General features: G+C 69.4%; 57 protein-coding genes and 2 pseudogenes (1 of these 59 only partly in view). 32 read left to right on the plus strand and 27 right to left on the minus strand.

The genetic code is table 11. The features are described 5' to 3' along the window. Positions 1–247 precede the first annotated feature (247 nt). The 7 genes from BLU81_RS05035 (at position 248) to BLU81_RS05065 (ending at position 6,755) form a co-directional block, all read left to right on the plus strand. Complete coding sequence (locus BLU81_RS05035; RefSeq protein WP_092542054.1) at positions 248–769, plus strand: sigma-70 family RNA polymerase sigma factor; 522 nt, start codon at positions 248–250, stop codon at positions 767–769. After that, complete coding sequence (locus tag BLU81_RS05040) at positions 762–1,985, plus strand: hypothetical protein (RefSeq protein ID WP_092542056.1); 1,224 nt, start codon at positions 762–764, stop codon at positions 1,983–1,985. Before BLU81_RS05035 ends, BLU81_RS05040 begins: the two co-directional genes overlap by 8 nt. A gap of 79 nt (positions 1,986–2,064) precedes the next feature. Further along, entirely contained in the window at positions 2,065–3,168 is a 1,104-nt protein-coding gene (locus tag BLU81_RS05045) for an acyltransferase family protein (protein WP_092542058.1), read from the plus strand. 159 nt (positions 3,169–3,327) lie between these two features. Next, positions 3,328–4,077: a hypothetical protein gene (locus tag BLU81_RS05050; RefSeq protein WP_092542060.1), complete on the plus strand. Its 750-nt coding sequence runs from the start codon at positions 3,328–3,330 to the stop codon at positions 4,075–4,077. Positions 4,078–4,383: 306 nt separating this feature from the next. Then, positions 4,384–4,860 (plus strand): hypothetical protein, encoded by a 477-nt coding sequence (locus BLU81_RS05055; RefSeq protein WP_157751261.1) that lies wholly within the window; start codon positions 4,384–4,386, stop codon positions 4,858–4,860. 93 nt (positions 4,861–4,953) lie between these two features. Beyond that, on the plus strand, positions 4,954–6,102 hold the full coding sequence (locus BLU81_RS05060) for a serine hydrolase domain-containing protein (protein ID WP_197686122.1): 1,149 nt from the start codon (positions 4,954–4,956) through the stop codon (positions 6,100–6,102). Positions 6,103–6,311: 209 nt separating this feature from the next. Further along, the gene (locus BLU81_RS05065) at positions 6,312–6,755 is read left to right on the plus strand and encodes an NADAR family protein (protein ID WP_092542066.1); all 444 of its coding nucleotides are present in this window, start codon (positions 6,312–6,314) and stop codon (positions 6,753–6,755) included. Positions 6,756–6,880: 125 nt separating this feature from the next. Here BLU81_RS05065 and BLU81_RS05070 read toward each other — a convergent pair whose 3' ends face one another. After that, positions 6,881–7,897: a zinc-dependent alcohol dehydrogenase gene (locus BLU81_RS05070; protein WP_092542068.1), complete on the minus strand. Its 1,017-nt coding sequence runs from the start codon at positions 7,895–7,897 to the stop codon at positions 6,881–6,883. Between the two features lie 42 nt (positions 7,898–7,939). On the opposite strand from BLU81_RS05070, the gene BLU81_RS05075 reads away from it, so the two are divergent. Then, positions 7,940–8,815, plus strand: coding sequence for a LacI family DNA-binding transcriptional regulator (locus BLU81_RS05075; protein ID WP_092542070.1), 876 nt, complete (start codon positions 7,940–7,942; stop codon positions 8,813–8,815). A 170-nt stretch (positions 8,816–8,985) separates the two neighbouring features. On the opposite strand, the gene BLU81_RS05080 is transcribed toward BLU81_RS05075, so the two are convergent. Next, positions 8,986–9,840: an IS5 family transposase gene (locus tag BLU81_RS05080; protein WP_092542072.1), complete on the minus strand. Its 855-nt coding sequence runs from the start codon at positions 9,838–9,840 to the stop codon at positions 8,986–8,988. Positions 9,841–10,033: 193 nt separating this feature from the next. On the opposite strand from BLU81_RS05080, the gene BLU81_RS05085 reads away from it, so the two are divergent. Together BLU81_RS05085 and BLU81_RS05090 are read left to right on the plus strand one after the other, a co-directional pair. After that, positions 10,034–11,491 carry a cellulase family glycosylhydrolase gene (locus BLU81_RS05085; RefSeq protein WP_092542074.1) on the plus strand — a complete coding sequence of 486 codons (1,458 nt, stop codon included), beginning with the start codon at positions 10,034–10,036 and terminating at the stop codon, positions 11,489–11,491. A gap of 889 nt (positions 11,492–12,380) precedes the next feature. Next, the gene (locus tag BLU81_RS05090) at positions 12,381–13,400 is read left to right on the plus strand and encodes an aldo/keto reductase (RefSeq protein WP_092542076.1); all 1,020 of its coding nucleotides are present in this window, start codon (positions 12,381–12,383) and stop codon (positions 13,398–13,400) included. Positions 13,401–13,975: 575 nt separating this feature from the next. On the opposite strand, the gene BLU81_RS05095 is transcribed toward BLU81_RS05090, so the two are convergent. Continuing rightward, positions 13,976–14,428, minus strand: a complete 453-nt coding sequence (locus BLU81_RS05095; protein WP_092542078.1) for a hypothetical protein — start codon at positions 14,426–14,428, stop codon at positions 13,976–13,978. A gap of 620 nt (positions 14,429–15,048) precedes the next feature. On the opposite strand from BLU81_RS05095, the gene BLU81_RS05100 reads away from it, so the two are divergent. The 3 genes and pseudogenes from BLU81_RS05100 to BLU81_RS05110 form a co-directional block, all read left to right on the plus strand. Beyond that, a complete protein-coding gene (locus tag BLU81_RS05100; RefSeq protein WP_092542080.1) occupies positions 15,049–15,810 on the plus strand; it encodes an SEL1-like repeat protein in 762 nt (253 codons plus the stop codon). A 292-nt stretch (positions 15,811–16,102) separates the two neighbouring features. Beyond that, on the plus strand, positions 16,103–16,933 hold the full coding sequence (locus BLU81_RS05105; RefSeq protein WP_092542082.1) for a hypothetical protein: 831 nt from the start codon (positions 16,103–16,105) through the stop codon (positions 16,931–16,933). A 41-nt stretch (positions 16,934–16,974) separates the two neighbouring features. After that, positions 16,975–17,484 (plus strand): annotated as a pseudogene (locus BLU81_RS05110) (transposase); the annotation flags it as partial. Here the strand turns inward: BLU81_RS05110 and BLU81_RS47615 are convergent. The 6 genes from BLU81_RS47615 to BLU81_RS47620 form a co-directional block, all read right to left on the minus strand. Further along, positions 17,459–18,343 carry a PDDEXK family nuclease gene (locus BLU81_RS47615; RefSeq protein ID WP_157751263.1) on the minus strand — a complete coding sequence of 295 codons (885 nt, stop codon included), beginning with the start codon at positions 18,341–18,343 and terminating at the stop codon, positions 17,459–17,461. The pseudogene BLU81_RS05110 and the gene BLU81_RS47615 sit on opposite strands and share 26 nt — an antisense overlap. A gap of 1,118 nt (positions 18,344–19,461) precedes the next feature. Then, positions 19,462–20,085 (minus strand): hypothetical protein, encoded by a 624-nt coding sequence (locus tag BLU81_RS05120; RefSeq protein ID WP_092542086.1) that lies wholly within the window; start codon positions 20,083–20,085, stop codon positions 19,462–19,464. A 47-nt stretch (positions 20,086–20,132) separates the two neighbouring features. After that, on the minus strand, positions 20,133–20,876 hold the full coding sequence (locus BLU81_RS05125; RefSeq protein ID WP_197686123.1) for a carboxymuconolactone decarboxylase family protein: 744 nt from the start codon (positions 20,874–20,876) through the stop codon (positions 20,133–20,135). Then, positions 20,873–21,004, minus strand: a complete 132-nt coding sequence (locus BLU81_RS51410; RefSeq protein WP_269460989.1) for a hypothetical protein — start codon at positions 21,002–21,004, stop codon at positions 20,873–20,875. Before BLU81_RS51410 ends, BLU81_RS05125 begins: the two co-directional genes overlap by 4 nt. A gap of 182 nt (positions 21,005–21,186) precedes the next feature. After that, complete coding sequence (locus tag BLU81_RS05130) at positions 21,187–22,965, minus strand: AfsR/SARP family transcriptional regulator (protein ID WP_092542088.1); 1,779 nt, start codon at positions 22,963–22,965, stop codon at positions 21,187–21,189. A 44-nt stretch (positions 22,966–23,009) separates the two neighbouring features. Further along, complete coding sequence (locus tag BLU81_RS47620) at positions 23,010–23,162, minus strand: hypothetical protein (protein WP_157751265.1); 153 nt, start codon at positions 23,160–23,162, stop codon at positions 23,010–23,012. Positions 23,163–23,250: 88 nt separating this feature from the next. On the opposite strand from BLU81_RS47620, the pseudogene BLU81_RS05135 reads away from it, so the two are divergent. From BLU81_RS05135 to BLU81_RS05150, 4 genes and pseudogenes are all read left to right on the plus strand, one after another. Beyond that, positions 23,251–23,586 (plus strand): annotated as a pseudogene (locus BLU81_RS05135) (integrase core domain-containing protein); the annotation flags it as partial. 39 nt (positions 23,587–23,625) lie between these two features. Further along, the gene (locus BLU81_RS05140; RefSeq protein ID WP_092542092.1) at positions 23,626–23,937 is read left to right on the plus strand and encodes a hypothetical protein; all 312 of its coding nucleotides are present in this window, start codon (positions 23,626–23,628) and stop codon (positions 23,935–23,937) included. Positions 23,938–23,997: 60 nt separating this feature from the next. After that, entirely contained in the window at positions 23,998–24,504 is a 507-nt protein-coding gene (locus BLU81_RS50260; protein ID WP_231954184.1) for a hypothetical protein, read from the plus strand. Between the two features lie 9 nt (positions 24,505–24,513). Then, positions 24,514–25,440: an NADP-dependent oxidoreductase gene (locus BLU81_RS05150; RefSeq protein WP_092542094.1), complete on the plus strand. Its 927-nt coding sequence runs from the start codon at positions 24,514–24,516 to the stop codon at positions 25,438–25,440. Positions 25,441–25,453: 13 nt separating this feature from the next. Here the strand turns inward: BLU81_RS05150 and BLU81_RS05155 are convergent, their stop codons facing one another. After that, positions 25,454–26,329 (minus strand): GGDEF domain-containing protein, encoded by an 876-nt coding sequence (locus BLU81_RS05155; protein WP_157751267.1) that lies wholly within the window; start codon positions 26,327–26,329, stop codon positions 25,454–25,456. Positions 26,330–26,625: 296 nt separating this feature from the next. On the opposite strand from BLU81_RS05155, the gene BLU81_RS05160 reads away from it, so the two are divergent. Then, positions 26,626–26,832, plus strand: a complete 207-nt coding sequence (locus BLU81_RS05160; protein WP_092542098.1) for a DUF397 domain-containing protein — start codon at positions 26,626–26,628, stop codon at positions 26,830–26,832. On the opposite strand, the gene BLU81_RS05165 is transcribed toward BLU81_RS05160, so the two are convergent. Continuing rightward, positions 26,833–27,636: a helix-turn-helix domain-containing protein gene (locus BLU81_RS05165; RefSeq protein ID WP_157751269.1), complete on the minus strand. Its 804-nt coding sequence runs from the start codon at positions 27,634–27,636 to the stop codon at positions 26,833–26,835. 57 nt (positions 27,637–27,693) lie between these two features. Here BLU81_RS05165 and BLU81_RS05170 point away from each other — a divergent pair, with 57 nt between their 5' ends. The 4 genes from BLU81_RS05170 to BLU81_RS05185 all read left to right on the plus strand — a co-directional run bounded on the left by BLU81_RS05170 (position 27,694) and on the right by BLU81_RS05185 (position 29,769). Further along, positions 27,694–27,912, plus strand: a complete 219-nt coding sequence (locus BLU81_RS05170) for a hypothetical protein (protein ID WP_157751271.1) — start codon at positions 27,694–27,696, stop codon at positions 27,910–27,912. 250 nt (positions 27,913–28,162) lie between these two features. Further along, positions 28,163–28,360 (plus strand): hypothetical protein, encoded by a 198-nt coding sequence (locus BLU81_RS05175; RefSeq protein ID WP_092542104.1) that lies wholly within the window; start codon positions 28,163–28,165, stop codon positions 28,358–28,360. Further along, entirely contained in the window at positions 28,360–28,845 is a 486-nt protein-coding gene (locus tag BLU81_RS05180) for a hypothetical protein (protein ID WP_092542106.1), read from the plus strand. The genes BLU81_RS05175 and BLU81_RS05180 overlap by 1 nt, the downstream gene beginning before the upstream one ends. A gap of 420 nt (positions 28,846–29,265) precedes the next feature. Next, a complete protein-coding gene (locus BLU81_RS05185) occupies positions 29,266–29,769 on the plus strand; it encodes a GNAT family N-acetyltransferase (RefSeq protein ID WP_157751273.1) in 504 nt (167 codons plus the stop codon). Positions 29,770–29,939: 170 nt separating this feature from the next. Here the strand turns inward: BLU81_RS05185 and BLU81_RS05190 are convergent, their stop codons facing one another. Further along, positions 29,940–30,950, minus strand: coding sequence for a helix-turn-helix domain-containing protein (locus BLU81_RS05190; RefSeq protein ID WP_092542110.1), 1,011 nt, complete (start codon positions 30,948–30,950; stop codon positions 29,940–29,942). 9 nt (positions 30,951–30,959) lie between these two features. Next, complete coding sequence (locus tag BLU81_RS05195) at positions 30,960–31,922, minus strand: alpha/beta hydrolase (RefSeq protein WP_231954186.1); 963 nt, start codon at positions 31,920–31,922, stop codon at positions 30,960–30,962. Between the two features lie 279 nt (positions 31,923–32,201). On the opposite strand from BLU81_RS05195, the gene BLU81_RS05200 reads away from it, so the two are divergent. Beyond that, entirely contained in the window at positions 32,202–33,389 is a 1,188-nt protein-coding gene (locus BLU81_RS05200) for a glycosyltransferase family 4 protein (protein WP_092542112.1), read from the plus strand. On the opposite strand, the gene BLU81_RS05205 is transcribed toward BLU81_RS05200, so the two are convergent. The 4 genes from BLU81_RS05205 to BLU81_RS47625 all read right to left on the minus strand — a co-directional run bounded on the left by BLU81_RS05205 (position 33,293) and on the right by BLU81_RS47625 (position 36,098). After that, positions 33,293–34,351, minus strand: coding sequence for a serine hydrolase domain-containing protein (locus BLU81_RS05205; RefSeq protein WP_092542114.1), 1,059 nt, complete (start codon positions 34,349–34,351; stop codon positions 33,293–33,295). The two genes, BLU81_RS05200 and BLU81_RS05205, sit on opposite strands and share 97 nt — an antisense overlap. After that, positions 34,344–34,901: a cysteine hydrolase family protein gene (locus BLU81_RS05210; RefSeq protein ID WP_092542116.1), complete on the minus strand. Its 558-nt coding sequence runs from the start codon at positions 34,899–34,901 to the stop codon at positions 34,344–34,346. Before BLU81_RS05210 ends, BLU81_RS05205 begins: the two co-directional genes overlap by 8 nt. Beyond that, positions 34,898–35,749 (minus strand): helix-turn-helix domain-containing protein, encoded by an 852-nt coding sequence (locus BLU81_RS05215; RefSeq protein ID WP_092542118.1) that lies wholly within the window; start codon positions 35,747–35,749, stop codon positions 34,898–34,900. The genes BLU81_RS05210 and BLU81_RS05215 overlap by 4 nt, the downstream gene beginning before the upstream one ends. A gap of 196 nt (positions 35,750–35,945) precedes the next feature. Then, positions 35,946–36,098 carry a hypothetical protein gene (locus BLU81_RS47625; protein WP_157751275.1) on the minus strand — a complete coding sequence of 51 codons (153 nt, stop codon included), beginning with the start codon at positions 36,096–36,098 and terminating at the stop codon, positions 35,946–35,948. Between the two features lie 34 nt (positions 36,099–36,132). Between BLU81_RS47625 and BLU81_RS05220 the strand changes: the two genes are divergently transcribed. From BLU81_RS05220 to BLU81_RS05230, 3 genes are all read left to right on the plus strand, one after another. Beyond that, the gene (locus tag BLU81_RS05220; RefSeq protein ID WP_157751277.1) at positions 36,133–36,558 is read left to right on the plus strand and encodes an RICIN domain-containing protein; all 426 of its coding nucleotides are present in this window, start codon (positions 36,133–36,135) and stop codon (positions 36,556–36,558) included. Positions 36,559–36,716: 158 nt separating this feature from the next. Beyond that, positions 36,717–37,376: a response regulator transcription factor gene (locus tag BLU81_RS05225; RefSeq protein WP_092542122.1), complete on the plus strand. Its 660-nt coding sequence runs from the start codon at positions 36,717–36,719 to the stop codon at positions 37,374–37,376. A 9-nt stretch (positions 37,377–37,385) separates the two neighbouring features. Continuing rightward, positions 37,386–38,759 (plus strand): sensor histidine kinase, encoded by a 1,374-nt coding sequence (locus tag BLU81_RS05230; RefSeq protein WP_092542124.1) that lies wholly within the window; start codon positions 37,386–37,388, stop codon positions 38,757–38,759. A gap of 42 nt (positions 38,760–38,801) precedes the next feature. Here BLU81_RS05230 and BLU81_RS05235 read toward each other — a convergent pair whose 3' ends face one another. Next, entirely contained in the window at positions 38,802–39,707 is a 906-nt protein-coding gene (locus tag BLU81_RS05235) for a TAXI family TRAP transporter solute-binding subunit (protein WP_092542126.1), read from the minus strand. 164 nt (positions 39,708–39,871) lie between these two features. Between BLU81_RS05235 and BLU81_RS05240 the strand changes: the two genes are divergently transcribed. Beyond that, the gene (locus tag BLU81_RS05240; protein WP_157751279.1) at positions 39,872–40,537 is read left to right on the plus strand and encodes a hypothetical protein; all 666 of its coding nucleotides are present in this window, start codon (positions 39,872–39,874) and stop codon (positions 40,535–40,537) included. Positions 40,538–40,679: 142 nt separating this feature from the next. Here BLU81_RS05240 and BLU81_RS05245 read toward each other — a convergent pair whose 3' ends face one another. Further along, entirely contained in the window at positions 40,680–40,982 is a 303-nt protein-coding gene (locus BLU81_RS05245; RefSeq protein ID WP_092542130.1) for a hypothetical protein, read from the minus strand. A gap of 143 nt (positions 40,983–41,125) precedes the next feature. Next, entirely contained in the window at positions 41,126–41,677 is a 552-nt protein-coding gene (locus BLU81_RS05250; protein WP_231954189.1) for a peptidase M23, read from the minus strand. A gap of 153 nt (positions 41,678–41,830) precedes the next feature. Between BLU81_RS05250 and BLU81_RS05255 the strand changes: the two genes are divergently transcribed. Both BLU81_RS05255 and BLU81_RS05260 read left to right on the plus strand, forming a co-directional pair. Continuing rightward, positions 41,831–42,622: an MBL fold metallo-hydrolase gene (locus BLU81_RS05255; protein ID WP_092542132.1), complete on the plus strand. Its 792-nt coding sequence runs from the start codon at positions 41,831–41,833 to the stop codon at positions 42,620–42,622. Between the two features lie 153 nt (positions 42,623–42,775). Continuing rightward, positions 42,776–43,948: a Tad domain-containing protein gene (locus tag BLU81_RS05260; protein ID WP_157751281.1), complete on the plus strand. Its 1,173-nt coding sequence runs from the start codon at positions 42,776–42,778 to the stop codon at positions 43,946–43,948. On the opposite strand, the gene BLU81_RS05265 is transcribed toward BLU81_RS05260, so the two are convergent. Beyond that, positions 43,945–46,773 (minus strand): PAS domain S-box protein, encoded by a 2,829-nt coding sequence (locus BLU81_RS05265; protein ID WP_172890494.1) that lies wholly within the window; start codon positions 46,771–46,773, stop codon positions 43,945–43,947. The genes BLU81_RS05260 and BLU81_RS05265 overlap by 4 nt on opposite strands. A gap of 196 nt (positions 46,774–46,969) precedes the next feature. On the opposite strand from BLU81_RS05265, the gene BLU81_RS05270 reads away from it, so the two are divergent. Beyond that, a complete protein-coding gene (locus BLU81_RS05270) occupies positions 46,970–49,225 on the plus strand; it encodes a beta-L-arabinofuranosidase domain-containing protein (protein ID WP_092556618.1) in 2,256 nt (751 codons plus the stop codon). Between the two features lie 30 nt (positions 49,226–49,255). On the opposite strand, the gene BLU81_RS05275 is transcribed toward BLU81_RS05270, so the two are convergent. Then, positions 49,256–49,843, minus strand: coding sequence for a DinB family protein (locus BLU81_RS05275; RefSeq protein WP_092542138.1), 588 nt, complete (start codon positions 49,841–49,843; stop codon positions 49,256–49,258). Beyond that, positions 49,836–50,564, minus strand: coding sequence for a helix-turn-helix domain-containing protein (locus tag BLU81_RS05280; RefSeq protein ID WP_092542140.1), 729 nt, complete (start codon positions 50,562–50,564; stop codon positions 49,836–49,838). Before BLU81_RS05280 ends, BLU81_RS05275 begins: the two co-directional genes overlap by 8 nt. A 68-nt stretch (positions 50,565–50,632) precedes the next feature. Between BLU81_RS05280 and BLU81_RS05285 the strand changes: the two genes are divergently transcribed. Together BLU81_RS05285 and BLU81_RS05290 are read left to right on the plus strand one after the other, a co-directional pair. Beyond that, positions 50,633–51,475, plus strand: a complete 843-nt coding sequence (locus tag BLU81_RS05285) for a hypothetical protein (RefSeq protein ID WP_092542142.1) — start codon at positions 50,633–50,635, stop codon at positions 51,473–51,475. Between the two features lie 5 nt (positions 51,476–51,480). Continuing rightward, positions 51,481–52,389 carry a phosphotransferase family protein gene (locus BLU81_RS05290; RefSeq protein WP_092542144.1) on the plus strand — a complete coding sequence of 303 codons (909 nt, stop codon included), beginning with the start codon at positions 51,481–51,483 and terminating at the stop codon, positions 52,387–52,389. Between the two features lie 48 nt (positions 52,390–52,437). Here the strand turns inward: BLU81_RS05290 and BLU81_RS05295 are convergent, their stop codons facing one another. The 4 genes in view from BLU81_RS05295 to efeU are tightly spaced (at most 15 nt apart) and all read right to left on the minus strand, a layout consistent with a single transcriptional unit that may run on beyond the window. Further along, positions 52,438–53,583, minus strand: coding sequence for a zinc-binding dehydrogenase (locus BLU81_RS05295; RefSeq protein ID WP_092542146.1), 1,146 nt, complete (start codon positions 53,581–53,583; stop codon positions 52,438–52,440). Between the two features lie 15 nt (positions 53,584–53,598). After that, positions 53,599–54,816, minus strand: coding sequence for an iron uptake transporter deferrochelatase/peroxidase subunit (gene efeB, locus BLU81_RS05300; RefSeq protein WP_092542148.1), 1,218 nt, complete (start codon positions 54,814–54,816; stop codon positions 53,599–53,601). Then, complete coding sequence (efeO, locus tag BLU81_RS05305; protein ID WP_092542150.1) at positions 54,813–55,955, minus strand: iron uptake system protein EfeO; 1,143 nt, start codon at positions 55,953–55,955, stop codon at positions 54,813–54,815. Before efeO ends, efeB begins: the two co-directional genes overlap by 4 nt. Positions 55,956–55,965: 10 nt before the next feature. Then, on the minus strand, positions 55,966–56,226 hold the final stretch of the coding sequence (gene efeU / locus BLU81_RS05310) for an iron uptake transporter permease EfeU (RefSeq protein WP_092542152.1). Its footprint extends 588 nt past the window's final position; 261 of the gene's 849 nt are visible here — the last part of the coding sequence; the start codon falls outside the window, past its right edge; it ends in the stop codon at positions 55,966–55,968.

Consider the following 56,226-nt stretch of genomic DNA (forward strand, 5'->3'; position numbering starts at 1 on the left):
GCGTTCTTCGACGCGGGTGACGTCCCTACGCTGATCCTTCACCGCGATGCGTCAATTCAGTCGGCCGACAGCCTCGGCGTAGTAGTAGCGACTCCTCCGGATGGAAAGCGATCTGCCGGATCGACCAAGCGCCGGCCTCTCTTGAAGTCGCTGACGTTGCGGCGGTAAAAAACATCGGCGGGAGACGCAACCCGGCGGTGGAGCTGTTGGTCCTTCCTCTGACAGACGTCGACACGGGGAGGGCGATTTGAGTGCCGAGGAATCGGTGCGGCAGGCGTACGAGGCCTACTACCAGCGGCTCGTGACGCAGATCGCCGGGCTGGTCGGGAACCTGGCCGAGGCCGAGGACGCGGTGCACGAGGCGTTCGCCCGGGTCCTCGGGTCACCCGCCTCGTTCCTGCGCGCCGACGACGCCGAACGCTGGCTGCGGGTGGCCGCCCTCAACGTGGCCCGGACCCGCTACCGGCGGCGGTGGCTGTTCGACCGCCTGGTCCGGTCCGGCCGGGTCGAGATCGCGCCGTCCGCGGTGCCCGGCGTGTCCGGCGACCGGGTGGCCCTGCTCACCGCCCTGCGCCGACTGGCCCCGCCGACCCGCGAGGTGGTCGTCCTGCACCACCTCGCGGACCTGCCGGTGGTGGAGGTCGCCGCCACCCTCGGCATCCCGGTGGGCACGGTCAAGGCCCGGCTGGCCCGCGGGCGGGCGGCGCTCGCCCGATTCCTGTCCGACGACGAGCCGGTCCCGATGACCGAGGAGGTCCGCCATGCTTGACTCCCAGTTCGACCGGCTGCGGGCCGAGGTCGGCGACGCGGTGCGCCAGCCCGATTTCGATTCGGTACGAGACCGGGCCGCCGTCCGGAAACGCCGCCGCCGTACCGCCGCGGTGGCCGCCGCCGTGCTGATCGCCGCCGGCTTCGGCTTCGCCGTCAACCGTGGCCCGGCCGCCCCCGACCAGGTGGCGACCGTCGACCTGGAATCCGGCTATCCCCGGCTGATCGGGCTGACCAGCGCCGGGAACGATCTGTACGCCCTTCAGGAACCGCGCCCGGACAGTGCCGCCGAGCTGTACGTGTCGCCGGACGGCGGCGCCACCTGGACGTCCCGGGACCTGCCGCCCATGGCGGCGGACGCCGACCCGTCCCGGGAGGGGACGTTCACCGCGCTGTCCACCGGTCTGGTGCTGTGGCGGGAGAACAACGTGGGCGCCACCGAGCGGGACAGGTTCTGGATCACCCGGGACGGCGGCCGGAGCTGGACCCGGCCGGAGATCGGCACCCAGCCGGTGGACACGGTCCCGAACGGGGTGCGGCCGGTCGACTGCGCCTTGCTGGGGGTCACCACCTGCACGGTCGGGGTGGTCGACCCGGACACCGGCCGGTTCGCGCCGCTGCGGAACCAGCCCACCGGCTTGAGCCCCGAGTTGTCGGGGGACGGAGATGTCACGGTGCCGTTCGACGGGCAACTGTGGGTGCCCGGCGTGGACCCGGACACGGAACGGCCGGCGATGGCGAGCAGCTCCGACCGCGGCCGGACCTGGCACACCCACGTCTTCGCCGACGCGGTACCGGACGAGCCCCGCCCCGGCGACGACTTCATTGCTTCCAGCCGGTTCGTGTCGGAACTGGCCGCCGGCTCAGGTGGAGAGGCTTACGTGCTGACCTTCCGCTCGAAGGATCTGATCGACGTGCACCACACCACCGACGGGGGACTGACCTGGCAGGTCGGCGACACGATCCAGGGCGCCCTGCTCAGGGACGGGTTCGTCACCCCTGACGGTACTCACGTCGTTTCCCGGCGCACCGACTTCGTCGCCGGTCAGGGCACCGGCCGGTACACGCCGGTGACCCTGCGCGGCTTCCCCGGCAACCCCCTGTACCGGGTGCGGGTCAGCGGGCCCGGAACGACGGCGCCGTACGTCGTGGTGACGGAGACCGCCGCGTACCGCTCGGAGAACGGCCTGACCTGGCAGCAGATCCGCCTCCCGTAACCCCAGCAGGTCCTCGTCCGCCCCTGGCCACACCAGGGGCCGACCCTGCACGCCCTCGTCCGCCCTCAGGAGCCCCGATATGGCACCCGTCCCCGGCCTGACCGGGATCCGTGGCCTGCTCGCCCTGTACGTGGTGATCCACCACTGCTGGCTGCTCGCCTTCCCCGGCTACCCGCACAACACCGGCCCCGCCTGGCTCGGCTGGCTGCTGCACGGTCGGTTCGCCGTCGTCGCGTTCATCGTCCTGTCCGGATTCTCCCTGGGCCTGGCCCCGGCCCGGAACGGCTGGCGACTCGGCGGCCTGCGCCGCTACCTCGGCCGCCGGGCCCGGCGGATCCTGCCCGCCTACTGGGCCGCCCTGACCGTCAGCGCCGTGATCGCGGTCCTCGTGCCGTGCCTGCCGCTCAGCGAGCCGCCGACACCACGATCCCTTCTGGTGTACGGCCTGATGCTGCAGGACGTCGTCGCCGCGCCCGCACCCAACGGCGCGTTCTGGTCGATCGCCGTGGAAGCCGGTCTCTACCTGCTGTTCCCGCTCCTGTTGCTGCTGCGCCGGAAGGCCGGAGCGGTGGTGACCCTCGCGGTGGTCACCGTGCCGGTCACGGTTCTCGGCCCGCCCACCGCCGGCCGGTACACCGTCGAACTGGTCCCGCTGTTCACCCTCGGCCTGCTGGCCGCCGGAGTCGTGCACACCAGCGACCGGATCCGCGGCCTGCCCTGGTACGGACTGTCCGCGCTGGCCGCCGCCCCGATGCTGACATTGATCGCGGTCCGTGGCCCGGAATGGGCGGTGTCCCACTATTTCTGGCTGGACCTGGCCGCCGGCCCCGCCATCGCGATGTTCCTGGCCGCCGTCGCGACCCGCCGGCCCGGTCGCCTGTTGAACCACGGGCCGTTACCGTTCCTCGGCGGTTTCTCCTACAGCCTCTACCTGATCCACATGCCGATCGTCGCCCTGACCCACACCCTGACCACGGGTTCCGGCCCGGCCGCCTTCGGGTTCACGGTGGCGGTGGCACTCCCGCTCTGCCTGCTGTCGGCCCACCTGCTGGCAACGTTCTGCGAAGTCCCCTTCCTGGTACGCCGCCTGCCCACCCACCCGATGCAGCGCCGCGCCCCGGTGCCAGGACCAACCGCCAGGGAGGGCGGTAGGAAGACTAGGTCCGTTTCGGGACGAGAGTGAGGACTCCGGGTTCGTTCTCGGTCAGGATTCCGCGGCTGACCATGCGTTTGAGCCGTGCCCGGCGGTGGTCTCTCGTTCGGCTCCCGCGATCGGCCGGGGATTCGCCGATATCGGCTGATCTGTACGGTGGCCTCAAGTGTCGGGCCTGGTGAGCGGGAGATGACGTACGTGTCGGATCGTCTGGTCCGGATCGTCTGTGGGGTTGCGCTTGCCGTCGTGCTCGGTGCATGGGCCGGCTCGATCGCCGGCGTGACCTCCTGGCGTTTGACGGCGCCGTCCCTGCCGGATCAGGCGTGGGGGCAGGAGTTCGCCGCCGAGTTGTTTCCGGGCGGCCGGGACGTGCGGGTCGACCTCATTCCGGAGATCGCTCAGTACGAGGATGTCGCGACCCAGCGGGAACGCCTCGGATTCCTCTTCCTCGGCGGTGACGACTACTTTCCCGGCCAATTGATCATCACAGCTCGGGTGGGCTCGCCCAGTGACGTCATCGCAAGCGCCACTCCGGTGCTGCGGACAGCGGGGTGGGAAGTCGGCCCGCACGCCACTGGGGAGGACGTGACAGCGGCCGCGGGTGACAGGACGCTGTGGATGACCGAGCTGTACCCGGACGAGGTCGAGGTGGCCGTCTACCGGCAGACGCCGTCGGCCGTGCTCGGGGCGACCGCAACCGCCTGGGCGACCGGGGCCGTTCTGGGATTCGTCCTGGGCGCGTACCTCGGTCCCCGGGCACGGTCGCGCCCCCGGGCGAGGCGGGCCTTTCTCCTCGGTACGGTTCTGTCGCCGTCGCGTGGCAGGTCGTCGCGGCCGACGATACGTATCCGTTCATCCCATGGGACGTCTACATGTACGATATCTTCCGTCCGCTGGCGTTCCTCGGTTTCGCGGCGCTCGCCGTCTCCGCAGTATTGATCCTGCGGGAGCGGGTGCCCGCTGTCATCGCCTGACTGCTCCTGCGGCATGGCCATCGGCAAGCCGGACGATGCCCATGGGCGGTTCTCCATGCTGAGCCGGGCCGAGGACTTCGGTGTCAACGGCGAGTGGAAGCGCGCGGTGACCTGGACAGTCGGTGAGAAATCCCGGGACCTTCCTCAGTGGTCGATGCCGAGGCGGAAACGGAGGAGTACGCCGTCGAGGTGACCGGCGAATACCTCGGCCCGGCGCAGGTCTACTCCACGTCCGATGTGGGATGTACGTGTGGTGACCCCTTGGAGAATCGTGGCTACCTGGATTCACATCTACTACTCCGACGACCCCTTTGACGAGAACCCTCCACTGCAGGGGTCGTTCGACTATGACAAGGCGCTCCGCTTCGACGAAGCATCTGAGCCGGACAGCGATAGTCGTTGTGGCGCCGGTACCAACACTCCCGAGCTCATCAACAAGCAAAGTCTGCTGCGAACCGCCGGCGGCCGCTGGGTGTATGAGCACTTCCTGCAGCGACCCCCGAACGAGCCTGAGCTCACGTACTGGTTCGAGGATGACGACTATGCCGTGATCTGGCTGCAACACGCCAAAAGGCAGAACGTTGTCGAGCACTACTTTGGGAAGCCGAGAGTTCGGTGCCGACCAGTCGACATCCTGCCGAGGGCGACGCAGTCTACTTCAGGCCAGGTGCGGACATTTTGGCCAGAATCGATGCCTACGCCCATTCCCAGGGCTTGGGCCGTCTGGAAGTTCTTGACAAACTGCTGAACGGGGGACTGAACGCTGTCAAGGCAGAAGCTGAAGCCGACAGCTCCCATGGTTCTGCTACCCAGGGAGTGCAGCAGGAAAGGGTGGAGACTGTTGAGTGACGAACTCGAAGGCGTAGCGGTGAGGGCCGGGGTGGTCCGGGGAATGGTAGCGCCTGGGTACGAAGCCGTTGCCCGAGTGTTCGCGGAGTTGCTGGCTTCGAACTCCGATTACGCCGCGCAAGTCGCTGTTCACCGCCACGGGATCCGGGTTGTTGATCTCTGGTGTGGCGCAGGTATGGATTCGGACTCGCTGCTGCCGATCGCGTCGTGCACGAAGGGCTCGGCATACGTCTGCGCCGCTGTTCTCGCCCAGGCGGGGGAATTGGGCCTGGATCGCGCTGTCGCAGCGTACTGGCCTGCCTTCGCTGCCGAGGGTAAGGGGGACACAACGGTTCGCCAACTCCTGGCTCACCAAGCGGGGCTCGTCGGGGTAGACGGTGGGTTCCAGCTCGACGACCTTTACGACGATCGGGTTCTAGCTGCTCGTCTCGCGATGCAGCGTCCGTACTGGCGGCCGGGCATCGCGCACGGCTACCACGGTTTCACCATCGGCGCCATGGTCGGGGAACTGGTGTACCGGATGACCGGCCAGACTTTGCATGCCTTCTACGAAACGCGAATCCGAAGGCCCCGCGGCATTGACCTCTTCGTAGGGCTGCCGGAGGAGTTGGACCATCGCTTCGTGCCGCTGATCGCGCCGCCTGAACTCGGTTCCGACGACCGGGTGACCGCCGGAAGCCTGAGAGGCGTTGCCTCCACCGTGCCGATCGCCGATCGGATCCAGGTGCACAACAGTCGCGAGTTTCGTGCGGCCGGGCCGGCCTCGTCCGGCGGAACTGCCAGCGCCCGCGGTCTGGCTCTCCTTTATGCGAGCTGTCTAGGTTCGGTCGGCGTGCAGCCGCCCGTCATCACGAATAAAACCGCTGCTGAATGGGCGCAGATCCATTCCACGGGTCATGATCTCGTCATGGGCCGCCCCAGCCGGTTCGGCCTGGGCTTCCAACTACCAGACGAGGAGCGGCCCTACCTTTCCGCGCGCACGTTCGGGCATGACGGTGGAGGCGGCTGCTGGGGATTCGCCGATCCTAGAACCGGAACAGCATTCGGATACACCCGCCGCAACGTCGTTTCTGACGGTGACGAGGCCGGCTCATTGGCCCGGGTCGTGCAGGAGTGCGCTCTGAACACGAGCGAAGAATGAGCACCGCCCGGCAACGTGGCCGCGCACTGTCATCGGCGCGTCAGGAAGCCGGACCGTAAGAGTGCCGGCCACCGAGTGTGACGGCTGTGGCCAGTCGGGCGTGAGCTCGCTTTCGTGGTATGTCCGGAGGGTGAGCGGCAACTCGGTTGCGGCGTTGTCGGTGGGCGTGGCACGGTGCGGATCCTGACACCTTCTGGTTCGAGGCTTTGGTGACTATCTACTTCTACGGTGCCGACGAGGTTCCGTATGGCTGCTTCTCGAACTTCTCCGTGCATGGCTTCGACCTGGACGGCTGCTGGTGGCCTACGTCGGAGCACTACTTTCAGGCGCAGAAGTTCGCCGGTACCCGGCATGTCGATCTGATCCGGCGGGCGGCCACGCCGCTGCGGGCCGCGCAGTGGGGGCGTGATCGGTCGCGGCCGTTGCGGCGGGACTGGGACCGGGTCAAGGATGACGTGATGCGCCGGGCAGTCGCGGCCAAGTTCGTCGCTCATGCCGACATCCGTGCGGTTCTGCTGGGCACCGGTGACCAGGAGATCGTCGAAGACACTGACACGGATCATTACTGGGGACGCGGCCGGTCCGGGGTCGGCCGGAACATGCTCGGCCGGATCCTGATGCGTACCCGTAGCCGACTTCGTGCCGCCGGGTAGCCTGGGCCGCCGTGCTTTAGCCGCCACCCACCGCTCACGCCCGGCGGTCGCGGCACGGTCTTGAGCCGGGACCGCCGGGCGCGGTGGGGACGAGAAGCTATGTTCGGCGTACCAGAAATGATGGGTCAAGGGATGGTGACGACCACCTTGTCGGCGGCGCCGGGTGTTGCGGCCAAGGTCAACGCCTTTTCGACCTGGTCGTAGGGGAGGACGTCGCTGATGATCAGGGCGTACTTCTCCCAGTGTTCGATCAGGTCCTTGGTGACCTCGAAGATCTCGGTGGGGTAGCCCATCGCCAAGGCGATGGTGAGTTCGCTGGTCAGTAGGGGTCCGAAGTCGACGCTCACCGGCTTCTTGTGGACGGCGACGATGCTCAGGCGGGCACCGTGTTTGGCGGTGGCCAGGATCGTGTCGATGACGGCGGTGGCGCCGGCCGCGTCCAGGTACAGGTCGGTGGCCGGTTTGCCGTGGCGGCCGAAGTAGCGGGGGGCTTCGCCGTGCAGTTCGAGCAGGCGGGTGGCCACGTCCTCCTGGGATGAGTCGATCACCGCGTCGGCGCCGACCTTCAAGGCCTTGGCCAGGCGGTTGGGGACCACGTCGACGACCGTGACGTGGGCGGCGCCGCGCAGTTTCAGGCCGATCGCCGCGCCGAGGCCGATCGGGCCGGCACCGAAGACCACTGCTTTCTGGCCGGGTTTCGGTTCGAGGCGGTTGACGGCGTGGGTGGCCACGGCCATCGGCTCGTTGAGGGCGGCCACCTCGAACGGGATGTGATCCGGCACGGTGAGCAGGTGCTTGCCGATCTGGGCGCCGCGGATCAGCACGTATTCCGACAGGCCGCCCTGGGCACCGCCGCTGCCGATGATGCCGTCTTCGGCGGCCATCGGGTTGAGCACCACGTGATCGCCGACGGTCAGGCCGGTCACGTCGGCGCCCACCTCGGCGATCTCGCCGGCCGGTTCGTGGCCCAGCGGGGTGGCGCCCTGCCGGGGCGGGATGCCGCCGACCGAGATGTAGAGGCTGTCGGATCCGCATATGCCGGAGGCCCGCATGCGCACCAGGACGTCGGCGGGGCCGATCTCGGGGCGGGGCACTTCGACGATCGCGGTCTGGCCCGGTCCGGTCACCATCACTGTCTTCATGACCGCAGCTTAATCGATTTAGCGAGCGGATAGGGTATCGGGGTGTCCCGAACCCGCGTGACCCTCAAAGACGTCGCCGCAGCCAGCGGGGTGTCGGCGGCCACCGTGAGCTTCGTGCTCAACCGGGTGACCGGGCAGACCATCCCGGCCGCCACCCAGGAGCGGGTCCGCCGCGCCGCCGACGAACTGGGCTACGTGCCACACGGCAGCGCCCGCGCCCTGCGTGAGGGCAGCTCCCGCCTGGTGCTGCTGAACGCCGGGCGGCTGCCGGTCGCCGGGAGCCTGCGCAGTTTCATCGACGGACTCGACACCGAGTTGGCCGCGCACGGGCACACCCTGCTGGTACGGCACGGAACCGACACCGGCGCGCTGAAGGCCGCCGTCGACACCGCGAATCCGCGTGCCGTCCTCGACCTGGTGCGGCTCTACGCCGACGACGACCCGGACCGTCTCGACGGCGGCTGGATCGACGGGCTCGCCGCGCACACCGCGGCCCAGATCGAGTACCTGATCGAACGCGGTCACACCCGGATCGGCTTCGCCATGCCCACCGATCCGCGGCTGGCCCGGATCGCCCGGCTGCGGTTCCAGCAGGCCCGGGCGGTCGCGGATCACCGGGAGCTGACCGTTTTCGACATCGACGCGCCGGGGGACGTGACAGCGGTCGCCGCGTTCGACGACGACGTGGCGTTGCGGCTGCTCAGCGCGATGGCCGACCGGGGTCTGAGCGCGCCAGGTGACCTCGCGGTGATCGGTTTCGACGACACCGGGTACGGCGGGATGTGGCGGCCCGCGCTGACCACGGTGCGTATCGACGCCGCCGGGTACGGCCGCCGGGCCGCCCGGGCGGTGCTCGGCCTGCCGCTGGACACGGTGCTGCCGGAACCGTCCACCGTGGTCGTGCGCGCCAGCGCCTAGACTCCGCCGACCGCGAAGCCGACCGCGAAGCCGACCGCGAAGCCGACCGCGAAGCCGGAGTGAAACAGCGGATCAACCGCGTTGCGGATCCGTTGCCATCCACTGTGTCTCCGGGAGGCCAGGCTCCCGAAGCGCTACCGGGATGCACTTAGAGCGACCGGCAATAGGTTTCACCTGAGCCGGCGGGTGGTGGGTCTGGTGTCCCAGCGGTAGAGCGTGCGGGCTCGTTGGATGAGTTGACGGATCGTGACGATCGCGGCGGCGAGGTACAGGTAGAAGTCGATGATCTTGGCGTCGCGGTCGGTGCAACGGCGGATCTTGCCGAAGCCGTTCATCCACGAGTTCGTCCGCTCGACCACCCAGCGTTTGCCGATCTGGATCGGGGCGGGCACGCCCTTGCGGGCGATCTGCGCGTCGAAGCCGATCTCGTCGAGCAGTTCCCGGCTGCGTTTGCTGTCGTAACCACGATCCAGATGGGCGGTGACCTGCTCAGGCCAGTAGTAACGGAGCTGGGTGCTGCACGCTTCGAAGGTGTCCCGCAGCAGCGGCGAGTCGTGCCTGTTCGCCGGGGCCCCGACGATCCCGAGCGGGATCCCGTAGCCGTCCACACCGGTCGAGCGTTTCATCCCGCCTTTGCCACGGTCGACCGGAGACCGGCCGGCCCGGTCGCCGCCGCACGGCGCTTTCGTGATCGCGCCGTCGGCGCTGACGTCGGCCAGATCCAGGCCGATCATCCGGTCATAGGCATCCAGGGCCAGCTCATGGACCTGTTCACCGAGACCGGCAGCGGCCCACGCCTGCAGACGACGGCGGATGGTTCGGTCCGAACAGGCGGCCGACGCGACGCGTTCATAGCCGGAGCCGTGCACCAGAGCGGCGATGACATGCTCGAACACCACCCGGTCCGGGATCCGGCGGCGGTGGCAGCCCAGAGGATGCGACGGATCGAACTCGGGTCGTTCAGGCCACAGCGCGGCGAACTGGACCCAGACAGGTTCGAACAACGAAGATGGCAGCGCAGGCACGGGACTCCATCGGTCACGAAGCGTAGAGAACTCCGATGATCAATGGACCCGTGCCTGTTTGCTTCCTGCTGGTCCCGCCTGTCCGAATCTTGGACCTATCGCCGGACGCTCTTAGTAAAGATCTGTCGCCGGACCGGGGTCGAGCCGAAGAAGAGTCTGACGCTAGAACAGCCACCCGAAAGGCCTTCACTTCATGCGCAGTGCTGCCCGGCTCCGAGCGATCGCCCTGACCGCCGCAGTTCTGCTGAGCGGCCTGGCGATGCCGGCCACTCCCGCCCAGGCCGCCTCGGCGCCGACACTGACCGGCCGGCTGGCCGCGACCCGCTCGGCGAAGAGCCTCAACTACTACCCGTCGAACGCCGCCTGGTCGTCGATGTGGAACAACTTCGACGCCAAGCGCATCGATGCCGACCTGGCCAAGGTCGCCGGGCTCGGTGCCGACAACGTGCGGGTCATCGTCTTCCCGCAGGCGTTCGGGTACCCCACGCCGAAAGCCAAGTACGCCGGCCGCCTCGAAACCTTCATCACCGCCGCCGACAAGCACGGGATGACCGTCAAGATCACCCTGTTCGACTGGTGGGACGGCTACACCGACGCCACCAACAGCATCAACTGGGCCAAGACCGTGATCGCGCCGTACGACGACGACCCCCGCGTGATCGCCGTCGAACTGAAGAACGAGTTCCAGCCCGACGACACCGCCGCCGTCACCTGGGTCCGCAAGCTGATCCCGGCGATCCGCGCCGCCGCCCCCACCATGCCGCTGACCCTGTCGGTCGACGGCGGCACCGGCGCCCCCGGCATGGCGAAGATCAAGAAGTCGCTGCCGCCGCTCGACTACTACGACTTCCACTTCTACGGCAGTTCCGAGCGGGCGCTCACCGAGATCCGCCGCGCCCAGGAAGCGGTCGCCCCCGCCCCCGTCGTCATCGGCGAGACCGGCCTGAGCAGCGACTCCGACAGTGAGGGCGAGCAGGCCGCCTACCTGGCCCGGGTGTTCCGCGCGGCCCGCGGGGCCGGTGTCGGCTCGGTGTCGCCGTGGACGTTCACCGACTTCTCCGACGGGGCCATCCCCAGCCACTCGCAGGTCTCCGGAAAGCCCGCCCAGTACAAGTTCGGCCTGCACCGCACCGACGGCACCCCCAAGGTCGCCGCGTCCGTCGTGCGTACCGCCTGGACCACCGGCGCCACCCCGAACACCGTGCTCAACCTAGGTTTCGAAGCTCCCGTCGGCGAGTCACCGTGGCGGGACAACCTGTCGCGGGCCGGCGAAGCCACGATGGCCACCGACGCGGCCCGCACCGGCAAGTACTCGGCCCGCTTCAGCAACACCAACCGCACCTCCGCGGGCCTGCCGTCCCTGGTCATCTCCCCGATCACCCCCGTGCAGCCCGGCCACCGCTGGCGCGCCGAGGCCTTCGCCCGCGGCGCGAACGCCACCGGCACCACCGAGATCACCTTGAGCTGGTTCGACGGCAACGGCAAGTGGATCGGCCAGCACACCTCCAACCGCCTGCCGTCCGGCAACAGCAGCTGGACCAAGCTGTTCGTCGACGCGGTAGCTCCCACCGGCGCCGCCGGAGTCCAGCTGCACCTGAAGTCCGGCGACAACAAGGGCACCGTCTGGTTCGACGACGTGGCCATCTCCTGACCGCTGGCCACGGCGAAACCCCGAGAACCCACCACGATTTTGTACGCCGAACGCCGCTACTCGCCCCCACCACGCAAGGCGGTCCCGGCGCAAGACCGACCCGCGACCGCCGGGCGTGAGCGGCGGGCGACGGTTATGGCACGCCGGTCACCTGACCAGCGAGTCCTGCATGCCCGGCACTCTCGGTGAGGTGGGGCATCAGGTAGCTCGCAACCGCGGTGAGCCGTCGGAGGCGACGAAATTGCCGTCGGCGGCCAGCTCGAGCCACGCGTCGATCGATTCGGCGATCTCGGTGGTGCCGCTGGCGTCCGCCACGCCGGTCAGACGCCAGCGGCTGCCCAGATAGCTGACACTGACGACGCCAGGTGAGGCAGGTGGCAGCGACGCGACAGCGCGCGGGCCTGGCTCGTCCCGATGGGCTCCAGCGACCCCAAAGGGGTCGCCGTTGCGAGGTGAGGTTCGGCCTACCGGCGAGATCCGGCGGTCTCTCTCGCTGGAAGATGCGTTGTCGACGCACAGCCGTATGGGCTGTCCTACTGACGGGCGAGTGTTGCGACCAGTGGGGATACGTCTGCGACCAGCACGTCGCCGGATGGAACGGGCCGATTTACCGCCTTGCTTGCATGTACCACGGTTCGCCCATCGTCGTCGTTACCGCGGTTTCGTTGCTGGAATGAGCGACCCTTTCGCGAGCGCGCGCATCTGTCGCTGAGCATGCCCGTAGCAACCTGAACTACTACATGTGTCCGGCCATCGCCGTGATCGTGAGCCCGGCCGGTGCCTGGATCTGCTTCTCGCACCCAGCCGCTGTCGAACGCCGTCTCTTCCTGACTTGCTTAACCTGCGTCGGTCGGGGGATAACGGTTTACCTCGATGTAAGGAGCAGTTGATGGAATATCGCACTCTTGGCGGTACCGGCACGATCGTCTCGACCTTTTGTCTGGGCACGATGACGTTCGGCAACGAAAGCAGCGAGGAGGTGTCACACGCACAGCTCGACCGCTTCGTCGAGGCCGGCGGCAACTTCATCGACACCGCCGACGTGTACTCACACGGCGTGTCCGAGGAGGTCATCGGCCGCTGGCTCGCCGCCCGGCTCGGCGCGCGCGACCGGCTCGTCATCGCCACCAAGGGCCGCTTCCCCATGGGTGACGACCCGAACTCGGCCGGGCTGACCCGTGTGCACCTGTCCCACGCGCTCGACGCGAGCCTGCGGCGACTCGGCGTCGATACCATCGACCTCTATCAGGCGCACGCCTGGGACCCGCTGACCCCGATCGAGGAGACACTGGCGTTCTTTGACGGCGCGGTCCGCGCCGGCAAGATCAGGTACGTGGGGGTCAGCAACTTCCTCGGCTGGCAGCTGCAGAAAGCGGCGACGATCACCCAGTTCCGCGGGCTGGCCCCGATCGTCACCCTGCAGCCGCAGTACAACCTGCTGGCACGGGAGATCGAGTTCGAGCTCGTCGACGTGTGCCGCAACGAGAACATCGGCATCCTGCCCTGGTCACCGCTGGGCGGAGGCTGGCTCACCGGCAAGTACCAGCGCGACAGCACGCCCACCGGTGCCAGCCGCCTCGGCGAGGACCCGGGCCGCGGCATGGAGGCGTACGGCCCGCGCAACTCCGACACCCGCACCTGGCGCATCCTCGACGCGGTCCGGCAGGTGGCCGAGGCGCACGGCGTGTCGATGTCGCAAGTGTCGCTCTCCTGGCTCGCCGACCGGCCGGCCGTCACCTCGGTGATCCTCGGTGCTCGCACCGTCGAGCAGCTTGAGGACAACCTCGGCGCCGCGGGCCTGCACCTGCCGCAGAAGGAGACCGAGCTGCTCACGGAGGCCAGCACCCCCGTGGTCGGCGAATACCCGTACGGTCAGCAAGGTACCGCCCAGCGCGATCGCAGGATCTGACAGCTCGGGGGAGCAGACGGCGTCGGGGTGCCTGCCGGGGCCGTCTGGAGCCGCCTGCCTCTGCGGGCGGCTTCGCCGGGCCTATCGGCGCAAGCACGGCCGGGTCAGCAGGCGCTTGCCGAACCGGCACGGACAGCGGTGGACCTTTCGAGATCCAGCCACGGCGGCCTCCCACGGCAACAGAGCTCGCCTCGCTGGTCGGTGGCGTCGAGCCTGACCCATCGATGCTGCGACGGCTCGCGCCCGCCCTTGACCTGCAGTCGGCCCAGGTTTCCTGTCGGAGACCCGGTCATGTGCTTGGTCGGCCTCGTCCAGCGCCCGCTGCGCTGCCGCAGTGGCCGACTCGACGTCGGCAGCCGCCACGTCCACCTCATCGGTGATGAACACCGGCCCGCCGTGCTCCGCCTGTCTGTCGGCGAGGTCGTGTTGACGGCGGGCAGCGATCCCCGGCAGCACGTCGAGCGAGGGCTTCTGGGATGCGTGAACTCGACGTCGTGGCGCTGCGCCAGGGGTGCCACGCGCTGGACACCCTGTTGCCCGTCGTGGAAGGCGGCCGCACATCGGCATCCGTGGGGTCAACGTCGTCTGGCCTGCCGGCGTCGGGTCCGGCTGCTCGGTGATCTCGGCTTGCGCGGGCGGATCGTCCGTTCCGGCTCGGGTTCCTCGCGCAGCTTCCGCCGTAAGTATCGGAAGACCCCCAGCGACAGCAGCAGTCCTGCCCCGAACCGCCCGACGACGCCGGCCAGATTGTTGACGGCCCACTCCTTTGCCGCCACCGAGTCGGGATCGTCCGGGACGACCATGACAGGCACACTGTCACCGACCTTGGGGTCGCCGACGACTCGGGTGGTTCGGGCGACCCGAGTGCCTCCCTCCATGGGGAACACCAGACGGTAGGTGGGTGGCGAATCCTTCTGCGGCCCGTACCGGATCTCGGAGACGACAGCCACGGTCTCGGTACCGACGAGCCGTAGCCTCACGTTCCGATAGCCGTCAACGGCCGCCGATCCGAACAGCATCAGGATCATGGAACATATCGCGCAAATGATCGCCCAGATTCTCCACGGTTCCACATCGGCAGGATGGCATCCGCCGTCAATGGAGGACCGTGAGGCATGCAGGCCTTACAGCGTCGGCGGTGGAATCACCGATCACCGCGATTCGCAGCTCGTACAACGTCGCCTCGATGCCGGTACTCCTGGCCCGCATGTCCGGAGGGGCAGACACGTCTCGTGCAAACCTCCGCCGACCGGCTGGCCCGGCATGGCCATCCTTCCCGAGCTGATCGGCCCATGTCACCCAGGCACGTCTCCGCCAGCGGCCGGTGAGTGATATTTCGCCCTTCGTGCTGCCGGCCTCCATCCCACGCTCGCCGATCGGTTTCCGCTGGGAGCCGCCCGAAGCCTTCAAGGATAAGGCCGCGCTGGCTGCTCGGCGGCCTCGCTGACGGTGGGTCGGTCTCGGTGTCCAACCGTGTCCAACATTGCGGATCGGAGCTGGACCATGGCCCGACAATGAGGGTCTCCCTTCGGTACGCACCACGGTCTCCGGCCTACCGATTGGCTCTCACTCTGGCCGGTCGGGCGACCGTACTGCAGGGGGTGCCGCAGTGGTGACCGGCCATCGTCTGCAATGGGGAGAAACCGCGATGTTCAACCGATTCCGGAAGGCGAAGCCCGAACCCGACGAGGCCGACCCACACCTACTGATGGCCCTTGGCGTACAGGCCCTCCAGAATGGGGAGAAGGGACTGGCGGTCCAGTTGCTGACCGGGGCCGCAGCCACCACCGATCCGACCCTGCTCAGCGACATCGGCTGCCTGCTGTTGGAATGCGGCCGCCGGGACAACGTCTACACGGCCTTCCGCCGGGGCGCCGACCAAGGCGGGGCTGCGGCCATGCACAACCTGGGTGTGTTGTACAAGCAGGACGACCTCCTCGACGAGGCCGAGCGGTGGTGGCGGGCCGCCTGCGAGCACGGCAACACCGAGAGCCACAACAGCCTGGCGAACCTTCTACGGCTTCGGGGCGATCCGGCCGGAGCTCTGCGGCACTACCGGCTCGGGGCCGAGGCCGGATCACCCGACGCGATGGCCAACATGGTCCTGACGCTGGTCGCCGCGGGTGATCGGCGCGTTGAACCACGATCACGCGGAGCGGTGTTTCCGGACCGCTCTCGCCGGGACAATTTTCCGCGGTGGTTCGGCGTCCGCCGACTTGGCGAACAGAACGGTATGGACACGCTGGTGTCGGCCTGGCGTTCGATCACCGGCGAACGCCTGCCGCTCGCCGTCCGGTTGGATGTCCGCTACCGGACGGCGAAGGGGTGGCCGGCCGAGCCGATCACGGCGCGACAGACATGGAACGTACTGCGCGCGCGACTCCGGGCGCCGCCGGTAGGACCGCGGTGACGAGGTGTCAGGACCGCTACCTCGTGCACGCGGCGGTTGGTTGACGGTTCCCGTACCGCAGCTCAGGGACCGACGGCAGGTCGTCCGGCCCTGGCGACCTCCTCACGGTTGCGCCTACGTTTCGGTCGAACGGCCGCGGGCGGCTTGCGGCGCCCCGGGGCGAAGCACTCGCCGGGAGGCTCACATGGACGCTCCGTCAGGACCTGGCTTCCGGATCGGCAATCGCGGCGGGCCTCACCCTTCGGACATCTCGAGCGGGAGGGTACGCGCCCGGCTACGGTCGGCGTGGGCGATGAGTGGACTCGTGGTGGTTCTGAACAGCGCAGCCGCCGCGGCCGGGCTTCTCGTCGACGGCCTCTACCCTGACTCGGCGGTAGCCGCGGCGGCCTTCCGCGGCAACGATCTGGCCGTCGTGCTCGTTGGCATGCCGGCGTTGACACTCGCTGTCATCGGCGCCATGCGCGGCTCGTTGCGAGCGCATCTGGTCTGGATCGGGATGCTCGCCTACACGATCTACAACCTCGCCTACTACGTCTTCGGCGCGCAGTTCAACGACCTGTTCCTGCTCCACGTGGCCGCATTCATCTCGTCCGTGTTCGCGTTCGGGCTGGCGCTGGTGTCTCTCGACGTCACCTCGGTCGGCGAGCGGTCCGCTCCTCGGGTGCCGGTGCGGTGGATCAGCGTCCTGCTGGTGCTTCCGGCAGCGGCGATCGTGGTGCTGTACAGCGTGTCGTCGGTGCGGTTCGCGATCACCGGGCAACAACCGTCCGACGTGCTGCCCATGCCGCCGGAACGGGTGCACCTCGCCTACGCGCTCGACCTCACCCTCCTCGTGCCCGCGGTCACGGTGGCAGCGGTTCAACTTTGGCGGCGTACGGCCTGGGGCTATGCCCTCGGCACCGCGGCGTGTCTGGCCGTCGGCGTCTACCAGCTCAACTACATCATTCAGAAGACCTTCGTCGCAGGAGCGGGTGTCGCGGGCGTGACGCCGTCCGATCCGCGCGATCTGCCGGTCCCTGCGGTACTGCTCACGTCGGCCGCAGTGTTGCTGCTGGGTCTCCGCAAGGCGCAAACCAGGTCGGCCCCGGACTCGACCGGTGCGACGGAAATGTCCGGCACCTGAACCTCGCGACCGTCGGTCGCACCCGTTTCATGATCGAACTTATGCTGGGCAGACCCGTGGATACTTCTGCGGTGGCCAAGAAGAAGGATCCGGCGACGACGCCGGAGGGTGTGGACGCCGAACTCGTCGGGCGGCTGGTGGAGCAGGCCCGTGCCGCGGGCCTGCAGCTGACCGGCGAGGGCGGTCTGCTGCAGCACCTGACCAAGAGGGTGATCGAGGCCGCCATGGACGGAGAGATCACTGATCATCTCGGCTATAAGAAGCATGATCCGGCCGGGAAAGACGGCGGGAACTCCCGCAACGGGTCGAGGGCCAAGACGGTGCTGACCGATGTCGGCCCGGTCGAGATCGCCGTGCCTCGCGACCGGGACGGCTCGTTCGAGCCGCAGATCGTGAGGAAACGCCAGCGGCGGTTGTCCGGGGTTGAGGACATGGTCCTGTCGCTGTCGGCGAAAGGGCTGACGACCGGGGAGATCAGCGCTCACTTGAGTGAGGTGTATGGCGCCGAGGTGTCGAAGCAGACGATCACCGACAAGGTGATGGACGGCATGGGGTGCCGTCTGCGAGTATGCCGGACTCGACAAGTAGGGCGATTGTGCGGGTGCCGCGGGTTCTCTCAGCGGCTCGCTCGGTAGCTTCCGCGGCTTCGATCCGGGCTGGCACGACGGTAAATTCCTCTGTGCCGGCGACGGGGTAATAGGTTGAGGTCGTCAGCACCGTCCCGGTCGGAATGGACCACACTCGGACCAGGACGAGCCGGACGTCGATGTCCATCTCGTTGAGCCATACGGCGGAGGAGGTGACCTGCCGCGGGAACTGGCGGGCAATCAGGATAAGCCTGGGGCGGCGCAACAACAGGGTGTCCAGCTCGCCGTCGATGTGTCCACGGATCGCAGCGAGCGCCTGTTCCTCGGTCAGGTTTCCGCCGCGCCGCCGGACAAACCCTGTATGGATGGCGGCCAGGTCCGCCTCTGCGAGCCGGGACACCATCGCGGCATAGGTGATGGCCTGTAGATGGATGTCGTCCGGAGCGTCGTCGCGCTTGAGTTCCAGCACGACCAGCCTGCCATCGACACCGAGAGCCAGGATGTCCAGCCGGTCTCTCACCGAGCGACCTTGGCCGTCCGCCCATCGGTCGTACTCGTCAGTGAGGATCATCAGCCCTGGCTCGATGATCTGCGGGTCAGAGATGATCCACTGCTGTAGATCTGATCTTTCCTTGTAACCCAGACGGCTGAGCATGGTCTCGGCCGCGGCCACAGGTCCGCCGTCGCCCAACACGTAAACTTTTTCTTTGGCCATCTCAGTTTTTACTAACCTACGCATCGCCATCTGAGATGCGGCCACTCGATGACGCTCATCCGCTGCGGTGACCGGGGCCGACTGCGAAAGGCCGGGCTGCTGTTCCACTCCTGACGAGAGTGGGTGACGCTCTCCGGCCGGAAGCTCAGCCGGGAATGCCTGTCCAGCTCAGCTGGCCAACGGGCCGAAGCTCCCATGGCGGCGAGCGCGCGCTGGAGCGCCATGAGCGGTCATTCAGTGCGTATTGGCTGGTGTTCGTGGTACGCGATGACGGCTGGTGGGCGCTTCAGGACGGGGATGAACGGCGAGACGAGCGCGGGGCTGTAGCGTCGCCGGGGTGAATGCGATGTGGTCCGCGGTCGAGGAGCAGGGCATGCTGGCGGCGGCCGGTACCGCTCCTCGCGTGTGGCAGGCGTCTCCGGTGACTTACGTTCTGGGCTCGGCGGCGCTGGTCGTGGTGGTTGACGCCGGCGATCGGCCGGATGGCAGCGCGGTGTACGCCGTCGACGAGGTCATCCTCCGTCCACCGATTCCCGAGGACGCGTTGGGCGTCCTCACCGGGGGACCGGCGGGGTTACCGATAGTGGGTTCGTGTGCGTGCCGGAGGGCTACCTGCCGTTGGGCCGGCTACGAGTTACCAGTCACAGTTCTACGTGGGATGTCGACAGGTCGCAGTCGACGTTCGAGGACTGTCACCTGAACATCGAGAACCCGTTGCCGGTTGAAGTGCTCGACCGGGTCCGGCCGTTACCGTCGATCATGCTGTCCGGTGTGGACTGGGCCGACCTATTACCGGGCGATCCCATCGATGCCCTGCGCGGGTTCCTGACCGCATGGTTCGCTGATGTGCCCGCAGGCGGCACCGCCCCTTCGGTCGGCTCGGATCGCGGCCTGCCGAAGGCCCTTGCCGCGCTGTATGAGACGGCCGCCGGCCGCCAAGAGGTGCTGGGCGGTTTCAACCGGATTTTCACGCCCGACCAGTTCCGGGTCGCCGGCGATGGCCGGGTCGTGTTCGGCGCCGAGTGCCAGGGCGTGTGGAATGTGAGCATGGATCCGGTCGAGCCCGATCCCGTGGTGGTCTACGACGATCTCGGGGCTGGCCCGGTGGTGGAACGGGAGCGGCTGGCTGCCTTCCTGGTGCGGTCGCCGCCGCCCGAATGGATACCGACACCTTCACCATCTACGCGGGTGCTCGGCAGCGCGCTGGACTGCTGCCTGGTTCGGTGTCACAGCTTCTCGGCGCAGGCGACCTTCTGGCTGAGCGGGTCACCGAACTGCGCACGGCCGATTGCGAAGGACGCGTCGTTGCCGGGCGGACAGATGGCCTGGATGATGATCGTCACCCGGTGTGTCGCCTTCGGCTGGCCGTCGCAGGGCACCTCTTCCACGTTGGCCAAGCCTTCCGTGACCCGTACGCAGTCGCCTTCCACGATGCCGGGTCCGCCGCCCTCACCCGGATCGCCCGGATGCGGCGGCTTGAGATTGCGGGCGCACACGAAACTCCAGGTCACCTTCTGCTGTAACAGCCCGAAATCGGTACCTCGCAGAGCATGGTCCGTCCCTTCCGGACAGTCCGGCTCGGCCATGGCACCCGCGACGCCGCCGCCGACCCCGTCGACCTGGATCACCTCGGCGACTGCCGCCGGATCTTCGCAGGCCACCTCCTGCCAGCTGCCACCGCCTGCGGACGCATTCTGCGGCGCCACGCAATCCGAGGTGTTCAGCCCGTCGTCGGCCGGGCTGGGGGTGCGCGCGACCCGAGGTGATCCGCCGCTGCAGCCACCCACCAGCGCGGCCAGAAGGACGGCCAGAGGGACCGTCGCGCCGAGCACATGCGATCCGGTGCGCAAACCGACCTCCCTCAAAACATCGACAACGGTGACATTAATCGGGAATGTCAAGCCGGTGCGCCACGTGCGGCAGGGTCAGCCATCCGGAGGTCGCTGTCCTCGGCCACCGTGGGGGCGGGCCGCCCACGCCGCCACGCTCGTGTCGACCGCGATCGGGGATCGCAGCCCCAGCGAAGCGCTGTCTCCATCCCTGCCGGGAGTACCTCACAGCTGAGGATGCAACGTGGCGGGCCGATCGTCGGCCGCTCTGCCGTAGGTGACGGCGGCTCGGACCGCATCGGGGACGGTCGCGGCCAGTGCCGCGTCCGGTCAGGCCCGAGCGCGTCGTTGACCGTCGAGAACGCGATCCGCAGTGCCGCGAAGACAGCGATCACGAAGACGGCGGCGTCGTCGTACCCGGCGTCGCGCAACTGCTGCACGTCGGCCGCGCCGACCCGGTTCGGATCCCGCGCGACCTGTCGTCCCCATCCGGCCATCGCCTGCTCGCGGTCGGTCAACCCCTCGTCGTGACCGAGCAGTACCCCGGCGGCCGCCAACTTCTGCCCCCAAGCCAGGGAGCAGTACGAGTCGCCGAACGTGGACGCAAGGGCGGTGATAAGGATGCCTCGTTCCCGCACCCCCAGCCGTTGCCCGGCGATGGACTGCCGCATCAGGTCGAACAGCCCGGCCATGGTGTCCGGCTGGTACGCCCACAGCATGGTCCCGTTCATCACGTAGCCCATGTCGGACACGTCTTCGTCGAACAGGACGCGAGCCCGCTCCGAGAGGTTGGGAGGATCGAGGAACCTCACTGGCGTACCCCATCAGGTTTGTGGGCCAGGAAGGCGACCAGGGCGAGTTCTGCACGCAGCGGGAGACTGTCGCGGATCCGCATGCTGGCTTGCTCGGTCGCCGCCGAGACGAAGGCGGCCTCACCCACCTGCAGGATCGCCTCGTACGCGGGGCAGGTCGGTCCCCGGCATCGACCCGCAGCCGGTGGTGCACGGCGACGTACTCGCGGCAGTTGCCGGGTTCGCGGAGACTGGCGAAATCCGCGGCCTGGCGACCCCAGCCCTCGTCGACCCCCTGCCAGGCGTCCATCGTGCTGGTCATGGTCTCTCCTCAGGTGTTGATCAGGCGGTGCAGCTCGGTGTTGTCGATGTCTGCGGCGAGCAGCCGCGCCGAGTTCAGCGCGGCCGGATCACCCAGCCGGGCGGAGTGCAGGGCGGCCCGGACCACCAGCTCCCGCAGATCGCAGCGGGCGGAGAGGGTCTGCAACGCGGCGAGCAGCGGCCGGGCCCGGTCCGCGTCGTCACGGTCCAGCGCGGCAGTGATCGCGGTGTCCAGCACGTGGGCGCGGATCCACTGGTATCGGTCGGGCGTCCGGTTGCACCGGTCCGCAGCCTCGGTCAACCAGCCGGTCGCGGCGACGTGATCGCCCCTGCCGGCGTAGAGCAGGCCGAGCCCGCGCGCGGCCATCCCCTCCCAACACGGATCGCCGAGCTGCACCGCCATCGCCCAGGCCTGTTCCAGTCCGTCGGCCGCCCGTTCCACGTCGCCGGCTTGCAGGTCCAGCTCCGCGCGCAACGCCTGCGGCCAGGGCAGGAAAGCGATCCAGCGCTGCTCGTGCACCAGCTCCAGCGAACGCTGCACCGCCACGATCGCCGGACTGTGGTCACCGCGCAGCAGGTGCGCTCGAGCCACAAGCGACAGAGACCACGCCTGCTGCCGGTCGTCGCCACAGCTCCGGGCCCGCTCCACCGACTCGTGCAGCTGCCCGAACGCCGTGGGGTAGTCGGCATGATCTGACGAGTTCATCCCGCGTACACCCAGCACCGCGGCGAGCTCGCCGTCGGTCTCGGCGAGGTGGTGCGCCTTCGCCAGCCAGCCGTCCGCCGTGCCGCGCCGACCCGCCTGCACTTCGACGAAACCGAGTTCGCGGTACGCGGTGACCACGCCGACCCGGTCGCCGGCACCAGTGGCGACCTGGATCGCCTCGTGCAGCACTACCGCGCCCTCCTCGTCGCGCCCACGAACGGCGTGCACCAGCGCGCCGCCGAGCGCCACCAGTGCCCGGGCTCGCAGGGCGGTGTCGGCGCAGCGTTCTGCCTCAGCCACCGCCCGGCGCAGGCATTGCAGCCCCGCGTCGACGGCGCCCGCGGCGATGGCCGCCCGGCCCGCCTCGATCTGGCTGGCGGCTGCCGCCCTGCCACCGATCGCGGGGACACCCACCGCCCCCGGCCGGGCGTCGGCCGCGTCCCGCAGCGCCGCTGACACCTCGACGCCGAGCTCCCGCCGGAACAGGTCCGCACAGGCCTCGACCTGTGCGGCCGCTGCCCGTCGATCACCGGCGGCGGCCAGACTGCGCACCAGCAACTCGTGATTACCCTGCTCCAGCGGGGCGAGGGCGACCGCGCGGGTCGCGTACGGCACAGCCGCCCCGGCCCGCCCCGAGGTCAGCAGCGCCAACGCCACCTGTCGCAGCCGCGCCTCGGCCACGGCTGCGACCCGGCGCCGTTCCACCGCCAGCCAGGCGTCGAACTCCGGGCACGACTCCACCACCAGGCCTTCGAGCAACTCACCGTCCATGCACGGATAGTCAACCGCCCCGAGATACACGTCCACGGTCACGTCGGCGCCGAGCGCCGGATCGACCGGGTCTCCGCCCAGCATCCCGGGCAGGCCCAGCGCGCGCCGTAGTTCGGCGAGGGTCCACCGCAGTGCGCCCAGTGGATCGGCGGCCTCGCAGAACAGCAACTCGGCCAGCCGGGCCCGGCCCGGCGGGCGACCGGCGAGCAGCAGGTAGGCGAGCAACGCCCACGCCTTGCGGCCACGCGGCCCGGCTACCGGCCGACCGTCCCGTTCGAGCCGGGGCACCCCCAGCAGCCTGATCGTGAGCAACCGTCCCCCGCTCGCCGCGTCCTGCCATCGATGCTGCCGTGCGTCTACCGGCGTCGGATGCCGACGGCCTCAAGGTATTCGGCCGGTGCCACGACCGTACCGTCGTCGGCCCGGTTGAACTCGCGGGCGACCGCGGCGAGGTCGACGGCGAACTCGGCGAGCCGCTCGCCGGTCAGGCTGCCGGACAACCGGGTCACCGGGCCGTAGAACTCCCGGAACCACTGCGAGAAGTGCTCCGGGGAACTGGCGATCTGGCGCCGCCAGAATCAGGGCGCTGAACTGCAAGGACTCGTGCACCACTCGGACCGCGGCGTCCAATATCGAGCAATCCGCTACACCCAGCGGCTCGCCGAGGCCGGCGCCGTCGCCTCGGTCGGCTCCAAGGGCGACTCGTTCGACAACGCCATGGCCGAGGCGTTCAACTCCCTGTACAAGGCCGAACTCGTGCGCAACCGAGGCCCGTGGCGCGGCCTCGACGACCTGGAGATGGCCACCGTCGAGTACATCGACTGGTACGACAACCGCAGGCTGCACGGCGAACTCGGACACGTCCCACCCGCCGAACACGAGGCCCTACACGCGATGACCCAACCGGTCACCGCACCCCTGAAAACCAGCTAACCAACTCTCCATCAAACCCGGGGCTTGACACCGGGCCGCGTGGTTCTGACCCCGGCCGGGGTCTACCACCAGTCACTGACCAGCGAGTCGTACACGCCATGGGACGCCATCTACGACGTGGGAGTGAACAGCCAACTCCCTTTGATCGTCATCAGGGCACACCCGTCCCCGAACGCCCGGCACCGAGCCCGCACCCGCCGCCCGAACCGGTTCGAAGAAGGGTTCCGGCCCTCGATCGTCATCGGCGCGCCCGCACTGGGTGCCAACGCCCGGCCCGTTCTGCGATCACTTGAGCACTACCTGCGCCACCCAGAGAACCGGAACCGGCTAAACACCGCCGATACTTTCTGAACCGAGGCCCGTGGCGCGCGGCCTCGACGACCTCAGCCAGCGAACTGGCAAAATCGCCGCATGAGTGGTCCTGAGCTGGTCCTGGTGCTGCGCTATCGCACGGCGGTGACGTACGGCTTCCACGTGCTGTTGGGTGCGCTGCTGGGCCAGCATGAGACCGCGACCCGGTACGATGTGCGCTTCGGTGAGAGCGTCGAGGAGACCGCACAGCACATCAGGGAGGCCGGCGACGTCCGTACTCTCGTCCTCTGGCCGTTCTACTCGCCGGACGCCGCGGCGCTGGCCGAGGAGTTGGCGCTGTTTGTACGAACCTGTTTCGGTACCAGCAATCGAACTTCTCTTGGCTCCACCCCTCCGCGCACCAAGACCATTTGGCCCCACCTGTGGCCTGCTGGTTCTTCTCTTTGGTGCGCTGTTGGCCAGGAGCCGCTGGTACCGAAAGAAGTTCGCCCAGTGGGGCCAACTCTGGTCCTTCGAAACAATCACGGTTGCGCCAACGCACGCGTACAACGGGCCAGCTCAGGTTCGGGCCACAGCCGCGCCCTGCCCGTGGAGATTTGGGTCTAGAGTGGACAGATGCTGGGAGTCGTAGCGGCCGCGCTGGGCGGGCCTGAGGTGTTGCAGGTGACCGAGTTACCCGATCCTGAGGCGGGGCCCGGTCAGGTGGTGGTCCGGGTTCGCGCGGTCTGCGTGCATCCGGCTGACGTCGCCTCCACCACCGGCGAGATCCCCCGCGGGCCGGTTCCGACGCCGTTCCTGCCCGGGTGGGACATCGCCGGCGAGGTGGCCTCGGTCGGGCCCGGTGTTGCCGAGTTCGGAGTGGGTGACAGGGTCGTCGGGATGATTCCGTGGTATGCGACCCGGGGCGCACCGGGCGGCTACGCCCAGTTCGTGGCGGCCGACGCCGACTGGCTCGTGCGGTTGCCGGCCGAGCTCGACTTCGTGCCCGCGTCCACGGTGCCGCTCAACGCCCAGACCGCCCACCAGGGGCTGTTGCTGGTGTCGCTGGCCATGCTGCCGTCCGGCAGCAGCATTCTCGTCACGGGTGCGAGCGGCGGTGTCGGTGGCTTCGCCGCCCAGCTTGCTGTCCAGGCCGGCTACCGCGTCCTGGCTCAGGCGAGCGACAACGACGAGCAATGGGTGCACGGCCTCGGCGTTCACGAGGTCGTTTCCCGTACGGCTGATCTGCCCGCGGTCGGGCCGGTGTCCGCGGTGTTCGACGCGGTCCCCGTCGGCGAGGCGGCGGCCGCTGCCGTCCAAGACAGGGGGATCGTGGTCGCCACCCGGCCCACGCCGCCCCTGGTGCCGGCCCGGGGTGTGCGTCAAGAGTTGCAACTGATCCGGCACGACCGCGAGCTGTTGGCCGACCTGGTGGGCCAGGTGGCGGCGGGCCGACTGCGCACGCGCGTGGCCGCCACGATGCCGTTGCCTCAGGCCGCGGAGGCCCACCGCCGGGTGCTGACCGGCGGCCTGCAGGGCAAGCTCGTGCTCACGGTGGACTGACGGCGGAGGGCTTTCAGTCCAGGTACGGGTCGGCCTCGGCGCGGATCGTGAGGCCGCTCGTGGGGATGGTGTCGACCATCGTGCCGGCGCAGTTCGGGCATCGGTAACGGACCAGAGCCGCCCATTCGCCGGCGCTCTCGACCGCTCCGGCCCGGCGGGCGCCGCTGCGGTGCACCCACACTGGGTCGCCTGGCCGGCACCCCGCCACGGGTTCGGGCCCGTACGTCTCGGTGTGGTCGCCTTTCTCGGTGGCCACAACCCAGGTGATGCCGGCCTTGTCGGTCGAGTTCGCGTGTCGTTTCGCGCTGAACATCGCCTGGTCCGCACGGCGCATCAGGTCGGGAAGGTCGGACGAGCGCCCGGCCGGGACAACGCCGATCGAGGCGGTGACGGACAGGGTGTGTTCCCGCACGAGCATCGGGGGTGCGATCGCGGCGCTCAGCGAGGTGGCCACCTCGTGCCACCACGTCGGTGGGACGTCGGGGTGCGGGGCGCGGGGCAGGGCGGCGAACTCGTCACCGCCGAGCCGGGCCACCAGATGGTTGCCGAGGCAGTCGGCCATGCGCCGGGCGACCACGCGGAGGACCTCGTCACCGGCGTCGTGCCCGTACGTGTCGTTGATCGGCTTGAATCCGTTGAGGTCGAGGATCACCACGGCCGACGAGCAATCGTCGCGACGCAGCCGTTCCGGGGCGACGGTGTGGAAGAGGCGACGGTTGGCGAGTCCGGTGAGCTCGTCGTGGCCGGCCATCCATTGGAGTGACGCGCGCTCCTGCTCCAGCTGTCGGATGCGAGCCCGGAGGCGGGCGATCTCGGGCCCGTCCCGCAGCTGAGCATCATCCGGCGGCGCGCCGCTCATGTCGGCGGCTGCAGAAGCGAGGATCCGCATCGGCCGTCCTCTCCCAACTGCGGCGGACCTGTTGGAGTTGTCGAGTGGACGGTGGGTGAACGCCCGGCTCCACTCCGGAATCATGTCAGCCGATCGAGGCTCGTGCAAGATTTCACGAGGACAGTATTCACGACGACTAGATGCATCCACAGCGAATTTCGGCTACTCTGAGTGTCGCCACTTTCGTGGTGAAAGATTCGTGCGTACGCCTCGATACTGATTCTGCACGTCAGGCCGACGCCACTTAGGTGGCACGTCAGTTACGCACAGCAAGCAGCCCCCGGGGAGGGTCGCCGATGAGTAGCGAAACCAGCTGGATCATTTCCAGCAGGTCGACAGGCAACGGCGGCAGCTGCGTCGAGGCACGCCGCCAAGGTGGCCTGATCGAGGTCCGGAACAGCAACGCCCGCGAGGCCGGCACCGTGGTGTTCACGACCGAGGAGTGGGACTCGTTCCTGTTCGGCGCCAAGCGCGGCGAATTCGACCGGCTGCTGTCCGACTGATCAGGTCGGCCGGAAGTCGCCGACGGGTACGGAATCCCTGCTGATCAGGGTGAAGATCCGCCGGTACTCGTCCACCTCTACCTGTTCCTCCAGGTAGAGCGCCCCGACGTGGGACTCGAGGTAGACCACGTCCGGATCGTCCGGGTCGTCGAACTCGAGTATCCGGAAGGCGCCGGCCATCGCCGCGTGCGCCCCGACCGAGAATGGCAGCACCCGGATGTCGATGGCGTCCTCTCCGGACAGCCGCCGCAGATGTTCGATCTGATCCTTCATCACCTGGTCGCCGCCGACCGGCCGGGTCACCGCACCCTCGCCGAGCACTGTCACGAGGCGGACCGGCGGGGTGCGGGTGAAGAGCGTCTTCTGCCGCTGCATGCGCAGATTGATATGGCGCTCGGCGAGTTGCGTGTCAACCGGCTGTTCGGCGCCGAAGACCGCCCGCGCGTATTCCACGGTCTGCAGCTCGCCCGGGACGATCTCGCCGTCGTACCCGAACATTCGCGACGCCGACGCCTCGAGCCCGACGTACAGCTTGAACCACTCGGGGATTACCGGGCTGGCGTCCCACCACTCTTGCTGCGACGTGCCCAGCGCGAGGTCGGCCAGCGCGTCGGTGATGCTCTGGTCGGCGCCGTAGAGCCAGCACAGCGCGCGGACGTTGGCCCCGGTGACCGGAACCTTGCCCGTCTCTATGCGGTGCAGTGTCGGCTCCGAGATGCCCAGGCGCGCGTCCACCACGTCGCGCCGGCTCATGCCGGACGCCATGCGCAGCCGGGTCAACCGCCGCCCCAACGCTCGTCGCACGACACGTTGGCCCGTGACCGGCACGCCTTACCTCCGCTTAGCCAACCTGTGTGGACGGTGATCCAGACCACCCTACCCGCGATGCTGCCTTGTCAACAGCCAACTCGTCGGCTGAGCAGTCACCAGGTCGTCGGCCCGACCGGCCGAAGCAACGTCGACGATCTCCTCGACCAACTCGTCCGGCTCCTCGTCTGCAACGAAGTGCCCGAGGAGGCCATCGCAGCCGACCTCGTCAGCCTCGGCTGCGAGCTGCTGGGCGCGGCATCGACGGGATGAACCTCGTCATGCTTGCCGCCGTGCACGCGCGTAAGGCGGACGAGGACGTTCCCGACCTGCTGGAGCCGCTTTGGGTGACGTGAGAGCCCTCTGACGACTACCAGGGGCCATGGGTCGCCATGAGCGGTCATTCAGTGCGTATTGGCTGGTGTTCGTGCTGCTGTGCGATGACGGCTGGCGGCGAATTCAGGGACGGGGATGAAAACGGTGGACGAGCACGGGGTTATGGCGTCGCCGGGGTGAACGCGATGTGGTCCGCGGTGGGAGCCTGCGGGAGGCTCATGAAGCCAATCTGAGCCGGCAGTTCGTCGCGCCGTTTCAGGCCGCATATCGGCAGGTCACTGCCAACGGCGTGGAGCAGTTGATCGCTGACAGTCCGCTTGCCGAGGCCCAGTGGACGATGCAGGATCCGTTCGGGTTCGCCTGCCGGTTCGGGTTGGTGAGCTGATGACACTTCAGGTCGCGCTGGAAGCGCTGCACCACGATGCCGACTCGTGGGAGCGGGTCGCGGCGGTGACCCGGCAGGCCGCTCAAGCGGCGAGCCAGTTGACTCTGAGCGCGCACGAACTGTCGTGGGCGGCGCTGCCGACGGGACTACTGGACACGTACGCCGAGCTGCAACGCAAGGCTGTAACCCTGGTGGAGGAGGCAAGTGAGATCTACAGCGGACTCAGCTTGAGACTGGACAAGGTCGCGGCGCTGGTCTCGCTGGTCGTGGGCCTGATCGGTGCCATCGGTTCCAGCGCCACGGTCTTCGGCCTGCCGGCGGCACCGTTCATCGCCGCCGGGGCCGCGGTGACCGCCTCGGTGACGTTGATCGTCGGATGCGAAACCCTCAAACATGCCTGTACGTCAGCGAACAGCACGCTTCGGCAGAAGTTCGACGACACCGGTTCCTTTCGAGGGCGCTGGCCGCCGGCGGGTACGGCATGACCGCGGCACGTGCCCGGCACGGCGGGAACGCGCTGCTCGCGGTTCTGATCGGTGTTGCGGCGCTGGCCGACGGCCTGGTCGCCGGCCTGGGGGCGATGGCGTGGTCGGATCACCATGCCGGGGGATTCACCACCGAGGAGGCTCTGCCGTTCGCCGTGGCCGGGATGTCCGCTGCGGTCGGCGTCGTTCTCGCGGTGCTTGCGATGATCGCGCTGCTACGTGGCCGTGCCGGACGTGGTCTTGCCCGTGCCGCGGTCAACCTGACCTGGCTCCGTCTGGGGTCCGTGATCATCGCGTTGGCCGCTGTCGCGCTCACGGCTGGCGTCACGTCAGTGTTTCCCCTGGTAGGTATGGCGCTAGGGCTGAAACCTTCGGGCGCAGCCGTCCGCGGCCGGCGCGGCAATCGTGCAGAATGCCCGGGTGATCATCGATGTGCGCGCCGGGAAAGAAGGCGATCTACCGGCCTTGCTGGAGATCTACAACCATCACATCCGAACCGGCTACGCCACCTTCGATGAAGTTGAGGTGAGCCTCGACGACCGGCGGGCCTGGTGGGCGACGTATGCGCCGGTCGGCTCGCATCGGCTCATCGTGGCTGCCGAAGACGGACGGGTAGTCGGGTATGCCACGAGCAGCCCGTACAGGGCGCATCCTGCGTTCCAGCGCACCGTGGAAACCAGCGTCTACCTCGCTCCCGATGCGATGGGCCAAGGGATCGGCGGCCGGCTTTACGACATGCTGCTGGCCGAGCTGGGCGACACTGAGGCTCACCATGTCGTGGCTGCTGTGGCGCTGCCCAATGACGCGTCCGTGGCACTGCATCTCTCGCGGCAGTTCACTGTTGTAGGCACCTTCACCGGCTATGCGATCAAGCGCGGTAGGCGCATCAGTTCCACCTGGTTTGAGCGCCCGGTGCGCATGTAGGACGAATGCCCGGCGAGAACCTCTGGCACGCGACGGCCACCTTCGGCGAGATGATCGCCAGACTTTTGTACGGTGAACGCGCGTTCCGTCGTATGCCACGTGGTTGACGGATCGTGCCGCGACCGCCGGGCGTGAGTGGTGGGTCGCCGGCCCGCCGTCGATGCGGACCGTCAGGGCTGGCGGTGGGTGTGGTTCAGGTGGCGCAAGGTCAGGGCGAGGCGGGCCCGGAGCAGGCCGTGCGGGGTGTGCAGGGTCCAGCCGAGTAGGTGCTCGGCCTGGGTGACTCGGTCCTGCAAAGTGGAGTGGTGCAGGCGCAGGTGGGTGGCGGCGGCGCGCAAGCTGTTCGTGGTGGTGACGGCGTGCAAGGTGGCCGGCAGCCATGGGGCGGTGGTTGCGGCCTGGTTCAGGGTGCGCACGTCGGGCACCTCGCCGGGATCGGGCACTGACGCCAGCACCGCTAGGGAACCCAGCTCGTCATGTCGTACCAGCGGCTCTCCGGGGTCGTCGTCGGTGCCGGCGGCGGTGAACCGGACCGCGATGCGGGCCGCCAGATGAGAGGCGGGCAGTTCCAGGATCGGGACGGTGGGGCCGATGCCGGCCCGGCCGGGTGGCGGGTTCGTGGACGCGGCCAGCAAGGTGACCTCCCCGGTGGGTCTGACCAGCGCGTACGCGGAACCCTCCAGCCCCAGCCGACGGGCGGCCCGCAGCCGGGACTCGGGGGCGGCATCCGGGTCGACCAGGAGTTCGGTCATGGCCGGGTCGTCGGGGGCGGGGGCCCGGCCGCGAGTTCGGTCGAGCACGGTCCGGGCGGCTCCGGCGGCCCGTTCGAGGACCATGGCGTCGACGGGCCCGGGGTCGCCGGTGCGTTCCAGCCAGAGCACAGCGGTACCAAGATCGAGGTGTGGCCAATCCGCGGCGGCCGGAGCCGGCGTGGATGGTGCCTGCGTGGACGATGCCGGGGTGGCCGGCGGAGTGGCGACGCCGTCCGGCAGCATCCGGATGTGGACGCGCCGGGAGGTGTCGTCGAGACGGGCGGGGCAGCCGGCCAGGACCGCCGCGCCGCGGACGATGCTCTGCAAGCCGGCGCCCGCTTCGACGAGACCGTCGAAATAGGCGATGACCTGCACGGCGGCGCTGGCGTCGGCGTCGAGCGCGGCCAACCGTACGGCCAAGTCCCTCATGGTTTGAATCTACGAGTTGAGGAGCCGGTCGAGCCAGCGGACCCGGGCCTGCCGGGCGTCCTGGGAGAGCGCGGCGCTCGGCACCATGGCGTCGAAACCGTGGAACGCGCCGGGCCAGACGTGCAGTTCGGCGCGCCCGCCGGCCTGCCAGATCCGGGTGGCGTAGGCGACGTCCTCGTCCCGGAAGGTCTCCGCACTGCCGACGTCGATGAACGCGGGCGGCAACCCGGACAGGTCGGTGGCCCGGGCCGGTGCGGCGTAGGGGGAGACGTCCGGTCCGCCGGCGGCCTCGCCGAGCAGCGCACTCCAGCCGGTGCGGTTGGAACCCCGATCCCAGATTCCCAACCCGGCCATCTGTACGGATGACGCCGTGTCGTTCCGGTCGTCCAGCATCGGGTAGATCAGCAACTGTCCGAGCAGGTCCGGGCCGTCGAGGTCGCGGGCCATCAGCGCGAGCGCGGCGGCCAGTCCACCGCCGGCGCTGCCGCCCACGACGATCAGCCGCCCCGGGTCGACGCTCAGGGCGGCGGCGTTCTTAGCGGTCCACAGCAGACCCGCGTAGCAGTCGTTCACCGGTCCGGGGTGCGGTGTCTCGGGGGCGAGCCGGTACTCCACCGACACCACTACCAGCCCGAAGTGTTCGGCCAGGTCCAGCATCTCGGTGATCCCGGTCCGGTTGTCACCGATGATCATTCCGCCGCCGTGGATGTGGTATAGGCAGCCCAGGGTGCCGGTCGCCGCAGTGGGCCGGCAGATCAGCAGCGTGACGTCGGGGTCGCCGTCGAGTCCGGGGACGGCGCGTTCCTCGACGGTGAACTGGCCGTCGCGCCGCAGTTCGTCGTCGGTGACCGGGGCGAGGGTGGCACCCTGCCGCATCGGCTGGATCATCTCCGGCGTGATGGACGGGGGAAGCTGTGCGCTGATGACGCTGAGCGCGGCGGCGAGTTCGGGGTCGAACGGAACGGTCGTCACGGCGGCCTCCTGCGGTTAATTCCGGGTCACCACCATGTGACCGGTGTCATCAGCATGCGGTGTGCCGCGCCGCCGATCGAGCGCCATCCGGCGGAATCGACCCGCCATCCGGCGGGTCTAGCCCTCCGTCGTCACCGCCTCGATCTCCAGCGCCATCAGTTGCTCAGCGTCCAGGCTCATGTTCGCGAAGGCGCCGGCCAGTTCGTGGCGGGCCTGGCGCCCGGCCACGGTGGAAGCCGCGCATTGAGATCAGTTGACGCCGCTGTCTAGTCTGCGCCGGTGAACATCCGGTATCTGGTGCACAACGCCTACGGCGTCGGCGGGACGATCCGCACGATCTTCAACCAGGCGGGCGCGATGTCCGGCGAGCATGACGTCGAGATAGCCAGCGTCTACCGCACCGGCGAGCAGCCCGCGCTGCCTCTCGACCCCCGGGTCCGGCTGGTCAGCCTCACTGATCTCAAACCGGACGGGACCCGGTGGGGGAGCGGTTCCCGCCCGCTGCGCCGGACCCGCGTGCTGCCGAACCCGTTGCCGCACGGCCGGGACTTCCGCTACCGGCGCTGGGACCCGGCGGTCGACCTCACGGTGATCCGGTACATGTGGGCCCAGCGGGACGCGGTGCTGGTCACCACCCGGCCGGGACTCAACCTGTTGTCGGCGTGGTTCGCGCCGCGCCGGCTGACCCGGATCGGGCAGGACCACATGAACTTCGGCAGCTACCGCGAACGTCTGCGCGACCGGATCGTGCGCGCCTACCCGCGGTTGGACGCGGTGACCGTGCTGACCCGGGCCGACCTGACCGCCTACCAGGCGGCGCTGGGTCCTGCGGTGCGGGTGGCCCGGATTCCGAACGGCATCCCGGCGCGCACCGGCCGGCCCGCCCCCGGCCGTGTGCCGGTCGTCGTGGCGGCCGGCCGGCTCGGCCGCCAGAAGGGCTTCGACATGCTGATCAAGGCCTTCGAGCAGGTCCACGAGGCTCACCCGGAATGGGAGCTGCACATCTTCGGCGAGGGCGGGTGGCGCCCGAAACTCACCAGAATGATCGAGAGCCGTGGCCTGAGCGGCACGATCCGGTTGCGGGGTGTGACCCGGGACCTGGACGGCGAGTTCGCCAAAGCCTCGATCTTCGTTCTCAGCTCCCGTAAGGAGGGCCTGCCGATGGTGCTCCTGGAGGCGATGAACGCGGGCCTGCCGGTGGTGTCGTTCGACTGCCCGACCGGCCCCGCCGACGTGGTCGACGACGGCGTCAACGGCCTGCTCATCCCCGCTGCGGACGTGGACGCCCTGGCCGCCGGGATCACTCGCCTGATCGAGGACGCCGCCGTCCGCGACCGGCTGGGCGCGGCGGCCCGGCAGTCCAGCGCCGACTACGAGATGCCGGTGGTCGTGCCGCTCTGGGAGGACCTGTTCACCGCCTCGGCCAGGGCGGTGGTGTCCGGGCCGTCGAAACGGCGGCGGACGTAGCCGTACGCGAGACCGCTCTCGTAGTCGCCCCAACCGGTCGAACCGGCGGCGCCGCTGTGCCCGAGCGTGTGGCGGCCCGCCCACGGGAACTTGGTGACGGGATTCTCGAAACCGAGCGCGTAATGGTCGGCCTCCCCGATGACCAGGTCGACCCCGAGCGAGTACGGGGCGGCGAACTCCCGGATCGTCTCCGGGCGCAGCAGCGCTGGCCGGCCGTCGACTGGGCCGATCGCCGCCGCGTACATCCGGGCCACTCCGCGGGCGCTGCCGACCCCGCCCGCGGAGGCCTGGCCACCGGCCCGGACCGTCGGTGAGTTGCCGAAGTCGAGCAGACTGAACGAACCGAGCGTGGCCGCGGCCGCCGAACCCGGTTCCGCGGCGAACGCAGGGCCGGTCGACGGCAGCACCGGCCGGAACCGGGCCTCCTGATCCTGCGGAAGACCCAGGAACAGATCGAGGTTGTACGGTTCCCGAAGGCGCTCGTCGAACCACTGCCGCACCGACCGCCCGGTGACCGCGCGCAACTCCGCGTCCACCAGCGCCCCGATGGTCAGCGCGTGATAGCCGGTGGCGGTGCCCGGCTCCCAGAACGGCTTGCGCCCGGACAGCCAGCGCGCGAGCGCCTGATCGTCGGCTGCCTGTTCGATGGTCAGCCCCTCCACCCCGATCAGTCCCGATCGGTGCCCGAGCAACTCCCGCACGGTCAGTGGGAACGGCAGGCTGCGGCACTGTGCGTCCAGATCGAGCGTGCCCTCCTGCACGAGCAGTGCCGCGATCAGGAAAGCCGCGCCCTTCGACACCGAGAAGACACTGGTCAGCGTGTCCTCCCCGGTCCACAGGTCGACCACGAGTTCGCCGTGCCGGTAGATCGCGAGTTGCGCGGACTCGGCCGCGATCGGCCCGGTGAACTCCGCACGGACAGCCTCGAATCCGGGCGCTACCGTCCCGTACACCTCAGTCATGGTTGGTGAGTGTGTCACCGATCCACTTGTCGACTGTGGTCACGTCGGCCTGCATCGGGAAGACCTTGCCGGTCAGCACGTCGTGCACCTCGGGATCGTTGTCCAGGCAGCCGTCGGACAGCACGGTCAGTTCGTAGTCCAGGTCGGCGGCCTGGCGCAGCGTCGACAGCACCACCCCGCTGGTGGCGATGCCGGTCAGCACCAGATGATCGATACCGGACGCGCGCAGCAGCATGTCCAGGTCACTGCCGGCGAACCCGGACACCCGCCGTTTCACCACGATCGCCTCATCGGGCCGCGGGGCCACCGCCGGATGCACCTCGGCGGCCTGGGCCGGGGTGTCCCGTCCGGCGATCGCCCCGAACATCCGGTTACGCGGATCGACCTCGGGCGCGCCCGGCCGGAAACCGACCACCACGTAGATCACCGGCAGTCCGGCGGTGCGGGCCGCGTCGACGGCGGTGGCCAGCCGGGGCAGGTAGTCCGGGTCGGGGTAGCGGGCCGTGACGGCGAGCTGGACGTCCATCACGAGCAGGGCGGAGCGGGTCATCGGTGTCCTTCTTCGATCGGGGTGGTGCTCCAGTTCGCCAGGAACTGGAGTGCTTGTTCGGAGGCGGAGCCCGGTTCGGCGGTGCCGGCCGAGAGTCGTAGTCCGGGGTGGCCGACCAGCGCCATCGACTCGAAGTCCACGGTCAGTGGGCCGGCCACCGGATGCTGGAAGTGTTTGCGGCCGGTGCGGCGGTGCCGTACGTCGTACGCCGCCCACAGCGACCGGAAGGCGCCGCCGGCCGCGAGCAACTCGCTGACCAGCGCCGACAGTCTTTCGTCTTCGGGGTTGCGGCCGGTGGCCGTGCGCAGCACCGCGACCGCGTCGTGCGTCATCAGTTCCCACTCCGGGAAGAAGCCCGGCGCGGACTCGTCGCGGAACAGGAACCGGGCCTGGTTGACCGGCTGGAACGGGCTGTCGAACAGGGGCGCGAACAGGGCCCGGGCGAGGGTGTTGGCGGCCAGGATGTCGAGGCGGCTGTTCCACACGTAGGCCGGGGTGCCGGTCATCGCGTCCAGCAACCGGCGTACGCCTGGCCGCAGCGGCCGGTCCGGCGCCGGGCGGGATCGCGCGTTCGCGGCGTGCACCAGGTCGAACAGGTGCTCCCGCTCGGCGTCGTCGAGGTGTAGCGCCCGGGCCACCGCGGCCAGGACGTCGTCGGAGTAGCCGCGGGCGTTGCCGCGTTCCAGCCGCGTGTAGTACTCGACGCTGACTCCGGCGAGCTGGGCGACCTCCTCACGGCGCAGCCCGGCGACCCGGCGCTCGCCGTGCCGGGGCAGCCCGGCCTCCTCGGGGGAGATCCGGGCCCGCCGTGACAGCAGGAAGTCGCGGATCTCGTCTCTGACGCTCACCCCCCGACGTTATGCCCGGCTGGTCGGTGCCTGGGAGGAACCGTCTGTGCCTGGCAGTCGGTGACGGGGTGTGACGGCACGAACCGGTGATTCATCGGCGACGATGTTGCCCGAAGATCGGTGTAACGACTGATCCGTAGATCTGAAGGGGAACTCCTGTGCTCCGCAACCTTGGCTTGATCACCGCCGTAGCCGCTCAGGCGTGTGCCGGCAGAGCGGACTCCGGGTCTTCGTCTTCTGCACCCTCCTCCGGGCCGTCGGCGGCGCCGGTGCAGACCTCGGCGGCGCCGGTACAGACGTCTGCGGCCCCGGCGAAGACGTCGAAGTCGCCGGCCAAGGCCCCGTCCAACCCGATCCTGGCCGGCAAGCGACAGGTCGTGATCGTGCCGATCGAGTCCTTCGAGGGCGTCGTGGTCCTCGACGACGAGGGCAACCTGGGCCTCACCGACGGTGACAGCGACCGCAGCATGTTCGTGTTCGCCCCGCACGACGGCAAGTTCCAGATCAAGACCGCGAAGGTGGCCCGCGGCGGCGAACCGGAGTGCCTCGGCGTCAAGAACAACGGCTCCCAGTCGCTGACGGTCGCCGCCGTCGCCTGTGACACCGGCAAGGCCGACCAGCTCTGGGACATCGCGCCGACCGGCAAGCGGGACGAGGACGGTGACCCGATCTACTCGATCGCCAACCAGAGTGCCTTCCTGCAGATCGGCCGGTCCGGCCTGATCGTCGAGGAACTGGGCGACGCCCCGCTGCTGACCACGTACACCTTCGCCGACAACGGCAAGTCGACCCTGCCGAAACTGGACTGACCTCGGAGATCGTTCCAGTCAGGGGCGTCTTGCAGGACGAACCTGACAGGTAGTGCTAACTGTCAAGGGCCAATATCCTGCAAGTGGTTTCCGGACGCCTGCCGGAAACAAAAGCCGACTACCGTTCGGCCTTCGATCGACGACGGGGCGGAGGACCGATGCGGATTCTGCTCGTGGAGGACGACCGCCGGGTCGGTGCGGTGATGACCTCGATGTTGCAGCGCCGGGGCTACGCGGTCGAGCACGCCGCGACAGCCACCGCCGCGCTCGAGGCCGCACCGGCCGATCTGGTTCTGCTCGATCTCAACCTGCCCGACGGCGACGGCCTGGACGTCTGCCGCACGCTGCGGGCCCGCGACGAGAACCTCGGCATCATCGCGGTCACCGCCCGCGGCGAGGAGCGGGACCGGGTGACCGGGCTGCGGACCGGCGCCGACGACTATGTGGTCAAACCGTTCTCGATGGCCGAGTTGCAGGCCCGGATCGAGGCCCTGCTGCGCCGGACCTCTCGGCAGAGCCCGGCCGCCCCGTCGATCGTCCAGGTCGGCCCGATCCGCATCGACTCCGGCGCGCGCACCGTCGAGGTCGGCTGCAAACCGGCCAACCTGACCCGTAAGGAGTTCGACATCCTGGCCTCGCTGGCCCGCCATCCCGGTGTCGCCCTCACCCGCGAGCGCATCATGCTGGACGTCTGGCAGACCACCTGGTCCGGCAAACACACCCTGGAGGTCCATGTGGCCTCGTTGCGGACCAAACTCGGTGACGCCGACCTGGTGCAGACTGTCCGGGGCGTCGGCTACCGTTTGCGAGCAACATAGGGAGGTCGGGTGCGCAGCAGGTTGGTGGTCACCTACCTGCTGCTGTTGTGCATCATGCTCCTCGCCCTGGAGATCCCGCTCGCCGTCACGGTCGCGAGCCGGGAGACCGACCGGGCGGTCGCCGACCGGCTTGCCGACGCCACCCGGTTCGCCTCGCTCGCCGCGCCCGCCGTCCGCAGTGGTGAGCTGGCCGCCCTCACCGAGGAGTTTCGGCGTTACCATGACCTCTACGGCATCGGCACCATGCTCGTCGACCAGGACCAGCGGCTGCTCAGCGTCTACGGCTGGTCACCGGAGAACCATGCCCCGGCGATCCGGGGCGCGCTCGCCGGGCATCAGGTCAGCACCCCCGAGACACTGTGGCCGTGGGTCAGCGAACCGCTGGTGGTGGCCGTCCCGATCAGCGAGGGCGGTGCCGTCCTCGGCGTGATCCTGACCGTCTCACCGACCGAGCGCAGCCGCAGCGCGGTCCTCTCGGTCTGGCTGATCCTGGCCATGGTCGGGATCCTGGCCGTGGCGGCCTGCCTGACCGCCGCACACAGCCTGGCCGGGTGGGTGCTCCGGCCGGTGACCCGGCTGGACGCCGCGGCCCACGAGATCGCCGGTGGTGACAGTGCGGCCCGGGTCCCGCCCGGTGTCGGCCCGCCCGAGTTGCGGCGGCTGTCGGACAGCTTCAACGAGATGGCCGACGCGGTCGCCGAGGCCATGCGACGGCAGCGGGAGTTCGTCGCGCACGCCAGTCACCAACTGCGGAACCCGTTGACCGTGCTGCGGTTGCGCATCGAGGACCTGGGCAGCCGTTACGACGACGACGAGGAACTGCGTACCGACCGGGAGTTCGCCCTCGAGGAGACCGACCGGCTCGCCGACGTCCTCGACGGCCTGCTCGCCCTGGCCCGGTCCGAACAGGGCCGTCCGCAGGTGGAGGTCGTCGACGCCACCGCGCTCACCGCCGAGCGGGCCAAGGCATGGCAGCCGCTGGCCGAACGCCGGGGCATCGAACTGGGCACCGACGTCCCCGCCGAACCGGTGCCGGTCCGGGTCGTGGCCACCGCCCTCGACCAGGTCCTGGACGCGCTGATCGACAACGCGCTGAAGTTCACCCCGGCCGGCGGCCGGGTCCTGCTCCTGCTGCGGGCGGTCGACGGGGGAGCCGAGGTGACCGTGCGGGACACCGGGCCCGGCATGACCGAGGAGCAGTGCCGTCAGGCCACCGGCCGGTTCTGGCGGGCCGCCGACGCGCAGAACGTCGACGGGGCCGGTCTGGGGCTGTCCATCGTGGCCGTCCTGGTCGAGGCCTCCGGCGGCCGGTTCGACCTCGGGCCTGCCCCGTCCGGCGCCGGCGCCGGCGGCTTGGAGGCGACGATCCGGCTCACGGTCTGACCGGCGCGGCGCGGCCGCTCACGGGTTGACCGACCCGGCCGGTCAGGGCTTGACCGACCGGTAGTAGCGGGCTGCGCCCGGATGCAGCGACACCGGCAGGGTGGCGATGGCCGTCCGCAGATCCAGCCGCTCGGCCGCCGGATGCGCGGCGGCCAGAGCACCGCGGCGCTCCATCAGCAGGCGGGTCAGGTCGTACGCCAGATCGTCCGGCATGGTCGCCGCCACCACCAGCAGGTTGGGTACCGCCACCGTGGCCACCGTCGTCATCGAATAGGCCGACATCGGCACGTCGCGCACCACGTAGACGTCGCTGTAGACCCGCCGCAGTTCACCCACCCATGCGGACAGGTCGACCAGGCGGGTGCCGACCTCGGCGCTGACCTGTTTGATCCCGCTCACCGGCAGCCCGCCGGAGAAGAAGAACGCGTCGATCTCCCGGTTCCGCAGCGCCGAGATCGAGTCGTCCAGGCTCAGCTCACGCCGCTGGATCGCCTGTGGCATGCCGGCCACCGAGAGCAGACGGTCGGCGGTGACAGTGGTCCCGGAACCGCGCGCGCCGACCGACACCCGCTTGTTCCGGAGGTCGGCCAGCTCGAGGATCTTGCTGTCGGCCCGGACCACCAGGTGCAGCAGGTCGTCGTAGACCCGGGCCAGTGCCACCAGCCCCGGTTTCGGCTCACCGCCGGTGACCAGCACGTCCGCCTGAGTGAACCCGATCTCGGCCCGCCCCTGCGCCACCATCTCCAGGTTCTCCGCCGACGCCGCCGTCGGCAGCACACTCGCGGTCGTGTTGGGCAGCTCCGCGTCGATGATTTTGCTCAGCGCGGTGCCGATCGCGTAGTAGACCGCGGTCGGGCTGCCGGTCGCGATCCGTACCTCGCGTTCCGGTGTCTCCTCTTGGCTACAGGCAGTAACCATCAACAGTAGGGTCAGACCGGCGATCGCCATCCGGCGGCTATTTCCGAGGGTCACTGTGCGTCCAAGATCACTGTGTTTCCCTACGCGGGAGGGCCCGGTCCGCGCAAGTTTCCCTCAAGTCTGCGTCACGGGTGTACCAGCCGAACGGCCGATCGGCGACGGTGACGTGACAAACCACGGGAGGGGAGAAGTCGATGGATCGCACAGCGACGTTGGATCACGCCGCGACACGCGCCGTCGTGCTCGCCGGTGCACTGCCCGCCGCCTTCGAGTCGGCAGTTCTGGCCGCATGTGTGGACGCCAGTCGCACACTGCGGCCGACTCCGCTCAAGGCGGTACCGCGCGCCGGTGAGGCCCTGGCCGAGTTCGACCGCGAGGACCCGGCCGAACGGCTCGAATTCCTGCTCACCGGCCTCGGCTGCCTGACCTGGCGGGACAGCCGCTCCGGCGGGGAACGACGGCGGTACTCCGTCGAACGTGTCCTCGTGCACGAATCGCAACGCCACGCAACCTCCCGGATGCTCGACTCCGCCTGGCGTCAGGGACGGCAGGCCCTGCTCAGCGCCGAACCACTCGGCGCATCTTCGCCCCGCAACGCCCAGCGCCTCACCCTCGCGCAGGCCGCTTGGCGGGCCGCCCTGCTCGCCGCCGGGCACCGACGCCGCCGGCACGTGCTTTCGGTGATGATCCGTGACCAGGAGGTCGCGGCGGTGCTGGTCCGGGCGGCCCGGTTGCTCGGCGTGACCGCCGACGTCACTCGGCGCAGCGGATGCGTGGTGGTCACCGTGCCCGCGGACGCCGCTGACCTGCTCCCGGCGACCCCGCCCCGGTTGCGGTTGCGCGACTCGGCGCTGGTTTAAAGCCTTTTCTTCGGTACGGGGGTGAACGCTCGACCGTTCTTCCGGCGGTCGAGCGTTCAGCGTCTGTACTCCGGTCGCCGGGCATCAGTCGTCCCTACCTCGGTCGCCGGGTGTCGGGCTTTCATGATCCGGTCGCCGGGTGTCAGCCGTCGCGGCCGGTGTCGACCGCCTTCATCAGCATGGCCGCGATCGCCACGCCGACCACCGCGATACCCACCTGCACGCCGACGACCGCCCAGTCGTACCCGCGGCCCGCGACGGTGAACAGCCAGTCGCTGTGCAGGTTCCACCGGTCCGCGGCCCAGGCGCCGGCGACCGCCGCACCCATGCCGATCAGCACCGTCGGGATCACGCCGATACTCTGCCGTCCCGGCAGGACGGCCCGTGCCGCCACTCCGATGATCGCGCCGAACACGATCGCCACCACATAATCCTGAGCGTCCACAGCGCCTCCCCTCAAGGTCGCAAGGTGCCCAGGGTGCCAGACGTGTCAAACGTCCACGTTTGACACGCGCCGACACCACCCGCCGCAGTGTGGTGAGTCGGGGTGCGATCCGAACCTCAACTCACCACACCACGGCGTGGCGGTCAGGTGCAGGTGGTGGCGGGGCTCAGCTCGCTGACCAGGCGAGTGGCGGTGTCGCTGTGTTTGGCGTACGCCTCGGGGAACGCGGAGATCTGGACCGCCTGGGCCGCCTCGGTGAGCCGCATCTTCTCCCAGTTCCGGATCTTGAGAAGTTTGTCGTAGAACTTCCCGGTCTGGTACGCCGGATCCCGGAGCTGTTTCGGCGTGCCCCAGCCCTGACTGGGCCGCTGCTGGAAGAGCCCGATCGAATCCCGGTCCCCGCCGCGTAGGTTGCGCAGGGTGGACTCCTGCAGGGCGGTGGCGACCGCGACCACCTGTCCCTGAACCGGCACTCTCCGTTCGGTGCCGATCGTGACGATGATCCGGGCGTTGGCGACCTGTTCCTCGCTCCACCGGTCCAGTTCCGATTTCGCGGAGGACGAGACGACTTTCGCGGACGACGGGACGACGGTCGTGGGCACGCAGGCGGCGGTGGTGGCGTCGGCCGACCGGAACTGCGAGAGCACCAGCAACGTGGCGAGAGCGGACACGACGACGGTGAGGAGCAGGCGCAAGACGGTACCTTCCAGGAACGTGAACCGTTCGCACGATATCGACCGTTCGTGATCCGCCGCTTCACCCCACCGGTCAGATCATCCGGCCAATGTGGTCGATGCCGGGCGGGCCGAACTTGCGCAGGCGGTACCTGGTGACCGACGGTGAGCGGCATGAAGGTCAGTCATCTGAACTGTGGCAGCATGCGGCCGTGGGCATCGCCCGGCGGACTGGTCTGCCACGTGCTGCTCGTGGAGACCGGCGACGGTCTCGTGCTTGTCGACTCCGGGTTCGGGCTGCGGGACATCGCCGAGCCCGCCCGCCGGATCGGGGCGGCCCGGCATCTGATCCGGCCGGTCCTGGATCCCCGGGAGACCGCGATCCGGCAGGTCGAGAAGCTGGGGCACGATCCCGCGGACGTCCGGGACGTGGTGCTCACCCACGGCGACGCCGACCACACCGGCGGCCTGGCCGACTTCCCGCACGCCCGGGTGCACCTGACCGCCGCCGAGTCGTCGGCCGTGCAGCAGCCGCGGACCCGCAACGAACGCACCCGCTACCTGCCGACCCAGCGCGAACACGGCCCCCAGCTGGTCGAACACGATCCGGCCCGCGGTGACGGCTGGCGCGGGTTCGCCGCGGCCGCCGAGATCCTGCCGGGGGTGGTGCTGATCGGGCTGAGCGGGCACACCCGCGGGCACGCCGCGGTCGCCGTCGACGCCGGGGACCGCTGGATCCTGCACACCGGGGACGCCTTCTACCACCGGGGACAGATCGACGGTACGGGCCAGGTGTCCCGCACCTTGACGGTGATGGAACGGGCGGTCGCTCACGACTGGTCCCGGGTCCGCGCCAACCACGCCCGCCTCACCGAGCTCCAGGCGGCCGCCGACCCCGGTCTGCTGCTGGTCAACGCCCACGATCCGGAACTGCTCCGCCGCGCCGCCGCAGATCCGCGGGATTGACACAGCGGTATCGGGCAACTCGGCCCCGGAGGGCCAGAGTCGGCCGTACGAGGGGAAGGATCTGCCGGGCGCTGGTTTCGTTTGGGGGTGTTCAGCACTTTTATCCGGCGCAGGCGACGGGGACGGTGGTCACGGGACTCCGAGCACGGCGCCGTGGCGGTGATCTTCGCGATCTTCCTCGGCAGTTCGGTCCTGGCCGGTATGTGCGCGCTCGTGATCGACGTCGGGCTGCTCTACAACGAGCGCGAGCAGCTGATCACCGGCGCGGACTCGGCGTCGTTCAAGGTCGCGATCAACTGCGTGAAGGATCCCACCTCCTGTACGCCGGCGGTGCAGACCCCGGTCGCGGTGACGTACGCCGGGAAGAACGCCAAGGACACCAAGTCCGACGCCAAGATCTGCTTCGACGACACCGGCTGCCCGGTGTGGAACACCCCGAAGGCGTGCCCGCCGCCGCCTGTCGTGCCGGCCGGGTTCGGCAAGGGGAACTGGGTGGAGGTGCGGACCAGCACTGTCACGTCGGCCGGTGGCACCCTGATCCCGCCGGTCTTCGCGAAGTCCGTCACCGACGGCCATTACCAGGGCACCCAGGTCGGGGCGTGCGCCCGGGTCGCGTGGGGCCCGCCGGCCGTCGAGAAGGTGTTCGCCCTCGGCATCTCGCTGTGTGACTGGAAGCGGATGACCAGCAACGGGACGGTCTTCTACAACCCGCTCGGTACGTTGCTCAACGACATCGGCCTGTTCCAGCTGATCGGCCTGCCCAGCCCGACACCCGGCGTGGACAGCCCGATCCCGCAGGTGTTGCCGCTGACCGCGCTCGGCCTGCCGCTGCCGTCCTGTACCACCCCGGTCGACCTGACCGTGCCACGCGGCTACGTCTGGCTGCAGTACCCGGATCTGACCCCGCCGGACAGCGAATGCATGATGGATCTGAAGGTCGACGACCTGCCCCGGTCGTTCCTGCTGTCCGGCCTGCTCATCGGCACGATCTGCGCGCAGAAGCTACAGGCGAAGGTGGGCAAGGGCCCGTTCCTGGTGCCGATCTTCGACAAGATCGTGCCGGAGTTGATCTCGCTGGCCCCGCAGTACCACATCGTCGGGTTCGCGCCGTTCGTCGTCACCGGCTACTCGACGTTGATCCCCGGCGTGGTGAACTCGGTGAGCAGCATCCTCAGCGGCGGCCTGCTGGCCGCCCTCACCACGCTGCTCTGCACCACCGCGGCCTGCATCTACGGCTACTTCACCAAGACACTGGTCCCGCACAGCAGGCCGGTGTTCGGTACCGGGCCCAACTTCGGTGCGACCGTGATCGGGCGTACCGGCTAGGAATCGTTCTTCTGTTGTTCCAGGGCCCGCTCGCCGGGTGGCAGGGAGCAGACCCGGAGCACCTCCTGGCACAGGTTGTCCAGCCGGGACACCGACCGGGCGATGGCGGTGACCGCGCGCTGCTGCTGCGGTGCGAGTTCGTCGGCACCGCCGAGCAGCGTCTCGGCGTAACCGCTGATCGTGGTCAGCGGGGTCCGGATCTCGTGGGACAGGATGCTCATCAGGTCGCGCTTCATCGCGTCGGCCTCGGCGAGCGCGGTGTTGGTGTGCTGGAGCTCGGCGTTGCGCTCACCGAGGGCCCGGTTGGCCACGTCGCGGTCGCGTTCGGCGGCCACCCGGGCCGAGATGTCGGTGACCGCGGTGATGATCGTGGCCGGCCGGTCCAGGTGGTCGCGCAGCATCGACACGCCGATCTGCGCCTCGACGATCCGGCCGTCGGCGGCGATCAACCGCTGGTGCCGGTCGGTGGCCGAGTCGCCGACGAACAGCCCGGCGGCGGCCGCCCAGTTCAGGTGCCGGTCCTCGGGGTGGGTGAGGCTGTCGATGGTGCGGCCGGCGAGGGCGTCGGGGGCGTAACCCAGGATGTCGGCGAGCGCCGGATTGGCCTGCAGGACGGTGCCGTCGACGTGCAGCATGGCCTGCCCTACGGTGGAGAGGGCGAACTGCGCGTGCAGCAGCCGCTCACGGTCGGCGAGTGCGGTCTCGGCCTTGCGCCGGTCGGTGACGTCCAGGTTGACTTCGAGGATCGCGGCCGGCGCGCCGTAGTCGTCGTACTGCACCGACTGGTGGCTGTGCACGGTGAGGCGGCTGCCGTCGGCGCGCAGCTGGTCGAGTTCGCCCTCCCAGCGGCCCTCGGCGTCCAGGGCGGTGTCGACCTCGGCCCGGTCGGTGGGGTACCGGGTGTCGAGCAGCCGGTCGCTGCTCTTGCCGACGACGGCACTGGACGGCCAGCCGTAGGTGAGTTCGGCACCGGTGTTCCAGCCGATGATCCTCGAGTCGAGGTCGCGGACGATCACCGCGATCGGGGCGAGCCGCAGCAGTTCGGCCTGCTGCTCGGCGATCGCCTTGGCCCGGTGACGTTCGGTGACGTCGGAGCAGAGCCCGTCGACGAAGAGCAGGTCGCCGTCGCGGCGGGGCACACCGCGGGTCCAGATCCAGCGGGTGACACCGTCCGCACCGGCCATCCGGCACTCGACCTCGGCCTGGACGCCGTCGCGGAGCTGATCGACGAACCGGAGATAGGTCGCCCGGTCGTCCTGGTGGATCGTGCGGTACAGATGCCGGGTGAGGTCGGCTTCGGCGGTGATCGTCTCCAGGCTGGCGCCGAAGAACGTGTCGACGTTGCCCTGGGCGTGGACGGTGCGGGCGGTCCCGTCCGGGAGCAGTTCCACGGTCCACAGGAAGTCGGTGATGTTGTCGACGATCCGGGCCAGGGCGTCCCGGGCGACTGCCAGCTCCCGGTCCAGGTCGGCGGCCCGGCGGCGCTGCACGGCCTGGCCGATGTACGCCGACACGCTCTCCAGGCTGGCGATCAGCTCGTCGTCGCGGACGTCGTGCCGCTGATGGTCGGCGATCATGAGCACGCCGACGACGTCGGTGCCGTCCCGGACCGGCACGGCGGCGACCGCGTGCAGGCCGGCCTTCCCGGCTTCGGCGGCCCGCGGCAGACCGCTGGACGGCAGGTCGGCGATCCACTGCGAGGCGCCGGCCGCCCACACCGTTCCCGGGACCCCGACCCCTGGCGCGTACGCCACCGTCACCTCCATCAGCACGGCGATCTTCGGGTCGGCGCTGTAGACCGCGAGCCGTTCCAGGCAGGACTGGTCGGGGGTGCGGTGCCAGTATTCGAGGTACGGCCAGCCGAGCCGGCCGCCCAGTCCGGTGACCACGTCCCGGGCGGCCTCCTGGGCCGTGCCGGCCTGGAGCAGGATGCCCGAGACAGCCTGTTCGGTGTCCCGTAGGTGCTGGGTGCGCTTGCGGTCGGAGATGTCCCGGACGAAGGTGTGGAAGGCGTGCCCGTCCGGTTCGACAAGCACCGACAGCGCCATCTCGGCGGGGAAGACCCGGCCGTCGCGGTGCAGCAGTTCCAGTTCGACACGCTGACCGCTCATGGTGGCGGCGGTGGTGCTCTGGATCCAGGCCTCGTCGCCCCGCCGCGGTTCCGGCAGGATCAGGTCGACGACCGGCCGGCCGATGGCCTCGGCGCTGGTCCAGCCGAAGGTCCGTTCGGCGGCGTGGTTCCAGCCGGTGACGATGCCCTGGCTGTCACCGGCGATGAAGGCGTCCAGGGTGGTGTCGAGGAACCGCTGCGACCGGGCGGCGAGCTGCTCGGTCGCGTACGAGGCCATCCGGGCGGCGATCTCGGAGGCGGCGGCCAGCCCGAGATCCTCCATCAGCTCGACGTCGGCGGCCGACCACGAGCGGGGCCGGCGGTCGACGACACAAAGCGTGCCGAGCACCGCCTGGGCCGGGGAGCGCAGCGGCACCCCGAGATAGGCGACCGCCTCGTACGCCTCGATCGACGGGTTGCCGGCCAGATCCGGGTCGATCCGGGCGTCGTCGACGACGAGCGTCCGCCCGGACTCCACCACGTGTTTGCAGTACGAGTGCGACAGCGGGAACTGCCGGGCCGCGGCCAGCTCGCCGGCCAGCCCGGTCTCGGCGGTGAAGAACTGCCGGTCGGCCCCGACCAGCGACACCGCCGACACCGGTGCGCCGAGCAGCCGCGACGCCAGGACGGTGAGCCGCTGCAGCGCCTCGGAGGGCGCGCCGTCCACCAGCCCGGTCGCGTCGACCTGCGCCAGCCGCGCCGGATCCTGAATCACCGTGCTGAGCTCTGCCGTCTGTCCTGCCACGTCTGGTAAGTCGGCATCCTGGCCGCAGACTTGACAACTGGGCCCGCATTGACATCGATGTTTCTGTGATGTTTCAGTGTGAGCGATAACAATCGATGTCGATCTCCGGCCGTCCCCGGGGTCGGCGCACGGCTGTTTATCGCTAACACTCTGACTCGGAGGCCCGATGTCCCCGCTCCCCGTCTCCCGCCGCGCCCTCCTCAGCGCCGCGGCCGCTTCGACCGCCGGCACCGTCCTGCTGAACCCCGGCCCGGCGTCCGCCGCCGAACTCCCGCCGGTCCGCGCCGACCTCGGCGTCTCCGCGTACCCGTTCCCGCTCGGCCAGGTCCGCCTGACCGCCGGCCGACTACTGGACAACCAGACCCGAACCCTCAGCTACCTGCGGTTCGTCGACGCCGACCGGCTGCTCTACGTCTTCCGGGCCAACCACGGCCGGTCCACCGGTGGCGCTGCCGCCAACGGCGGCTGGGACGCACCGTCCTTCCCGTTCCGCAGCCACGTGCAGGGTCACTTCCTGACCGCCTGGGCCCAGGCGTGGGCCGTGCTCGGCGACACCGTCTGCCGTGACAAGGCTGACTACATGGTCGCTGAACTGGCCAAATGTCAGGCTTCCAACGGTTACCTCAGTGGCTTCCCGGAGTCCGACTTCACCGCTCTGGAGGCACGCACCCTCACCAACGGGAACGTGCCCTACTACTGCGTGCACAAGACCCTCGCGGGACTGCTCGACGTCTGGCGGTACAACGGCAACACCCAGGCCCGTACCGTGCTGCTCGCCCTCGCCGGATGGGTCGACACCCGGACCGCCGCGCTGACCGCGGCCCAGCGCCAGGCCATGCTCGGCACCGAGTTCGGCGGGATGAACGCCGTGCTCACCGACCTCTTCCAGCAGACCGGCGACGCCCGCTGGCTGACCGTGGCGCAGCGCTTCGACCACACCGCTGTCTTCGACCCGCTCGCCGCGAACACCGACAGCCTCAACGGCCTGCACGCCAACACCCAGGTCCCGAAATGGATCGGGGCGGCCCGCGAGTACAAGGCCACCGGCATCACCCGCTATCGGGACATCGCCCGCAACGCCTGGAACATCACGGTCGGCGCGCACACCTTCGCCATCGGCGGCAACAGCCAGGCCGAGCACTTCCGGCCGGCGAACGCGATCTCCGGGTATCTGACCGACGACACCTGCGAGCACTGCAACTCGGTCAACATGCTGCGCCTGACCCGGGAGCTGTGGCTGACCGAACCGGACCGGGCCGCCTACTTCGACTTCTACGAGCAGGCGCTGCTCAACCACGTGGTCGGCGCTCAAGATCGTTTCAGCGAGCACGGCCACGTCACCTATTTCACCCCGTTACGGGCCGGTGGGCGGCGGGGTGTCGGCCCTGCGTGGGGCGGCGGCACGTGGAGCACCGACTACGCCAGCTTCTGGTGCTGTCAGGGCACCGGTGTCGAGGTCAACACCAGGCTGATGGAGTCGATCTACTTCTACAGCGGATCAACATTGACCATCAACCTGTTCGCACCGTCAGTGTTGACGTGGTCGCAGCGCGGGATCACCGTCACCCAGAGCACCACCTTCCCGGCGAGCGACACCACCACACTGACGTTGTCCGGGACGATGAGCGGCTCGTGGGGTGTTCGAGTGCGGATCCCGTCGTGGACCAGCGGTGCGAGTATCACCGTCAACGGCGCCGCGCAGACGGTGACCACGACCCCCGGCACCTACGCCACGATCACCCGGACCTGGGCCGCCGGGGACGTCATCGTCGTGCGGCTGCCGATGAGCGTGCTGCTGCGTTCCGCCAACGACAACCCCGACCTCAAGGCGATCGTGTACGGGCCCACCGTGCTCGCCGGCAACTACGGCGACACCGCCCTGGCCGCTCCTCCGGCGCTCACCGCCTCCTCAGTCACCTCGACCAGCGCGACCGCCAACGGCGCCACCGTGAACCTGGTGCCGTTCCAGGACGCGCACGGCTTCAACTACACGGTCTACTGGCTGACCACGCCCGCCTACCGGATCGTCAACAACGCCACCGGCCTGGTCCTCGGCGTCAAGGACATGTCGACCGTCAACGGTGGTCTCGCGCTGGTCTGGGGAAACACCGGAACAGCGGACCATTTCTGGGTACGTGTCACCGACGGCACGGCAGTCCGCTTCCGTAACCTCAACAGCGGCCGGGTTCTCGGGGTGGAGAACATGTCCACCGCCGACAACGCCCGCGTCCTGCAGTGGGACGACAACGGCACCGCCGACCACCGCTGGACCCTGCTCGACCAGGGCAACGGCACCTACAAGATCCGCAACGTCAACAGTGGCAAACTCCTCGGCGTCCTGAACGGCAGCACCGCCCAGGGCGCCCAGGTGATCCAGGACGCCGACAACGGTTCCGCCGACAACCTGTGGCGGTTCGTCTGAGCCGTCCCGGCACGGGATCCGACCGCGGGCTCAGAACTGGCCGGCCAGTGTCGTCAGCTTGGCGACGTACGCCGGCCAGTCGTAGCCGTCGGGCACGCTGCTGCCCTCCGTCCGCCAGCCGACCGTCTGGTCGTGCTGTTCGCGCAGGATGTCGGCGTGACCGGCGTGCCGGGCCAGGTCGGCGGTCACATGGATGATGATCCGCTGCAGGGTCACCGCCTGCTCGCCCGGCCGCCACCACGGCACCTGTCCCGGCGCGTCCAGCGGCAACTGGTCGATCGTCTGGTCGGTGAACACGGCGACCCGGCGATACAGGTCGATCAGCCCGTCCTTCGTCTCGTCCGCCCGCGCGTACCAGTCGGCCTGCGGGTCCTCGTCGTAGGCCGACAGCGGGATCAGTTCCGCGCTGTCCGGGAACTCCCGCCCGAACGTCGGCCCGAAGTAGCCGGCTTCCACGTTGAGGCAGTGCTTGATCAGGCCCAGGAAGTTGTTGCCGGTCCCGGTGCGGGGGAGCCGGGCGTCCCGTTCGCTCAGCCCGTCGAGTTTCCCGATCAGGGCGTCCCGGTTCTCCTTGAGGTAGTGGTGCAGGGCGGCTTTGGGATCGTTCGGATCAGTCATGCCCGCGAGTCTTCCGCATCCGGGCCAGGGCGGCGGGCGGCCGGCCGGCCAGCTGGACCGCGTCCCGGGTCAGGTGGGCCTGATCGGCGTAACCGGCCCGGACCGCCAGTTCGGCGAGCCCGGTGGCCGGGGACGCGTCGAGCATGGTCAGGAACCGGCGGAATCGCAGCACCCGGTGCAGGGTCTTCGGGCCGTACCCGACAGCCGCCGTGAACCGGCGCCGCAACTGGCGTTCACTGAGGTCCAGGTGGGTGCCCAGTTCGTGGACGCGGGCCGCCGGGTCGTCCAGCAGACGGGCCGCCGCCAGCAGCACCGGATCCGGCGGGCGCTGTTCGGCGAACGACCCGGTCAGCGCGACCAGACGGCGCAGCGCCTCGTCCGGATGCAGGTCACCGTGCACGTGGCGGGCCGCGGACGGGTGCAGGTCGGCCAGGTCGACCCGGAGGTTGCGCAGGGGATCGAGGGGCAGTCCCAGGACCGGGCCGCCGGCGCCGGGCTGCAGACGTACCCCCCGGAGAATGTGACCTGGCCGTTGATCCGCCGTGACGGGGCGGGTGTCGGGGCCGGCCAGGAAGACGCCGCGCCCGCTCTGCCAGATCAGATCGACACAGCCGTCCGGCAGGATCAGACTCGGCGTGGGGTCGGGCTCGGCGTCCCGGCGCCACAGGCACACCACCGCGGCCCGCAGCGACGCGGGCGGCTCCCCTTCGGCGTAGGCCATGATTGCCAGTATTCCCGGCGTCCGTTTCCGACAAGCCCGGCGGCGCCGGACACCCTAGCGTTACCCCCATGAGCGCTCTTCTCACCGCAAGCCTGTTCCTGGACCGTGAGGCACGACTGCTGGAGCGGCACCTCTTCGCCGCTCGCCGGGACGGGGTGGTCAGCGCGCTGCGCGCCTATCAGAACGCCGACGGCGGTTTCGGTCACGGCCTGGAACCGGACAAACGCTGCCCGGCCAGCCTCCCGATCGACGTGGAGATCGCCTTCCAGGCCCTGGCCACCGCGGGCGTCGCGCCGCCGGAACTCCTCGGCCCGGCCTGCGACTACCTGACCACCGTCACGATCGACGGCGCGGTCCCGCTCGCCTTCCCGGTGATCGAGGACTTCCCGCGGGCCGCGCACTGGACCGACTGGACGTACGCGCCCGGCGTCAACCCGACCGCGGGCCTGGCCGGGCTGCTCCACCGGCTCGATTTCGATCACCCGTGGCGAACGGCGGCGACCAGCTTCTGCTGGAACGCGATCGACTCCGGCAAGCTGCCCGACGAGGCCCACGGGCTGTCCGAGGTGCTGGTCTTCCTGGCCCACGTCCCGGACCGTGACCGGGCACAGCGGGCCGCGCCGGCCGTTCTGGATCAGCTGACCGCACACCCGTTGTTCCACCGGACCCCCAACCCGGGGGCGTACGGGTTGACCCCACTGCACGTGGCTCCCACCGTCGGCTCCCCGTGGCGCGCCCACTTCACCGAAGATCAGCTCGGCGCGCACCTGGACCACCTGGCCGCCGCCCAGCAGGAGGACGGCGGCTGGCCGGTCACGTGGGAGCCGCCGTCGGCGGCGTCGAAGCTGGAGTGGCGCGGCATGGTGACACTGCAGGCGATCAACACCTTGGTGTCGTACGGCCGGATCTGAGAACCGTGCCCACCTCCTTGACCGCCGAACCGGCTCGCGGACTCGCCATGATCCGTGAGCAGTGCGGCCTGACCAGTGGCGAAGCCCGGCTGATCCGGTTCACGATGAACGCCGTGTACCGCCTCGGCGACCGGGTGATCCGGCTGAACCGGGGCGAACCGGCACGGCAGCGGGCGGCCCGGGTCGTCGCGGGCACGGCATTGCTGCACCGGCACGGGGTACCGGCTGTCGAACTGGTGGACGACATCGTGCAGCCGGTCGTCGCCGGGGACTGGGTGGCGACCGTGTGGCACTACCTGCCGCACCCGCCGGGCCGCCCGGCCGCTGTGGAGCTGGTGGAGCCGCTCGCCCGGATCCATGCCATCACCGAACCGGTCACCTTCCTGCCGGCCTGGTCACCGATGACGTCGGTCAGGCATCGGCTCTCGGCGGCCGGGGACGACTTCACCCGGGCCTGGGCGGTGGAGCGGGCCGGGATGCGACTCGACACCCTGGTCGGGCGTCTCACCGCACAGTGCGCCGAGCTGGATCGGCGGATCGCCGCGGCGACGTGGGAACTTCCGCCGGGCGTCATCCACGGGGACGCGCACGTCGGCAACCTGCTGGCCGGCCGGCTGTGCGACTTCGACTCGCTGGCGGTCGGCCCGCGCGAGTGGGATCACGTGCCGCTGGCGCACAGTGTCGTCCGGTTCGGCGATCCGGCCGAGCCGTACCGGGAGTTCGCCGCCGCCTACGGGTTCGACCTGACCGGGTCCCCGGCGTGGCCGCTGCTGCGCGACATCCGGGACCTGCAGCTCGCCACCAGCGTGTTCGAAGGGCTGGCCGGGCGCCCTGAGGTCGCCGAGAACCAGGCGCACCGGCTCCGGACCTACCTGGCCGGCGACGAAACGGCCCGGTGGTCGCGGCACCTCTGACTCCCCGCCCGCCCCCGCCCGGGCTGCCGTTCCGCTGATCGATCTCGGTCAGCGGGACGGGTCGATCAGGATCTTGGCGTCTCGGGCGGCGGCCAGGTCGTCGAAAGCGGCCGGCACCTCGGACAGGCCGATCACCCGGCTGATCAGGGCGCGGGCATCGATCCGGCCGCGGGCGATCATCCGCAGCGTCTCGTCGAAGTCGGCCGGGTCGTAGCAGAACGAGAACCGCAACTGCAGTTCCTTGTTGATCGCCATCGTCGGGCGGAACGTGTCGGGGCGCATGCACACTCCGACCACCACGACCGTCGACAGGAACGGGGTGTTCGAGACGATCTCCTCGATCACGCCGGGCAGCCCGACACACTCGAACACCACCGGGCCGCGCGGTCCGGCCCCGAACCGTTTCGCCGTCCGCATGACCCGCCGCCACGGCAGCAGCGGCACCCCGCGTAACGCGTGCAACGCCTCCAGGCCGGTGCCGTAATAGGCGGGCGCGCTCCGGATGACGCCCGGACCGTCGCCTGAGTGCGCCCACGGCGAGTCCGACGCCGGGTCGACGACCACGTGCGCGCCGCAGCGTTTCGCCAGCTCCCGCCGGGATTCGGAGAAGTCGCTGGCCACGATGTGACGTACCCCGGCGGCTTTGAGAAGGAGGATCACCGCTAGGCCGATCGGACCGCAACCGACGACGACGGCGGGGTCCGAGCGGCGGGCGCCACCCATCCGGACGGCGTGGTGGGCGACGGCGAGCGGTTCAGTCAACACCGCGAGATCAGGATCAACCCCGTGCGGTACGGGCATCAACGCGTCCTCGTCGGTCAACACGTACTCGGCGAATCCACCTGGTGCATGTGTTGACAGCCCGATCATGTGCACCTTGCCGTCAACACGAATCAACGGCAGCGTCACCACGTGTCGGCCGACCGGCACGCGTGCCCGGCAACCCGGCCCGTAGGCGACGATCACGCCGGTGAACTCGTGCCCGAGCACCACCTCGTCGGACCGCCGCATGAAGTCGGGGTAGCCGACCTCGGCCGCGATGTCGGCGCTGCCGTCCGCGTCGTGCCGTACGTGCAGGTCGGAGCCGCAGATCCCGGCCCGCAGCACCTTCACCAGCACCTGCCCGCGCCCCGGCTCCGGAACGGGACGCTCGACCACCGACAGTTCCGCATCGTGAACGGCGACGGCCCGCATGAAACCAGCCTCCAGCTATCCGAAGAGCGCTCGCCCCCAGTAGTCGTCCGGTCCGGTCACCCCGGGCGGGCAGGCGAAGAGGGCGCTCGATACGTGCCGTACATACTCGTTCATCTCGTCCTGCGCCGCCAGGCTGCGCTGCACCGGGATGAACGCGGTCCGCGGATCCCGCTGGTAGGCGATGAAGAACAGCCCGGCGTTCAACCGCCCCAGCCCGTCCGAGCCGTCCACGAAGTTGTAGCCGCGGCGCAGCATCCGCGCCCCGCTGTTGGTGTCCGGATGCGCGAGCCGCACGTGCGCGGTGGTGGGCAGCAGCGGCTGGCCGTCGGCGCCGACCGAGGTGAAGTCGACGTCGTCGAACTCGTCCTCGGTGCCGAGCGGCGCCCCGGAGCCCTTGTAGCGGCCGACGATGGTCTCCTGTTCGGTCAGTGACGACCGGTCCCAGGTCTCGATCAGCATCCGGATCTTGCGGGTGACCAGGTACGACCCGCCGTCCAGCCAGGCCGGCCCGTCACCCGGCTGCACCCACAGATGGTCGCGCAGCGCGCCGGTCTCCTCGGCCTTGAGGTTGCGGGTGCCGTCCTTGAAACCGAACAGGTTGCGCGGGGTGGCCTGGCCGGTGCTCGTCGACGAGGTCCGGCCGAAACCGAGCTGCGACCACCGGACACTGACCGCGCCCATTCCGATCCGGATCAGGTTGCGGACCGCGTGCACCGCGACCTGGGGATCGTCGGCGCAGGCCTGGATCGCGATGTCCCCACCGGAGAGCGCGGCGTCGAGGGTGTCGCCGGTGAACCGGGGGAGTTCCTCCAGCGCGGCCGGTCGCTGCGCGGCGAGCCCGAACCGGTCGAACAGGGTGGGCCCGAACCCGACGGTGATGGTCAGATGGGAAGGCGGCAGCCCGAGCGCCTCACCGGTGTCGTCCGGCGGCGCTTCCGGAATGCCGTCGACCGCGCCGATCTCGCCGGCGTCGCGCCCGGCGGTCATCCGGGCGGCGGCGGCCGTCCAGTCCTTGAGTACCTTGATCAGCCGGTCGCGGTCCTTGGTGGTGACGTCGAGGGCGACGAAGTGCAGCCGGTCCTGGGCCGGGGTGACGATGCCGGCCTGGTGCTCGCCGGTGAAGGCGACCTCGTCGGTCTCCGGTTTCGGATCGTCGCAGGCACTGGCCAGGACCGCGGCGGACGCTCCCACCCCGGCCAGGGTGAGGGCGCGCCGCCGGGAGATCGGCGTCATTTGCCGGAGACCACGGCCGCGACCTTGCTGATCGGCTCGGCCAGGGCGTTGATCGCGTCGGACAGCGTCTTCAGGTCGGCTTCGGTCAGGTCGGTGTGCAGCTTCCAGCCGTCGCCGGAGCGGTGCGCGCTCAACGCGGTGTCCACGTTGGCGAACTCGGTGTCCAGGGTCTTGACCAGCTCCGGGTCACGCTCCTCGAGGACCGGGCGCAGCGCGGCGATGGCCGCCTTGGAGCCTTCGATGTTGGCGTTGAAGTCCCACAGGTCGGTGTGCGAGTAGCGGTCCTCCTCGCCGGTGATCTTGCCGCTGGCGACCTCGTCGAGCAGGGCCTTCGCGCCGTTGGCGAGCTGCAGCGGGGAGAGCTTCTCGGCGTTCGCCTTGGCGACGATCTCCTTGACGTCGGTCAACAGTTGATCGGCGATCGGACCGGACTTCGAGATGTCCTTGGTCTCCCACAGGTCCTTCTCGATCCGGTGGAAGCCGCCGAAGGTCAGGCCCTCCTCGGTGACCTCCTCGCGGCCGTCGATGCGCGGGTCCAGGTCCCCGAAGATCTCAGCGACCGGCTCGATCCGCTCCCAGTAGGTGCGGGCGATCGGGAACAGCGCCTTCGCCTCGTCGGCTTTGCCGTCCTTGACCGCCTGCACGAACTCGGTCGTCTTCTCCAGCAGGGCGGCGGTCTGGCTCTTCACGTACCGCTGGTAGCTCTCGGTCGCGGCCAGCAGCGCGGCGTCGTCGGTCAGCGGGGCGGCCGAGCCGGAGACGGTGAGCTGCCCGCGGATGCCCTTGCCGATCATGCCCGGCTTGCACGCGGTCTCGTAGGTGCCGGCCGGCAGCTCGACGTGCAGGTTGCGGGACAGGCCCGGGGCGATGTTCTCGACCTCGGCCATCACCCGGTCGCCGGTGGCGTAGACGTAGAACTCGGTGACCTTCTGGCCCTTGTTGCTGATGGCGAAGACGCTGGTCCCGGCGTTGACGGTGGTGGTGGCCACCTCGCAGGCGGTGTCGGTGGCCTGGACCGTGATCGGGCCGCCTGCCGCGTTGTCAGCGTTGTCGGCGCCGGGTTCGCCGGAGCTGCAGGCGGTCAGCGACGCGCCGAGCGCGGTGACCGTCGCGAGGGCGAGCAGAGGGGTGGTGCGCACGCGGATTCTCCTAGGGCTGCGGAACGGGGGTGGGCTTGAGCCCTTGCTGGTGCTTGTTCTTCTGCGGGCGGAGGAAGAGCAGCAGGACGGGTACGGCGTACGCGCCCCAGGCCACGGTCTCCAGCACACTCGCGGTCGGGGTGACGTTGAACATGCCGGTGAGCAGGGCGGTGTACCAGGCCGACGGATCCAGGACCGTACTGATGTCGTACGCCAAGGTGTTCAGTCCGGGCAGGACGCCCGCCTCTTGGAAGTCGTGCACGCCGTACTT

This window comes from Actinoplanes derwentensis, assembly GCF_900104725.1.
In the GTDB taxonomy this organism is placed as follows: Bacteria; Actinomycetota; Actinomycetes; order Mycobacteriales; family Micromonosporaceae; genus Actinoplanes; species Actinoplanes derwentensis.

Bases quoted from the DNA above. Each gene is read 5' to 3' on its own strand.
- BLU81_RS05040 (WP_092542056.1), top strand. From the start codon at position 762: ATGCTTGACTCCCAGTTCGACCGGCTGCGGGCCGAGGTCGGCGACGCG.
- BLU81_RS05045 (WP_092542058.1), top strand. From the start codon at position 2,065: ATGGCACCCGTCCCCGGCCTGACCGGGATCCGTGGCCTGCTCGCCCTG.
- BLU81_RS05050 (WP_092542060.1), top strand. From the start codon at position 3,328: ATGACGTACGTGTCGGATCGTCTGGTCCGGATCGTCTGTGGGGTTGCG.
- BLU81_RS05070 (WP_092542068.1), bottom strand. From the start codon at position 7,897: ATGAAGACAGTGATGGTGACCGGACCGGGCCAGACCGCGATCGTCGAA.
- BLU81_RS05085 (WP_092542074.1), top strand. From the start codon at position 10,034: ATGCGCAGTGCTGCCCGGCTCCGAGCGATCGCCCTGACCGCCGCAGTT.
- BLU81_RS05090 (WP_092542076.1), top strand. From the start codon at position 12,381: ATGGAATATCGCACTCTTGGCGGTACCGGCACGATCGTCTCGACCTTT.
- BLU81_RS05095 (WP_092542078.1), bottom strand. From the start codon at position 14,428: ATGATCCTGATGCTGTTCGGATCGGCGGCCGTTGACGGCTATCGGAAC.
- BLU81_RS05100 (WP_092542080.1), top strand. From the start codon at position 15,049: ATGTTCAACCGATTCCGGAAGGCGAAGCCCGAACCCGACGAGGCCGAC.
- BLU81_RS05105 (WP_092542082.1), top strand. From the start codon at position 16,103: ATGAGTGGACTCGTGGTGGTTCTGAACAGCGCAGCCGCCGCGGCCGGG.
- BLU81_RS50260 (WP_231954184.1), top strand. From the start codon at position 23,998: ATGAGTGGTCCTGAGCTGGTCCTGGTGCTGCGCTATCGCACGGCGGTG.
- BLU81_RS05150 (WP_092542094.1), top strand. From the start codon at position 24,514: ATGCTGGGAGTCGTAGCGGCCGCGCTGGGCGGGCCTGAGGTGTTGCAG.
- BLU81_RS05155 (WP_157751267.1), bottom strand. From the start codon at position 26,329: ATGCGGATCCTCGCTTCTGCAGCCGCCGACATGAGCGGCGCGCCGCCG.
- BLU81_RS05160 (WP_092542098.1), top strand. From the start codon at position 26,626: ATGAGTAGCGAAACCAGCTGGATCATTTCCAGCAGGTCGACAGGCAAC.
- BLU81_RS05180 (WP_092542106.1), top strand. From the start codon at position 28,360: ATGACACTTCAGGTCGCGCTGGAAGCGCTGCACCACGATGCCGACTCG.
- BLU81_RS05190 (WP_092542110.1), bottom strand. From the start codon at position 30,950: ATGAGGGACTTGGCCGTACGGTTGGCCGCGCTCGACGCCGACGCCAGC.
- BLU81_RS05205 (WP_092542114.1), bottom strand. From the start codon at position 34,351: ATGACTGAGGTGTACGGGACGGTAGCGCCCGGATTCGAGGCTGTCCGT.
- BLU81_RS05210 (WP_092542116.1), bottom strand. From the start codon at position 34,901: ATGACCCGCTCCGCCCTGCTCGTGATGGACGTCCAGCTCGCCGTCACG.
- BLU81_RS05225 (WP_092542122.1), top strand. From the start codon at position 36,717: ATGCGGATTCTGCTCGTGGAGGACGACCGCCGGGTCGGTGCGGTGATG.
- BLU81_RS05235 (WP_092542126.1), bottom strand. From the start codon at position 39,707: ATGGCGATCGCCGGTCTGACCCTACTGTTGATGGTTACTGCCTGTAGC.
- BLU81_RS05240 (WP_157751279.1), top strand. From the start codon at position 39,872: ATGGATCGCACAGCGACGTTGGATCACGCCGCGACACGCGCCGTCGTG.
- BLU81_RS05255 (WP_092542132.1), top strand. From the start codon at position 41,831: ATGAAGGTCAGTCATCTGAACTGTGGCAGCATGCGGCCGTGGGCATCG.
- BLU81_RS05270 (WP_092556618.1), top strand. From the start codon at position 46,970: ATGTCCCCGCTCCCCGTCTCCCGCCGCGCCCTCCTCAGCGCCGCGGCC.
- BLU81_RS05275 (WP_092542138.1), bottom strand. From the start codon at position 49,843: ATGACTGATCCGAACGATCCCAAAGCCGCCCTGCACCACTACCTCAAG.
- BLU81_RS05280 (WP_092542140.1), bottom strand. From the start codon at position 50,564: ATGGCCTACGCCGAAGGGGAGCCGCCCGCGTCGCTGCGGGCCGCGGTG.
- BLU81_RS05285 (WP_092542142.1), top strand. From the start codon at position 50,633: ATGAGCGCTCTTCTCACCGCAAGCCTGTTCCTGGACCGTGAGGCACGA.
- BLU81_RS05295 (WP_092542146.1), bottom strand. From the start codon at position 53,583: ATGCGGGCCGTCGCCGTTCACGATGCGGAACTGTCGGTGGTCGAGCGT.
- efeB (WP_092542148.1), bottom strand. From the start codon at position 54,816: ATGACGCCGATCTCCCGGCGGCGCGCCCTCACCCTGGCCGGGGTGGGA.